The following is a 57671-nucleotide window of genomic DNA, read 5'->3' on the forward strand; positions in this document are numbered from 1 at the left end:
CGCGCACCGCGATCCGGCCGTGCGCGTGCACCACCATATAGTTGTACGTCGGCACCTGCCGATGCGCTTCGTGCTTGCTGGGATACCAGTTCGGCGAGATATACGCGGCCGGCCCATGAAAGATCACCAGCGCATCCGGCTGTTGCGCGACTTCCTGCCAGACCGGATTGGCGCGCGCCACATGCGCGCGCAAGGTGCCGTGCGGGCCCTGCGTCGCGTCGTATTCGAACGGTACGTGGTTCGCATCGAGCCCGTTCGGGCCGATCGTCACCAGTGAGCCGAGCGGATAGTCGGCGATCAGCCGATGCAGCACGTCGGCGCGTTGCTCTTCGAAATGCGCGGGAAGATACATGGATTCGCTCCGGGAAGAAATACGCGGCCAGGTTGTTGCGAAACTCGCAACGGTAGCGCAAAAACACGGGCTGCGCCTCGACTTATCGCGGATATGCTTGCTTGCGTGTCACGGATACGATACAACGCGTGTGCATAATCCAACCAATCAGGGGACGCGTCAGTAACACGGCGGCCAGCATAGTCTGGTGCCACGGCTGGCGAAGTTTCCTAACGGACCGCCTGTTTCTCGAATGATAAAAAATCGCCGCGATCTTATTTCGCTTCAACTGGCTTGCACGTCACTGGCGGCCTTTGCATTTCTTGCCGGTTGCAGTTCCACTCCCACCGCGCAGCCCAAACAGACCGGATGGATCCAGGATGAGGTAGCCGACTCTTACGTGTTCGGCTATCCGCTCGTGCTGATGGGTGTGGCCCGCGACGCCGCGGTCGGCAGCGCTCCGGGGCAGGCGCCGGTCAATGCGCTGCGCCATGCGCAGGCGCTGCCGCCCGCCGGCGCGGTGAACCGCCCGACCCCGGGCGTCGATACGCTCAACTCGACCGCGTGGCTCGACCTCGCGAGCCAGCCGGTGATCCTGTCGCTGCCCGATTCGCGCAACCGTTATATCGATGCGCGCGCGCTCGACATGTGGGGCAACGTCGTCTGGTCGAGCGCCGATACGCAGACCGGCGCGCGCGTGACCGGCCTCAAGGCGCAGACGGTGGCATTCGCGCAGGCGGGCTGGCAGGGCGATTTGCCGAAGAACGCGAAGCGCATCGACGTGCCGACCCGTTATGTATGGCTCGACGTGCGCGTGCAGAGCAACGGCCCGCGCGATCTCGCCGCGGTGCGCAAGCTGCAGAAGGCGATGCGGCTCGCGCCGCTGGACATCTACAACGGCGACGCGGATCCCACCGAGACGGCCGCGCGCAGCTACGGCGCGAGCGATCAGGTCGCGGCGGGCACGCCGGTGTCGCAGGTCGCGGCGCTCGACGCGAAGGGCTTTTTCGAGCGCCTCGCGAAGCTGTTGCCGGACAATCCGCCGGCGCCGGCCGATCCGCATGCGCTGAGCATCCTTGCCGACCTCGGCGTGAAGCCGGACCAGCCGGTGGCGCTGCCGTCCGGTGCCAGCGACGCGCTGGTAGCGGGCGTCGCGGACGGCCGCGCGCGCGTGCAGACGGCGCCGACCAATGTGTTTTCGGCGAACGGCTGGAACTGGTTCGGCGACGGCGTCGGCAGCTATGGCCCGGACTATTCGCTACGTGCGTATGCCGCCTACACGCAACCGGGCATCGGCACCAAGGATGACGAAGTGCGCGCCACCGGCACGCTCGACAGCGACGGGCTTCCGCTGAACGGTGCGAACCGCTACGTGATTCATTTCGCACCGGGCCAACTGCCGCCGGCGCGCGGCTTCTGGTCGATCACCGCGTACACCAACGACGGCAAGCTCGACGAGGACAGCACGCCCGCGCGCGCCGTGGTTAGCGATCGCGCCGGCCTGCGGCGCAATCGCGACGGCTCGGTCGACATCACGCTGTCGGCGACGCGCCGCAAGGCGGCGAACTGGCTGCAGGTGCCGCGCGGCGCATTCGAACTGGTGATGCGCCTGTATGCGCCGAAGCCGGAAGCGGGCGACGGCACGTGGCAGCCGCCGCGCATCGTGCGGCAATAAGCGGATACGCGAACAAGCGGGATGCGGTGCGGCCGGTGGCGCATAAAAAATGCGCCGCCGCGCCGCATGATTCATCCGCGCGATTCAAGCTTGAGGTTCGCTCCGAAGTACAGCCTGCTTGCGAGCCTTCAATTCCATTGCGAACGCCTTCTCCACACGCGATTCGTAACATCCGCCTTACATTTGCTGTGCCTTTCCGGGGCGCGATTTATACTTGCCGCAACCTGACCTTCGTCAAACGCGGCGGGCTTGCCGCCGCATCACCCGCGACCGGAAATGGCAAGCCTCAACAAAGCAACGCTCGCATCTTCCCTGCAGACCGTGCGCCACGTCGCGCAAGCGCGGCGTACCCGCCGCATCCTGATCGGCCTGCTGATCTTCGTCCTGCTATTCGGCTTGCTGGGTTTCTTCGCGGCGCCGCCGCTGATTCGCCACATCGCCGAACAACAGTTGTCGAAGCAGCTAGACCGGCCCGCGACCATCGGGCGCATCGCGCTCAATCCGTACACGCTGAATCTCGAAGCCGATCGCATTCATGTCGGCGAGCGCGGCGGCCAGGGCGACTTCATCGATATCGAACGGCTGATCGTGCGGCCTTCGTGGGCCTCGCTGTTTCGCGCGGCGCCGATCGTCGATGAAGTGCAGATCGATTCGCCGCGTTTTCATATCGTGCGTTACGATGCGCAGCGCTTCAATTTCACCGACCTGATCGAGAAGTTCGCGAAGCAGCCGGCCAAACCCGACGACGGCAAGCCGACGCTGTTCTCCGTGTCCAACATCCGCCTCGAGAACGGCTCGATCACCTTCGACGACCGGCTGCTCGACACGAAACACGTGATCGACCAATGGCGCCTCGGCATCCCGTTCATCGCGACGCTGCCTTCGAAAACCGACATCTTCGTGCAACCGCTGTTGCGCATGCGTATCGACGGCAGTCCGCTCGCGCTCGACGGCAAGACCAAGCCGTTTGCGCAATCGCGCGAGTCCGAAGTGACGTTGCGCTTCGACGATCTCGACGTGCCGCGCATCCTGTCCTACGTGCCGATGAAGCTGCCGGTGACCGTGCAGGCCGGCAAGCTGTCGAGCGACCTGAAGCTCAACTTCGTGATGTCGGGCGAGACGCCGACGCTGCGCGTGTCGGGCACGACCGATCTCGACGGCGTCGACGTGCTCGACGAGCACAAGGCGCCGTTCTTCGCGGCGCGCGCGGTGCATGTCGGCGCGGCGCTGCTCGAGCCGTTGAAGAGCGTGTATCACTTCGACGAGATCCGTGTCGATGCGCCGACGGTCAAGCTGGCGCGCGACAAGAATGGCGTGCTGAGCGTGCAGCAGACCTTCGCCGCGGCGCCGGCCGATGCGGCCAATGCAGCGAGTGCGCCGGCTGCGGCGTCCTCGCCTGTCGCCGCCACGCCCGCTAGCGCACCCGCTGCCAGTGCGGCTGCTGCAGCCTCACAGCCTGCCTCATCACAATCTGCCGCCAACGCGCCGGCCGAGCCGCCACCGCCTCTCGACCTCACCATCAAGCGTTTCACCCTGACCGACGGCACGGTCGACATTGCCGACGCCGCCGTATCGCGCCCGGTCGACACAGGCCTGACCAACCTCGCCGTGTCGCTCACCGACTTCTCTTCGCTAGCGAAAACGCCCGCGCGCTTCACGCTGGACACGCGTGCGAAGAACACGGGCGGCACACTGAACGCGTCCGGCTCGTTCGGCATGGCGGCGAAGACGGCCGACGTCAAGCTCGACCTGAAGTCGCTCGCGCTGCCGCCCGCGCAGCCGTACCTGGACACAGTTACCGCCGCGCAGGTGCTGGACGGCGCGCTGTCGGCGTCGGTCAATCTCAGCGCGAACTGGGCCAAGTCCCCGCCCGACCTGAAGATCGGCGCCAGCACGCTCGACCTGCAGTCGCTCAGGCTGGCGGCGCGCGGTGCGCAGCAGCCGGCCATCGCGCTCGCGCAAGGGCACGTCGCGCTGACCGGCGTGGACCTGAGCGCGCGCAAGGCCGAGATCGCAAGCGTCGACGCCACCGGCCTCGCGATCGACGCGCAGCGCCTGAAAGACGGCAGCATCGACCTGCTGGCGCTGGCCGGCGCGCACCAGCAGGCGCAGGAGCGCACGGCAGTGCACGCGGTGAAGAAAGCACAGGAAGAAGGCCCGGCGTGGCACTACACGATCGGCGCGTTGAACCTGAAGGAAAGCTCGGCGATCTTCACCGACAACACCACGCCGCGCCCGGTCAAGCTGACGGTGGCGCCGCTGCAATTGCAGATCAGGCAGATCAGCGACGACCTGAGCCGTCCGCTGCCGATCGAACTGCAGGCCACGGTCAATCGCAACGGCACGCTCGGCGTGAGCGGCGACGTCACGGCGACGCCGCTCAAGCTCGGCCTGAAGCTCGATGCGAACCGGCTCGACGCGGCGGCGTTCGAGCCGTATTTCGGCAGCAAGCTGAACGCGACGGTGGCGAGTGCGTTGCTCAATGCGAAGGGTGATGTCGCACTGACGCAGGACGACACGCCCGGCAAGCCAGGCGGCGGGCTGAAGGCGTCGTACCGCGGCGACGCGGCGCTGGTCGACGTGCGCATGCTCGACAAGGCGACCTCCGATCCGTTTGCCGGCTGGCGCTCGCTGGCGCTGACCAACCTGAAGGCGAACTACGACGAGCACGGCACCGAAGTCGACGCGGCGCGCGTGACGTTCGCCAATTTCTACGGCCGCGTGCTGCTCGATGCGCAGGGCAAGCTGAACCTGAGCGACGTGGTGGCGAGCGGCAAGGGCGGCGCGAAGCAACAATCGCTGACGCGCGACACCAGCGGCAAGGAGCCGATTCCGCTGACGCCGGCGGGCAGCGCCGAAGTGAAGCTTGCAGGGGATGCTTCTGCAGCGGCGGTGGCCAGCGAGCCGCGCGCTGCATCGCAGACGGGGCAGGCAGCACAAGCGGCACCGGCCGCTTCAGCCGCTGCGGCAACGATCGCGGCGGCCTCCACGCCGCCGGCCGCCGCTACGGCCAAGCCGTCGAGCGCCACCGCACCGCGCCACGCAGCGGCTGCACCAAACGCGCCGGTCAAGCTGCATTTCGGCCAACTAGTGCTGCAAGGCGGCCGCGTCACCTACACCGACAACTTCATCAAGCCGAACTACACGGCGAACCTGGTGTCGATTCACGGCACGATCGGCGCGTTCGGCACCGATTCGAAGACTTCCGCGCCGGTCGACGTCGCCGCGAAGCTGGCCGCGAACGGTCCGATCACGATTCGCGGCTCGGTCAATCCGCTGATCGAGAAGCCCGCGCTCGATCTGACTGCCACCGCGCACGACATCGAACTGACCAACCTCACGCCGTATTCGGCGAAGTACGCGGGCTACCCGATCACGAAGGGCAAGCTGAACGTCGACCTGCACTACAAGCTCGACAACAACCTGCTGTCCGCCAACAACCACATCTTCATCGACCAGCTCACGTTCGGCGACCACATCGACAACGACACGGCGACCAGACTGCCGGTGCGTCTGGCGATTTCGCTGCTGAAGAATTCGCGCGGCGAGATCGACGTCGACATTCCGGTGTCCGGCTCGCTGGACAATCCGGAGTTCAGCGTCGGCGGGCTGATCTGGCGTGCGGTGCTGAACCTGCTGCAAAGAGCGGTGACCGCGCCGTTCACGTTGCTCGCGCATGCATTTGGCGGCGGAGGCGGCGAAGAGCTGGGTTACGTCGCATTCGACGCGGGCTCCGCGAAGCTGTCCGACGACGCGCAGAAAAAGCTCGATACGATCGCCAAGGCGCTGACCGACAAGCAGTCGGTGCGGATCGACCTGATCGGCCGCGTCGATCCGGCGGTCGACGAACCGGCGCTGCGCACGCGCTACGTCGACCGGCTGGTCAAGCAGCAGAAACTGAAGGACGTGGTCGGCAACGGCGAGAGCGTCGATACGTCGAACATCAGCGTCGCGCCGAACGAGTATCAGAAGTACCTGACAAAGGCCTATAAAGACGCTGACTTCAAGAAGCCGAGCAACCTGATCGGCATGACGAAAACGCTGCCCGACGACGACATGAAGAACGCGCTCGCCGAGCATGCGCCGGTCAACGAAGCGGGCCTGCGCACGCTCGCACAGCAACGCGCGCAGGCGGTGCAGCAGTACTTCGACGGCAAGATCGAAAGCAGCCGCGTATTTATCGTCGCGCCGAAGCTCGATGCGAAAGGCATCGAGGACAAGGGGCCGACCACGCGGGTGGATTTCGGCCTGAAGTGAAGCAGTCTTGCATGGCGGGCGGGCGCCGGTAGCAGCAGGCGCCGCCCATCACGACGGCCGGCCGCATCGATGGTCGGCCGCATCGATGGTGTCACATCTCCCACCATCGTCGGCCCAATCAGCCGTTGCCGTTCAGCAGAGCGCCGGCGATGCATTGCCACTCCCCCGTCACCTCCACTGCACGTGCAACGCAGCCGCGCTTCAGCCGCGGCCGCGCGCGTCCAACCGACGCGTTGCAACGCGTCGGCCCCGGCAGCCCATTGCAAGTCCTGACGAATCCGACCGCGAGCGGGGAAATTTCCTGGATTCGGTGACGGGTGAACCTGTTTATGCTCAAGCCTTTGTGAGGGCCGGTGCGTTCGACGTAGGAAACGATGAAAGCCGCAGCGGTGGTGCTGACATGTGAGCTGAATCGAACCGCAAGTCGAGCGACGAGTTGGCCACGAGACCCGCCACGGCTTGGGCAGCAAGCGACCGGCACGCCCGCACGAAGGCTACTGGCGCGGGCCTGTCGTGCGCGGCCGCCAGCCCTCGCAATGAATTTGCATGACCGCGTTGCGGGCGCCGCATGATAAACATGAGGCATTCGATATCACTGCAATACAGGAACCTCCCGGTGCCGATACTTCGGTTGCCGAAACGGTCTGTCACAGTATCGGGCAGCGTCGTCGCGCAAGCGGGCGTCCGGATCGATACGTGCTCGTCACGCGATCTTCATGCGCGCGTGTCGCCATAACAACACAATTTGGAGAACAGATGATGCCTACGGTTCTGATCGTGGATGACCACCCGGCGCTGCGTCTTGTGATCAAGACGCATCTGGCGCAGCTGCCCGGCATGGGAGAGGTCGTCGAGGCCGACAACGGCCAGGAAGCCGTAGAGATGACGCGCCAGTACATGCCGGATCTGGCGATTCTCGATCTCGATATCCCGCGCATCAGCGGGCTCGACGTGATTCCGAGGCTGCGGCTCGCGCATCCGGAGATCCGCGTGCTGATCCTGTCCGGACACGATGCGTCGACCTTCGTGCAGCGCGCCGTGCGGGCCGGCGCGCAGGGCTTCGTCAGCAAGGCGCAGGACATCAGGGAAATCATGCGCGGCGTGGAGGCGATCCTGTCGGGATACAGCGTATTTCCGGTCACGTCGGGCACGGTGGTGGCGCCGCTGGTCGGCACGGTCAGCGAGCAGGACAAGCTCGAACTGCTGTCCGACAAGGAACTGGTGGTATTGCAGATGCTCGCCAAGGGCATGTCGAACAAGGCGATCGGCGAGGCCTTGTTCATCAGCAACAAGACCGTCAGCAGCCATAAGGCGAGGATCATGCATAAGCTGGGTGTGCATACGCTCGTTAGTCTGGTCGATTTCGCACGGCGCTGCGGTATCGCGTCGACCCAGCAGTGATGAGGGGGCGGCTTGACGGCCGGCGCGACGGCCGCGCGCGCGAACTATCGGCGGTGTCGGTGGGCGCGGTGCGCGCGAGTACCCGCCGCACCGGCGAGTGTGCCGGCATGGTGTGCACGCATGCGCGCAGCGCCGGCTGGGTGGCGCGCGATGCCATCTGGCTGGCGCTGATCGCGGGCGAGCCGCGCGAAGCCGCGGCAATCCTGAACCATGCGGGTGTGTCGGCGGGGTCGCACGATGTGCGTGCGACGGTGGTCAGCGGGCGACAATACGACGAGCTGGCATACGCGTGGCAAAGCGGCGGGCAAGCAAGCTCGCAGTCAGGCTCGCCATCAGGCTCGCCAAGCGGCTTGCCAACCGGCTCATCGAGAGGCTCATCAAGCGGCTCGCAGGCAGGCGGCGGCCGTCCGTCGCCGCGCAGCGCAACGCGCCCGGCTGCGATGCCGGGCCGGCGCCGCGGCATCGTGCTGGTGGTCAGCGACCGGCGGCTGCTGAGCGCGCGCGTCGATGCGCTCGCCTGCGACGATAAGGCGATTGCGGCTGAATTCATGCGCATTCTGCTCGATTCGAACCGCCAGATACTGGCGACCATCGAAACCGCTGCTCATCGTATGGCATGGAGCGAGCTCGGCGATGCAATGCACCGCATCAACGGTTCGCTGAGGCTGTTCAATTGCGGCGATGTGGTGGAACTGGCTGCGCGCGTCGAGCGCGCCGTGGCGCGTCGCGACCCAGGCGGCGTGCAGGCGGTGCTGCCGATCTTTGTCAGCGTCGTGCGAAGCCTGAACGCGGTGCTCACACGCGCACTCGAGCGCGAGTCGACCGCCGAGGCGCACCGTTGACCGGACGGCAACCTGCGCGATGCGGGCGTGATGCGTTGACCGATCTGATTCTTTTGTTGTTCAGAAAAATTCCGCTTTAGTGGAATTGAATAAATCGCAATGAGTCCATCCTGAATGAAAGATCATTAAATATATCCGGTATTCGATGAATGGATGTAATGCCAGGTTATTGAATATCCGATCGTGTATGGACAAATTATAAAGATCTCCGTGGCGACAAATCATCGGAAATTTCCCGTCGTTTGAAGCGCATTTCCCAACGTGTATTGATCGTGTAGCGGCAGGGGCCGGACGCTGCAACTGCATTCCGTTGTTCCAGCGGCCCGCGCGGGGCGGTTGTGCAGCCGCGGTCGACCAGAAATGCCGGTTTCCTCTCGCATGCTCAGCAAAATCCTACATCGCTCCAGCCTTTCCTGATTTTTCGATATAAGCGCGAAAGCTAGATTGTTCACGTCAAAAGGTTTGCATCGGAATAAGCCGGATCGATGCGACTTTCTTTGTCGAAACCGTCGTTCGCCGTTCATAAAGCGCACACGAAAATTCACCGGTTTTATTTTGCAGAAAGGCAAGAGGGATGAATAAGGTTTATAAGTCAGTCTGGAATGCGTCCGCGGGCACCTATGTCGCCGCGGCGGAAAACGTCAACGCAAGCGGGCGCAAGACAAACCGCCGGGCCCGCAACCTGGCATCGGCCGCGCTCGCGTCGGTCGCTACGTTCGGCTCGATCGGCCTCGCGTATGCAGACGAGCCGGGTGCCGGGCCATCCGGCAACACCGCGGCAGGCAGCACGAACGCCGCGGCGGCGCCGCTTGCCAGCGTCGGCGCGGCGGGCGTCGGCACGATCAACGCCGGCAATAACGGCGTTACCGTGCAGGTGGTCGACACGTATACGTCCGACAACAGCAACCTCAAGTACTTCCACGTCAACTCCACGCTGCCGGATTCGTCGGCGAGCGGCAACGACGCGATCTCGATCGGCGGTGCCGCACGCGCGATTAGCACCAGCACGAACGGCGTGACCTACGTGTCGGACCAGAGCAGCACGAGTACCGGCAGCGGACCGGTGGCGATCGGCGCGGCCGCGTTCGCGCAGGGCGCAGGCAACGTCGCGCTGGGCATGAATTCGCGTGCGGACGGCCTGTACCACGCGGTCGCGCTCGGCGGCGAAGCGCAGGCGAAGGGTCCCTATGCGCTGGCGGCGGGCGGCCGCTCGCTCGCCTCGGCTGAGTCATCCACTGCGCTCGGCGGGCATGCGCAGGCGCTCGCGTATCAGTCGGTGGCGCTCGGCTACGAGTCGGTCGCGACGCGTGCCAATAGCGTGTCGGTCGGCAAGCAGGGCGCCGAACGCCAGTTGACCAATCTGGCCGCGGGCACCGACGATACCGACGCAGTCAACCTGAAGCAGCTGAACACGACAGTGCAGAACGCAGTGGCCAGCGGCGGCGTGGCCGACCCGGTGCGCTACGACAATTCATCCCATACGACGCTGACACTGGGCGGCGTCGGTGCGGCGCAGCCGGTCAAGCTGAGCAATGTTGCCGCGGGCGCGATCGCGCAGAACAGCGGCGAAGCAGTGAACGGTGCGCAGCTTTATCAGACCACGACCAGCGTCGCGAATGCACTGGGCGGTGCGGTTGCCGTCGACGCCAATGGCCGCGTGTCGACCGCCTATACGCTGGACGGCACGACGTACAACAACGTGGGCGCGGCGCTGTCGGCGGTCAACGCAAAGACGGGCGCGGGCACCGCGAACGGCGTGATGTACGACACCTCCGCGCGCGACAGCGTGACGCTTGGCGGTGCCGGCGCGAACACGCCGGTGCGTATCGGCAACGTCGCGGCCGGCCAGCTCGCGGCCAACAGCAAGGAGGCGGTGAACGGCGGCCAGCTGTATGCGACGGCAAACAGCGTCGCGGGCGCGTTCGGTGGCGGTTCGAAGGTCAACGGCGACGGCACGGTCACGACGCCCAGGTTCACGATCTCGGGCACTACCTATAACGACGTCGCATCGGCGATGAACGCCATCGGCGTACTCGGCCAGGACGTGCAGACCACGGCGAAATACGTGAAGGTCGTGTCGGGCGCGCCGGAAGCGATGTCGATGGGCAACGAGACCACCGCGATCGGCGGCGGTTCGTTCGCGGCCGGCAACCGCAGCCTCGCGATCGGCACCGGCGCGCGTGCGCAGTTCGACGATTCGGTGGCGATCGGTTCGGGCGCGCAGGCGTATGAAGCGAATACCGTTTCGGTCGGCCACACCGGCGCGGAGAAGCGCATCACCAACGTCGCAGCAGGCGTGAATACGACCGACGTGGCAACCGTCGGCCAGTTGAACCTGTTGCAGCAACAACTGGTGAAGCAGACTGGCGGCGGCCTCCTGAAGGCGACGGCGCTGCTTGGCGCGACCCCTCCCGTTACCGATTTCATCGCGGTTAGCAGCAACACCACGCCGGGCGGCCCGACCCATGTATCGGACGCATTGAATGCGATGGCGATCGGGCCGACGGCGGGGGCAACCGGCGTCAATACGCTGGCAGTCGGCGCGGGGGCGGGCGCGTTGCGTACCGGTTCGACGGTGGTCGGTGCAGGTGCCGCCGGGCTCGCGATGAACGCGACGGTGGTCGGCCTTGGCGCATCGACGGGCTACGACGCACAGAACGGCGTATCGATCGGCTATATGGCGGCCTCCGAAGGCTCCGATACGGTAACAATCGGCACCTATGCGGTAACCAACGCAAACAGCTCGCTGTCGATGGGCACTTATGCCAGCACTGCGCGAGGCGCCGACAACTCGGTCGCGATTGGCAACAGCGCGAAGACCAGCGCAACCGGCACGGTAGCGCTCGGCGCGAAGTCGGTCGCGGATCGCGCCGATACCATTTCGGTCGGCAACAGCACGCTGCAGCGGCAAATCGTCAACGTCGCCGCGGGGACTTCGAAAAACGATGCGGTCAACGTCGATCAGCTGAAGGGCGTGACCGCGTCGCTCGGCGGCGGCGCGGACGTCGGTGCGGACGGCGCGATCAAGCGGCCGAGCTACACGGTCGGCGGGCAGACCTACACGGACGTCGGCACGGCGATCGCTGCTGCGGCGCTTTCAGGTGCGGGTGCAGTGGATGCGGTGAAGTACGACACGTCCGCGCACGACAAGGTGACGCTCGGCGGCACTGGCCCGAGGGCGGCAGTGAAGCTCGCGAACGTGGCGGAAGGCAAGGCCGATACCGATGCCGTCAACCTGAAGCAGCTGAAGGACCTGGGCGCGAGCTTCGATAGCGGCGGCAACGTGAACGGCGGCTTTGTCGCTTACGACGATTCGACCCAGCAGCGCGTGACGCTGAAGGGCAGCGGCGGCACGAAACTCGCGAACGTAGCGGCCGGCACGCTGGCTGCGGGCAGCACGGAGGCGGTCAATGGCGCGCAGCTGTACAAGACGAACCAGGACGTGAGCAACGTGGCCGGCGACGTGACCAATCTGACCAATGTGGTGAACCACATCACGGTTGATGGCGGCGGCGTCAAATACTTCCACGCGAACTCGGCGCTGGCGGATTCGACGGCGGGCGGCGACGATTCGGTGGCGATCGGCGGCGCGGCGAACGCGACGGCGAAGGGGGCGGTAGCGCTCGGCGCCGGCGCATTGGCCGAGCGTGCCAATACGGTTTCGGTGGGTGCGAAGGGCAAGGAGCGGCAGGTCGTCAACGTGGCGGCAGGCACCACGGATACCGATGCGGTGAACCTGAAGCAATTGAAGGATCTGGGTGCGAGCTTCGATACCGGCGGCAATGTAACCAGCGCGTTCGTCGCGTACGACGACTCGGCGAAGACACGTGTAACGCTAGGCGGTCAAGGCAGCACGACGCCGGTGACGGTCGCGAATGTAGCCGACGGCAAGGCAAATAACGATGCGGTAAACGTCAAGCAGCTGAAGGACCTCGGCGCAAGCATCGACACCAGCGGCAATGTAACCAGCGCGTTCGTCGCGTACGACGACTCGGCGAAGACACGTGTAACGCTAGGCGGTCAAGGCAGCACGACGTTGGTGACGGTCGCGAATGTAGCCGACGGCAAGGCGAACAACGACGCAGTGAACGTCAAGCAGCTGAAGGACCTCGGCGCCGGCTTCGACACCAGCGGCAACGTGACCAGCGCGTTCGTCGCATACGACGACTCGGCGAAGACGCGTGTAACGCTCGGCGGCAAGGGCAGCACAACGCCGGTAACGGTCGCCAACGTAGCCGACGGCAAGGCGAACAACGACGCAGTGAACGTCAAGCAGCTGAAGGACCTCGGCGCCGGCTTCGACACCAGCGGCAACGTAACCAGCGCCTTCGTCGCCTACGACGACGCGACGCGCGCGTCGATCACGCTGAAAGGCACCGACGGCACGCGCATCACACGGCTTGCCGCGGGTTCGCTAAGCGCGAACAGCACCGATGCAGTCAACGGCGCGCAGTTGTACAAGACGAATCAGGACGTAGCCAACGTATCCGGCGACGTGACCAACCTGAACAACGTGGTGAACAACATCACGAACGGCAGCGGCATTAAATACTTCACCGCCGCATCGACGCTCGACGCAGCTCAGGCCACCGGCAGCGAGGCCATCGCGATCGGCGGCAATGCGCGCGCGACCGCCGCGAACTCGGTCGCGCTCGGTGCGAACGCGACCACCACCACCAATCTCGGCCTGCAGGCATACCAGCCCGGCACGCTCGATCTGGCGGGCACGACGGCAGCCGGTGAAGTATCGGTCGGCTCGGTCGGCAGCGAACGCCGCGTAACCAACCTCGCCGCCGGCGCAGCCGGCACCGACGCGGTCAACGTGAGCCAGCTGAAATCGGCCGTCGCAGCAGGCACCGCAGCGAGTCTCGCGAGCGCCGTGCAGTACGACAGCTCCGCGCGCGACAGCGTGACGCTCGGCGGCGCGAGCGCGCTCGCGCCGGTCGCACTGAAGAACGTGGCGCCCGGCCAGCTGACAGCTGGCAGCAGGGACGCGGTGAACGGCGCGCAGCTGTTCAATACCGCATCGACCACCGCAGCCGCACTCGGCGGCGGCGCTGTAGCGGGCAGCGATGGCAAGATCAAGGCGCCGATCTACACGATCAGTGACAAGACCTACAACGACGTCGGCTCGGCGCTCGCAGCAGTCGGGCATACCGTCGATACGATCAATCACGACGTGTCGTCGGCGACCAAGTTCATCAGCGTGCGTTCAGATCCGTTCGACCCGGCCGTGGCCGAAGCGCAGGCCAGCGGCGCAGGTGCGGTCGCGATCGGCAGCGCTACCTATGCATACGGCGAGCAATCGCTTGCGATCGGCGCCGGTTCGCGCACGGGGGGCTTCGGCTCGATGGCGATGGGCTCCGGCGCGAAGGCGACCGAAGAAGGCGCGATGGCGCTCGGCGCACACGCCGTGTCGGGCTTCGCGAACGCCGTGGCGATCGGCTACAACTCGGAGGCGGACCAGCCGAACACGGTATCGGTCGGCAGCGCGGCCGCGCAGCGGCGCATCACGCATGTGGCCAACGGCCTCGATGCGACCGACGTGGCGACGGTGGGCCAGCTGGACGCGCTCAAGCAGCAGCTCGTGAAGTCGGGCGGCGGTGGCGGTGTCAAGGCGATGGCGCTGCTGGGCGCCGGCGCCGCGGTACCGGTCACCGATTACATTGCGGTCAGCCCGAAGGTGACCGCCGGCACGACCGGCACGCACACCTCCGACGACGAAAACGCGATGGCAGTCGGACCGATGGCAGCGGCAACCGGCAAGAACGCGCTGGCGGTCGGCGTCGGCGCGGCTTCGTTGCGCAGCGAGACGACGTCGTTCGGCGCCGGCGCGGCAGCGCTGTCGATCAGCTCGACGGTAATGGGCAACATGGCATCGACTGGCTACGATGCGACCGCCAGCGTGGCGGTGGGCTATATGGCTGCCGTCGAAAACGACCACTCTGTCGCGGTCGGCATGAAATCGACGGCAAATGGCTCTTATTCGGTGGCCATCGGTGCCAACGCAACCACTGCGCGAGCCGCCACGAATTCGATCGCGCTCGGCGGCAACTCGCTGGCCGACCGCGCGAACACCATTTCGGTGGGCAATGCGACGACCCAGCGGCAGATCGTCAACGTCGCGGCCGGCAGCGGCAATTTCGATGCGGTGAACGTCACGCAGCTGAAGGGCGCGTTGAGCGCGCTCGGCGGCGAGGCCGGGCTCGATGCGAACGGCGTGGTGCTGAAGCCGGCGTACCGGATCGGCGGCAGTACGTATTCGGACGTCGGCAGCGCGCTGGCCGCAGTCGCCGACATCGGCGGCACCGGCAGCGTCGATGCGGTGAAGTACGACACGTCGGCGCACGACCAGCTGACGCTGGGCGGCGTCGGCGCGGCCGTGCCGGTGGCACTGACCAATCTGGCCGCGGGTGCGGTCTCGGCGACCAGCCGCGATGCGATCAACGGTGCGCAGCTGTACGGCACGGCCGATTCGCTTGCAGCAGCGCTTGGCGGTGGCGCGGCAGTCGGCGCGGACGGCAAGGTGACGAAGCCGGCCTACAAGGTCGGCGAGAACACCTACGACAACGTCGGCAACGCGTTCTCCGCGGTGAATTCGGCGCTGGTCTCGGGCGGCGACCCGAACGCGGTGGTCTACGACTCGACTTCGCGCGATCGCGTCACGCTCAACGGCGCCGGCGCGCCGGTCACGCTGACCAACCTGGCCGACGCCAAAGGCGATGCCGACGCCGTGAACCTGCGGCAGCTGAAAGCCGCCGGCCTCACGGTCGACCCGAGCACCGGCCTTGTGACCAACGCGTTCGTCGCCTACGACAACACATCGAAAACCAGCGTGACGTTCAACGCCGGCGGCTCACCGACGCAACTGAAGAACATCGCCGCCGGCGTCGATCAATTCGATGCGGTCAACGTGCGGCAGATGGAGCAGTACGTGACGGTGCAGATCAACAACTTGCCGTCGTCGTCGACCACGGTGATCACCAACGATCTGCCGACCGGCGCCGCGAGCGGCGATGCGATCGCGATCGGTAACGGCTCGGTGGCCTCCGGCACCGCGGCCATTGCGATCGGCGCACGCACGGTGACGTCGGGCGACAACTCGGTCGCGCTTGGCGTCGGCGCGTCGGCGCCCGCGACGAATGCGGTCGCGCTCGGGGCGAACTCGGTGGCCGATCGCGACAACACGGTGTCGATGGGCGCGCCGGGCGCCGAGCGGCAGATCACCAACGTGGCGGCAGGCAGCGCGGCGACCGATGCGGTGAATGTCGGCCAGTTGAACAGCGCGGTGAGTGGGCTGCAGAAGAACCTGCACGACATGGACCGCGACAACCGCCGCGGGATTGCCGCCGCCTCGGCGCTGAACATCGTTACGCCGTATCTGCCTGGCCGCACCACGCTCAATGCGGGCGTAGCCGGCTACCGCGGCACGGCGGCGCTCGGCCTTGGCGTATCGCGCTGGAACGAAAAGGGGACGGTCAACTACAACCTCGGCGTATCGAGTGCGGGCGGCAACAGCACGATCGTGCGCGCCGGCGTGGGCATCGTGTTCGGCAACTAAAGCGTCACGCACGGCATGGCCTTGGGTCATGCCGCCACCCAGGCCTCGTTGACCGGGCCGCGCGGGAAGGTCCCGCGCGGCCCATTCTTGATGGAACACCAACATGAAGTATTCATTGATCACCCTCGCGTGCGCGGCGTTGCTGGCCGGCTGCTCGTCGAGTGCGACGCGCGATGCGCTGCAGGTGCAGAACCCGACGGTCCTGCAGACCGGCTTCGGTACCACGCAGGACGCCGCCGCGGGCGCCGCGACGCCACAATGGCTCGACACCTACCGCGGCACGGACAACCGCACGAAGCTGGAGAACGTGCGGCGGCGGCTCGACGCGCTGGCCACGCGCAAGGACAACTACTTCGGCTACAAGGCGCAATGCTGGCTCGATGCGGCGCAACAGGAGCGTTCGGACCTGAACCACTGGGGCTTTGTCGAAGAAGCGCTGCATGAGGCGGACCGGCTGACGGCATCGCTCGAAACGGGCAATGGCCTCGCTGCGGACAATCCGACGCTGCGCACGGCGACGGCGGTGCGTCCCGACCTGTGGCAGCAGATCCTGGCCGCGAAGGGGGCGCCGGCCTTTCCGATGTGCACGCCGGCGCAGCGGCTGGCGGCGTGCGCGGAAGTGGAGATGTTGCATGCGGGACATGAAGCGTGGACGCGCGATTTCACCGGCAGCGCGGTGCGCGTCGAGCGCGTCACCACGAACCTGCCTGCGCTCAACGCCGCGCTTGACGCGTGCAAGCCGCCACCTGAGCCACCGCCGCCGCAGATTCCGGCCAAAATCACGCTACGAGGCGATACGACCTTCGGGTTCGATCGCAGCGACATGGCGGGGATGCTGCCCGATGGCCGCAAGCGGCTCGACCAGCTGGTCGGCGATCTGAAGCAGGTCGACGACGTGACGGCAATCGGCATCGACGGTTATACGGACCGGCTCGGCAGCGACCGCTATAACCAGCAATTGTCGACCCGCCGCGCGGACACCGTGAAGCGCTATCTGCAGCAGGGGGGTGTCGATGTGCCGATGACCGCGCGCGGCCGCGGCAAGAGCGATCCGGTCGTGCAGTGCGACAACCGGAACCGCGCACAGTTGATCGATTGTCTGGCGCCGAACCGGCGTGTCGAGCTGAACTTCTCGCGCAAGCAGCCGGCTGCGGCACAACCGGGAGCGGGGCAGTAACGCAGCGAGCCCGGTCGCCTGGGCGCGCGGCGTGCCGCATGGATGCAGCGGCGCGCCGCGTACCGTATCGAAGCAGCCGCACCAGTACCGCGTATCGCAGGGACGCAGCCGCGCGCCGCTGCGTGCGCCGTCCCGCGAAACGTCGCGAGCGCTTGCGGCCGGTACCGGCCCGCAAGCGCGGTGTCGCAAGCTGGTTTCAGGCGCCGCTGTGCGAACAGTTCTGCACGATCCGCCGTGCGCTCATCGCGCGCCAGTAGGTGAGAAAGCGTCCGCCGAACACCCCTGCGACTATTCCCGACACACCCGCGTCGATCATTGCGTACCAGCCGAGCATCGACAGATTCGTCACGGTGGCCAGTTCGACGCCGAGCCAGAACTTGGTGGCAAAGATCAGGACGATCAGCACCAGCGGCACCACGGAGCCGGGCAACATCACCGTGTTGGCGGCTGGATCGACGATAAAGCGGCTGCGGCTCGCAAGGAACACACCGCCCAGGATGCCGGCCAGCGCGCCGAAGCACCACGCCAACGCTGCCGACCACCCGATGAGCGGAGACGTGAGCAGATGCAGGATGCCCCAGCCGGCGAACACGACCGGGATGATCGCGAGCCGCGACAGCGGCGCGGTGCCGCTCTTGAGCGCCTTGAAACCGCGCGACAGCAGATAGACCAGCAGCACCCAGACCCAGATCGGCGCGCCGTGAACGATTTCGACCAGTGACATGATGACCTCCGTTTTGACCTTGATATTGGTTTCGGCGGGGAGAAAAACGCTCTAACTGCCGACGAGGTGCATCGTAGCGACGCTGAATTAGCGAAAAATGAGGGACGTGCGGCCGGCGGCCGGCGCTCAGGCCTGACGAATCAATAGACGTCGATGCGCCCGGAAAGGCCCGGCGAAGACATGCATGCGGCGCTTGCCGTGCCAGGCGCCAGGCCACCGCGATGAGTGCGGGATATCGCGGCGCGGCTGAGCGGCGAGACACTCGCGCGGCTGCTCGATGAATCGCGCAAACGTGGCGCGCGGCGGGCTGGCGAATAGCGTCGAGGCGCGGCTCGCGACCGGTGGAACGTGCTATTCCACCGGTCGCGCGTATCAGCTTTTCAAACAGACATCACGAACGCGGGTTCGACCGGAGACTCACTTCACGGTGAACACGGAAATTCCGCCATTCGGGAACGCCCCGCTGCCTGCCTGGAACGGCACGTAGACCTGGCCCGAGGGTCCATCCACCGCCACCGAATGCGCGCCGGTTCCAACCGGTATCTGCGCGACGATCGTACGGCTCGTGCCATCGATAATCGCCATCTGCGGCGTGAAGCCCGAAGCCGCCGCGATACCGTTTGCCGTCCAATGCCGCGCCGGCAGGAAGTAACGGTTCGACGTTGCATCGTAGGCGATCTGGTCGACGCCGCCGAATGGCAGTTTCGCGAGCTGGGTGCCGTTGGTGCGATCGAGGATCAACGTAATCAGCGGACTGCCCGCAGCCGGATCGCAACCGACCATCACGTCCTGGTTAGGTCCGAGTGCGATGCCGGCCGGCACGCAGTTGCCAAGCGGAAAGGTTTTGGACACGGCCGGTTGCCCCGCCAGCACCGAGCTTGCGGCAATCACATCCAGCTCGCCGTTGGGATTGGCAGTCGTGCCGTCGTTGTTGATCAGAAAACTTTGCGTACCCGTGTCGTACTCGCAAGCCTCCAGCCCCGCCGAACCCGTAAACGGCAGTTTGGCGACGACCGTCTGCGTGTCCGTGTTGATAAAGCTGACGAATGGCGGATCGTCTCCCGGGTTGGCGATCATCACGAGGTGGTCGGTGGGATCGAAGCATCCTTCATCCACGCGATTGCCCGAGGTGGTGAGCGGGATGGTCTTCGTCACCACTTGCGCCGTGGTGTCCACCACCTTCGCGGCATTCACGTCGCCGACATAGATCGTGCTGGTGCCAGGCAAGCCCACCAGACCGTCGGGGCCGGAGCTATCGGTGGTCGCGCCCGCGCCGGTGAAGTTGCCGGCGATCTGCGCAATCAGCTGGTTACTGCTCGTGTCGACCACATCGACGGCTTTGTTGTTGCGGTCGGCGAGGAAGTAGCGGCCGTGGTCCGCGTAACTGATGTCAAAACTGAAAGCGGGGGTAGTCGCGTTAGGCACCGCGATATTGGTGACGAGGTGAGGGGTGCTGCTGGCACTGCTGGTGGGCGTGCTGTTGCTATGGTTTGAACCGCCGCAGGCGGCCAGCAAACATGCCGCCAGCGAGCAGATGGCGATATGCAGGTTACGCCGTGAACGTTGACCTTTCATCATTGTCTCCATGAATCCGCTCATCATTTATGTGAGCGATAACGATTAAACGGTTTATTGTCTTTATTCGGATTAATTCATAAAAATTCCTCGAATTCGGAGCATTGCTGATTTTCGTGCATGAATCGTTCAATACCTGTAGACGCCCGGATTTGCTGGATCTCAGGCAGTAAATCAGGAACTCGAATATCCATGCAAGCCTTGATAGACGGTTATCGGCTATCTCGGGCGAACAATGCGCGAGACTGGCTTAAGCGGGCCTTAAGCCAGATTTGAACGGTAATGCGAGTGAATTAGCGTTGAAAGATTTCGTCAGGTTGCCAACGCAACGGATTCGATAATCCGCTTGTTCCACAGCCATTCGAGAAGCTTGTGTGCGCTGGCCGTTTCCATCGACCTGCCGAGAAACGTCATCAGTTCGAGCGGCAGCGTGCTGCGCGTCAGCGCTCCGATCAACGGAAACAGTGCGACGCCATCCCAGTACGCGATCGGGCGATCGAGATTCGGATGCCGCAACGCGGCTTGCGCGGTGATACGGTCGCCGGTCGCGCACGGCATCGTGACGATCTCGGCGTCGTGAGCGAAGCGTACCGGCGCGTGCAACGGTAGCCGCGATACAGGCGTGGTCGATCGCGCCGGCGTGGCCGCGACGCGCGCGAGTTCGGTGCGTAACGCGCGAGACATAGTGTCGATACGTGCTGCGGCGATTTCGTCTTCCGCGACGTTCGATGCAAGCGTGTCCCGCGTCACGATCGGCATCGCGCGCTGCTGCCAGAACGGCGAACCGGCGCACCAGGTCTCGCCGTAATAGCGCGCGGTCCACGCGAAATGGCGTGCCGCACTTTCCACCAGGCGCGTTTCGTAGAAGCCGCGCGCCAGTTCCTGCTCGGCCGTATTGGCTGCCCGGCTCCATGTATTCAACGCGAGCGCGGCCTGCAGCGAAAATCGCATCGCCTTTTCGACACCGGAAGACGAAATCGGATCGAGCGCAAATGCCGTGTCCCCCAGTTTGATGCGCCCATCGTCCCACGCGAGCGCATCGACATAAGGCGTCGATACACACAGACTGACCGGCTCGCACCAGCGCAAGCCCGCCATCTCGCCGAACAGCAGGCTGCGCGCGCACGCGCCACGTAGTATCGATTCCGGCTCGCGTGCCGCCGGTTCGTCGCGCGTCGACGGATCGAACGTGAACATCACGCGGTAGCGGCGGCGCGGCAGCGTGGCGCCCCAGATCCAGCCGCTGGGCAGCGCCTCCACGCGGGTCGACAGATCGGTGCCGCGCGGCAGTGTGGCGAGATCGATTTCGGCCCACATTGTGGCAAGGCGCGCTGCGTGCAATCGCTGTGGCGCGCGCCGATGCTGCCGCCCCTGTGCTTCGAGCAGCGCCTGCACGTGCACGCGCTGCATGCCGTCGCCGTGTGCAAGCTCCACGGTCCATGCGCGCGCCGCTCCGTGAATGTCGATCACGCTTGCGGGACGAAGCACGGTCACGCCGCGCGACTCGGCAAGGCGCAACAGCGCGCTATCGAACGCCGCGCGATCGACGATGAAGCCTTCATGCGCGATCGTTTCGATGCCGGCGCTGCTCCAACGCACGCGCGTGCGCTGGCCCGACAGCAGCGGAACCGTTGCGAGCGCATCGTTCGCATCGAGATAGTCGACGATATTGCGCACGCCGGGCGTCAACGCTTCGCCAATCTGCGGACGCGGCCATTGCACGCTGCGTTCGACGACCAGCACGCGGTGCCCGAGCTGGTTCAGGCGCAGTGCCGCGCACAGGCCGGCAGGCCCGGCGCCGACCACCAGTACGTCGAATTCGCGCGTCACGCGTGTCCGGCGTTGCGAGGCGCCGCATCCTGCGAACCGGCGGACCAGTTCGGCGCATAGCGCGCCAGCCGGCCATGCGCGCCGATTGTGTAATGCAGCCAGCCGCGAATGTAGTCGCACGCGCTGCGCCCGCGCGCGAGCACTTCGTGGTGGCATCCGCCGCCGCATAGATAGCGGGCCCAGCACGAATTGCACGGTTGTTGCTGATGCACGTGCCGCTCGGCAAGCCAGATGGTTTGCCGGGCGCGATCGACGCCATCGGAAAGGCTGCCCATCGCGCCGGCCTCGTCGCCGACGAAGCGATGACACGCCGACAGTTCGCCATCGGCGGATACGCCGAGATATCCGGCGCCGGCTCCGCACGGATAAGGCCGGTGCGTGCCGCGTTGGATCTCGCGCAGCGCGTTCTGCATGTTCAGAAACGGATAGCGCTCGCCGCGCATCACTTTCTGCTCGAACGCGAGCCCGCACGCAATCATGCCTTGCAGCATCTCGGCCATGTCGTCATGGGTCATTTCGGCGCGGCCATTCGAAGCACGCAGCAGCGGCGAAAATCCGACGCTGTGGAAACCCATGTCGATGAAGGTATCCAGCGTCGCGGGCAGGTCGAGATTGAATGGCGTGACCGTCACGCGCGCCGAGACCTGCATGCGCCGCTGCCGCGAAACGAGCGGTGCGAGCCGTTCGACGATCTGGTCGAACGATCCTTTGCCGCTTTTGAACGGGCGCAGGCGATCGTGCACCGGCGCAGGTCCGTCGAGGCTGACAGTGACGGCGAAGCCGTGCGCCTCGAAAAAGTCTGCGTCGTCTTCGCGCAGCAGGCTGCCGTTGGTGGTGACCGAAAAGTTGCAGCGTATGCCGCGCGCGTCCGCGCGTTCGCGTGCGTACAGCGTTGCGGCACGCAGCACGTCGCGATTGGCGAGCGGCTCGCCGCCCATGAACGCGAGGTTGATCTTGCCGCCTTCGCTGGCTTCGTCGATCAGCAGGTCGACGGAAGCAAGCGCGGTTTGCAGCGCCATGCTTTTCGCCTTGCCGCCGAATTCCCCTTGCTGCGCGTAGCAATAAGTGCAGCCGAGATTGCATTTCTGCGCGATCGCGAGCGATAGTGCATGCACCGGCACGTCGGTGAGCGGCTCGTCGTCGATTGCGGGCGCCTGTACCAGGTGCTCGCGAGCGAGCAGCGCCGCGACGGCTTGCTGCGCGTCGTCGCCGTGCAGCGCAGCAGCGAATTCGCGATGCAGGCCGTGCGGCACATGAAACAGCTGGCTGCCGTTCACGAGCAGCAGATGCGCGCCGTCCGCATCGTCGACCAGATGCATCTGCGGATGCCGCGGGCGCGATGCGTCGACGATGCGCGAGGCCAGCGCCGCCGCTAACGCAGCATGCTGCGTCGGCAGCGGAACGTCCAACGGGTCACGATTCATCGGCGTCGTTGCCACGGATCACGAAGTGCAGATCTTCCTGCCACGACTTGAACAGATCGTCGTAGGACCACAGGCGCGAATCGACGCGATTATCCGCGATGTAGGTGCCGGTACGGCGTTTCGCGAGCCACATGTCGCCGCGCGCGAGCCCGTCGTCGCCCGGCTCGACGTTCACGAAGTCGGGGCGCGACGCGGCCCAGTAATAGCATGCGCATTCGCGATAGTCGTTTTGCCACGGCGAGCACAGGCCTTGCGTCAGTTCGCCCGGCTCGAGCATCTGTGGGTTGAAGCTCGCGGTGGCGCCGTCGAAAAAGTGCCTTAACGTGAGCGTCTGTTTGAAGGTCTCTTTCTGCGAGTTGGCCAGCACTTCTTCGGTCGCATTCTGGTGCGCGGTGAATTCGCATTCGACCTGCTTGCCCTGCAGATGAACGATGCGCGCGATCGAATTCGACCACTCCATGAATGACACCGCGTTAGGATTGGGCGCGCTGGCAAGCGGCACCGAATCGCCGTCGGGGAAAACCGGCCCGGTGGTCGGGACCATCGTGCCGACCTCCAGGCCGGCAAAGCGCAGCAAACGCCGGGTCTTCAGATGCTCGAAGCCTTTGTCCGCATCAACCACGTAGTTGTTGTTCTCGACCAGCGTGATGCCTTCGAAGGCGCGCCGCCACAGATTGCGGAAATCGAATTCGAGCCCCGGAAAGCAGTTCGAAATCGCGCTGCGCGGCAGCACCGATGCGGGGTTGCCGACGCCACGATGATGGATCTGCGCGGTCAGATTCGCGGCCTTGATTTCCGGTTCGCCGGTTGGCTGGTGCTGTTGCTGTTGGTCCTGGTGGTTAGCCGACATTCTGGTCTCCCTTCGCATCGCGTTGTTCCGCGGGCTGTGCAAACATCGCATCGCGCGCCGCCTTGATCACGAGATTGATGTGGCGACGCGTAAGCGTCAGGCTGCGCCCATCTGCACCCCGCATCAGGGCCGGCATCTTGCGCAAGGCCTCGGACGACAGGTCGCCGATTTCCTCAGGCTGGCGCAGCACGTTGGCGAACCACGGCGCGCCGCCGGCCGCGAGCGAGCTGAATACCCGTTCATGCAGCGCGCGCAGCGCGAGGTTGTCGACGATCGATTCGGCGGCGATGGCTTCGTAGTAGCGTTCGAAGTCGTTGGTGTTCTGCCGCACCATCGTGCTCGCGATGTTCAGGCGGCCATTGACCGGATTGCCGTTCATTACCGCGGTGTTCATCAGGCGCACCGTTTCGAGCGCGCGCAACACGATCTCGGTGGCTTCGTCGATCGGCACGTTTTGTTCCGTCACGTCGGGGCCGTACAGAATCTGCTCCATTTCGTCGGAGACCACGCGTACCGGCAGCGTATCGGGCGCGTAGGCCGGCGGCCCTGCACCGATGTAGCCGTGCGCGCGCAGGCTGGTGCCGTCGCCGCGCGTCAGCACCACTTGCACGTGGCCGTCGCATTCGTCGTCGAGATAGCCCCAGCTGACCTGGTTGCCGTCTGCGCCAGCATAGCCGGCGTAGATCTGCGCCGGGTTGGTGAGCGTAGGGCCGACGCTCTCCGTATAGCCGAGCCATTTGCCGCGCGTGCCGTCGTACAGCACGAGGGCTTCCCGGTCGATGATCGGGTCTTTCTGCAGTTCCACGTCGTCCGCGGACACGCGGCGCTGCATGCGCGTGCCGTACACGATGCCGGCCGCCGGCGTGTAGCGCAGACGGATCTCGGGAAACTGCGCGGTCGGCTTGATGAATTGCACATGACCGAGCGGCAGATGCTTGCCCGCGTGAAAGTTTTCGCAGTGGCCTTCCACCGCATGCCGGTGGTGGTCTTTCAGGTTATGCAGGCGCGCGTGGATCTTGTCGTTCGGATCGTTGGTGCGCCGGTAAATCTTGATGTTGCCGAGTTCGACATTCCAGTGCAGCGCGCTGAGATCCAGCCGTTCCGCAGCGAGCAGCTGCAGCGTGAGCGGCTGCAACTGGTCGGGCGCTTCGCTGGTGCGCGCAAAGACTTCGACGAACGGCGCAACGGGCCGCACTTTCTTGTCGACGTCCTTGAAACGGATCCGCTCGGGCAGATACGCGCGCGTGATTTCGCCGCTTTGCTGGTTCACCTCCAGCGTGGTGCTCGGCACGATGCGGCGATAGTCGAGTGGCTTGTCGGGGTCGACGGCGAGTTCGAATGCTTCGAGCGGCGTCTCGGAGGCGCCCAGTCTTCCGACCGCAACGGGCGGCAGAATCCGCAATTCCAGTATCGGCATGCTTGGCTCCTAGAGTAACGCGGCATCGACATCGCCGGACAGAATGCGCTTCGCGATGGCGACCATATTCTTGTCGGCTTCGTGCAGGCTATGCAGATACGGATGGCGCGCGGCATCGGTTTTGGCGAGCAGCGTGGACACCAGATGTTGGGCCGCGTCGAGCAGATCGAGATGGCCGCGCCAGCGGTTGGCTTCGCCGAACGGGCTGTTGAGCGTGTACGGCACCTGAAACGGCGGGCCCGCGAACGGCGCATCCGCCGCATGCGACACGCGCGACTGCATCAGGATCTCGGAGATCGCGCGCAGGTTGTACATCTCGCCGAACGCGGCATTGACGATCGAGCCGCGCGGCGTGACGAGCCCTGCCGCATTGAGGCCACCGTATAGCGTGAAGCTGTGGATCAGATACTGCAGCAGCATCCGGTAGCGCAGGTTCAGTAGCGACGCCCACAGCGCAGTCACTGGTTCGGTGATAGGCGTGACCGGCGTGCCGCCTTGCTCGGGCTCGAGGTCGGTATCGAGCGACACGTAAGGATTGGTGGCGACCGCGCGGGACGGCTGCCACGCGGCGCGTGTCGAGGCTGGAGCCGTTCCGTTTGCGCTTGCATTCGCATGCAGTGAGGACACGGCAACCGGATAGGCCGCCTGCCATTTCTCTTCGACGAAATCGGCAGGCCGGGCGTCGTGCCAGACGTCGGTGCCGATCGCGTGGCCTTCGATCGCCGCGCGCATTTCGACGTAGATGCGCAGGAAGCGCACGAAATGCGAGGGATCGGTGCCGTACGCGGCCTCGCCTTGCTTGGAGATCGCCTGCAGTGCGCTGACTGCGTCGTCGCGCGACGTCGCGGGTATCACCAGCACGTCCGGCGTGCTCTTCAACGTCGCGCTGCCGGTGTTGCCGCGCTTGCCGCCCTGATAGCCGCGGCCCCATTCGGCAAAGTCCGCCTGGCAGCGGTAGGTGTCTGCCTGGAACACATCGTCGGAAAGGTAGTTCGGGTCCTGGATCAGCGGAATCAGCGTTTCGAACAGTTCGGCGACCTGATGCGGCTCTTTCACCTGGGCGTCGACGCGCGCGCGGATCTCCTTGCCCAATGCGCCGCCGTCCCATCCGATCGGCGCTTCGGTATAGACGTATTTCGCCAGCGAATCGAGCGTGAGCGGTTCGAGCATGAACGGGAACGGATAAAACGGCGTATCCCACGGATAGTCGTTGCGCTCGAAATGCAGTGGCGAACCGATCAGGCGCAGTACGTTTTGTACGGTGATCAGATGGCCCATTTCTTCCTTGGCGATGCCGAGGATGGTTTCCTGCCAGCTGCGCACGGCATCGTGGAAGGCCGGCGGCACTTGCGGGCCGCCTAGCGAATAAGCCGCGTACAGGTACTGCACCATCAGGCAGTGCTCGATTTCCGCATCGATCGACAACAGATAGGTGACGTAGTCGCGCGGAGAGAATTCGCCGTTGAGTGCAGGTACAGGCACGCCGGTGTCGCCTCTTGCGGCCAGCGCGTGCGGCGCCTTGCCGCTAGCCGGGTGACCGCCGGGTGCGAGATGGCGCCAAAGTCTGAATGATTGCATTGCCGCTCCTAATTGCCCACGTCAGAAGGAAGATGGTCATGCAGAACTGCGGGGAATGACGGGTGTGGCGGGTATTGCGGGAAAGCGGGGCATGCGGATGCGCCGTCATGTGCCGTTATGGATGTTGTCGATGCGGCATGAGTGCGGTGTGACAGCCGGCCCAATGCTAAAGCGGAAAACGCTGCAGAAATGCTGTCTGGCTAAGCTTCTGAATAAAGCGGCCTCATTCTGGCATGCACGTCTCGCGCGACCATCCTGCTCAATCTGGCAGATTGAATTTCTGTTTGATATGAATGGCGTTGGTTGTCGAGCCTGTCAAGCATCGAACGGTGAACTACAGAAAAATTCACAAAGGCTTTTGGGGTGCCGTTGAAGCGTCGCTGTCGATGTCGTTCGCATATTGATCGCGTGCAGACGCCGCTGCAGATGCCGGCGGCGCATCGACCTGCAGCGCAACCACGTTGACGATTCCTTGCCGTGCCATTTTCGCGTACGGACATGCGCGCTCGGTGGCGCGCACCAGCTGCTCGGCAAGCGCCTCGTCCACCCCCGGCAGATGAATCCTGATGTCTGCGGTCAGCATGTACATCCCATCTACCGGGTCGCGGCCGAAGGTGACGGACACGTTTACCGTGGCGCTGTCGATCGGGATGTCGTTGCGTGCCGCGATCAAGGTCAGCGCACCATGAAAGCACGCCGCATAGCCGGCCGCGAACAACTGCTCGGGGTTGGTGCCGCCGCCCGGGCCGCCCATGGCCTGCGGCAGGCGCAGGTCGAGCTCGAGGTTGCCATCGTCTGAGCGCACCACGCCGGACGCCCTGCCGTGCTCGGCCTCGCCGCCGGTCACGCTCACCGTACCGGTATAGAGCCCCTGAAAATCGGACCCGTAGTACTTGTCGAGCATGCTCGGCGGCGGAGGTGTCAGCTTGTCCATGGTGTCGATCCATCCATTTGTCAGACCCGCTCGGTACGGGGAAACAGCGTGTGCATCCTCTGCCGTCCCGCGGACATTCACAGAATCTGCCGGATGTCGCGCGTGCGCGTCACCGTCAGCACGATCGTAGGCGCGTCGCAACGGGCGCAGAAGCCGCGAACAGGGACGCACGGTGTTGCCGTGAAGGCAACAATCGCAGCCGCGCTCAGGGCCGGGGGCAGCAGCAATGCGCTCCTCTTGCCAGTTGCGGCTATTTCGCCGGTTGCCGCTGCGCGTGCGATCTGTGCCGCCGATTGTTGTTGCGCAGACAACATCGTGAGCTCCTTTGCAGAGCTACTGCGGTTCGACCGGCGCGCCTACGATGGTTCCTGACGGCAGCCTTGCGGGCTGCCTTACATCGAGGAACGACCTGTGAAAGAAGAAGATATCCGCGGCAACGCGTTTGCGATGCCGGTACACAATCCAGCCTATCCGCGTCCGCCGTTCCGTTTCATCAACCGCGAGTACTTCATCGTCTCGTACGTAACGGACCTCGATGCGCTGCGCGCAGTCGTGCCGGAACCGCTGACGGTCGACAACCCGATCGTCCATTACGAGTTCATCCGCATGCCCGATTCGTCCGGCTTCGGCGACTACACCGAAAGCGGCCAGGTGATCTCGGTCCTCGACGAAGACGGTAAGCGCGCCAACTACACGCACGCGATGTATCTGGACGACGAAGGTCCGATCGCCGGCGGCCGGGAAATCTGGGGGTTTCCGAAGAAACTCGCGACGCCGACGCTGCGTGTCGACGGCAAGGACACGCTGCTCGGCACGCTCGACTACGGCACGCAACGCATTGCGACCGGCACGATGGGCTACAAGTATCGCGCGCTCGATGTGCAAGCCGAGCGCCGCAAGCTGGCCGACACGCCGAACTATCTGCTGAAGGTAATCCCGCATGTCGACGGCACAGTGCGCATCTGCGAACTGGTGCGCTTTTTCCTGCGCGACGTCGAGGTGCTCGGTGCGTGGGAAGGGCCCGCCGCACTCGAGCTGCATCCGCATGCGCTTGCGTCGGTGGCCGATCTGCCGGTACGCAGGATTCTCGGCGGACGTCACGTCATCGCGAATCTGACGCTCGATATCGGCGAAGTGGCGTACGACTATCTCGCGCCCGCCGAGGCAATCAAACTCGCAGTTAATCAGTAACGCTCAAGGAGGATATATGGCATTGAACGACAAGGTCGCGCTCGTCACGGGCGCAGCAAGCGGGATTGGTGAACAGTGCGCGCGCAAGCTGGCCGCCGGCGGCGCGACGGTGGTGATCGCGGATCTGAATCTCGCGCATGCGCAACAGGTCGCGCAAGACATCGTGGCAAAGGGCGGCAGCGCGATCGCGCTGGCGATGGACGTGACCGATGAGGCTGCCGTCAACGACGGCGTCGCCGAGACGGTGAGCCGCCTGGGTGGCCTTGACGTGCTCGTATCGAATGCGGGCATCCAGATCGTCAACCGCGTCGAAGACTATGCATTTGCCGACTGGAAGAAGATGCTGGCGATTCACCTCGACGGCGCGTTCCTGACGACCCGCGCCGCGCTCAAGCATATGTACGCGTCGAAGCGCGGCGGCGCAGTGATCTACATGGGCTCGGTGCATTCGCACGAGGCCTCGCAACTCAAATGCGCGTACGTGACTGCAAAGCATGGGCTGCTTGGACTCGCGCGCGTGGTGGCCAAAGAAGGCGGCCCACATCGCGTGCGCGCCAACGTGGTGTGCCCGGGCTTTGTCAGAACGCCGCTGGTCGACCGGCAGATTCCCGAGCAGGCACAAGCACTCGGCATCAGCGAGCAGCAAGTGGTGAAAGACATCATGCTGAAAGAGACGGTCGACGGCGAATTCACGTCGCTAGCCGACGTGGCTGACACGGTGGCCTTCCTCGCCGGCTTCGAATCGAATGCGCTAACCGGGCAATCGATCGTCGTCAGCCACGGCTGGTTCATGCAGTAAGGAGCCAAACATGAATTCGAGCCTGCGCAACAAGCTGCAAGCGCCGCAGCGCGTCAAGCTGCCGCCGTATCACGAGATTGGACTCGTCCTGCAGGGCGGCGGAGCACTTGGCTCATATCAGGCCGGCGTATACGAGGGAATGGCCGAAGCCGGTGTTGAGCCGACCCGCATCTCAGGCGTCTCGATCGGTGCGTTGAACACCGCGATCATCGCCGGCAATGCGCCCGAGCATCGTGTGGAAGCGCTGCGCGGCTTCTGGAATACGATCAGCCAGCCGGCGGATTTTCTGGCCCATGTCGGCTCGCGGTTTCCCGCCTGGCCCGGGTTCGAAGACATCGGACGCAAATGGACCAGCGCATGGGCCGCCACCCGCACGCTGATGGAAGGGCAACTGGGCTTTTTTGCGCCGCGCCCGCCGATGCATCTGACCGGGCTCGGCAAAAAACGCCCTGATCAGGTCAGCTACTACGACACCGCCGCATTGCGCGAGACGCTGCTGCGCTACGCGGATTTCGACCGTATCAATCGCGGCGACGTGCGTGTTTCAGTTGGTGCCGTCAACGTGCGTACCGGCAACCTGGTCTATTTCGACAATGCGGCGATGCGCCTCGCCCCCGAGCATTTCATCGCATCGGGCTCATTGCCGCCGGGTTTTCCCGCCGTCGAAATCGACGGCGAGTACTACTGGGATGGCGGCCTCGTGTCGAACACGCCGCTCACGGAGATCATCCGCGAAAGTCAGCACAAGGACACGCTGGTGTTTCAGGTCGATCTATGGAGTTCGCGCGGCAAGCTGCCGGGCGATTTGCTGGACGTCAGCGAACGCACCAAGGACATCCAGTATTCGAGCCGTACGCGCGCGATTACCGCCTTCATGTCGCAAAACCAGAAGCACGCGCAGATGATCAAGGCGCTGCTCGAGCATATTCCCGAGAAGGAGCGCCTCGGCAATGCGCTGCTGCAGGAGGCGCAGAAGACCGCGGACGGCAGTGCGGTGAACGTGATGCATCTGATCTACAAGAACAAGTCGTTCGAAGGGCACTACAAGGACTATGAGTTCAGCAAGGACACGATGCGCGAGCATTGGGCCAGCGGCCTCGAGGATATTCGCCGTTCGTTTGGGCACCCTGAATGGCTCGCGATTCCGAGCCGCGAGACCGGCTTCGTCACGCGCGATGTGCACCGCTATCGGCAGGATGTCAGCGAGGCCACCGGTCCGGTCACGCAGCCGGTGACGCAGCTGAAACGCAAACCGGATGAAGCAGTGCGGAACGCGAGGTAGTGTCCTCGCGGCCAGCAGTGTGCGATTCCATTCCGGCTGCACCGGCCGACGCCGGGCGCAGCGCAACGTCAACCGCCGTCCCGACCGGCACGGCAAGCGAAGGAGAGCATCATGTTGTCACATGAACTGATTGCGCGGTACGGCGTGCTGGTCGTGTTGCTGAATGTGCTGGCATCGTCGCTGGGTTTGCCGCTGCCGGTGATACCGACGCTCATCGCCGTGGGCGCGAGCATTGTGCTCGCAATGCATGCACTGCCGTCGGCACTGTTGCATTTCGCGACGATGCTGGCCGCTGCCGTGCTCGGCGGCGTGCTTGGCGATCTGGTCTGGTATCAGGGCGGCAAGCGCTACGGCGAGCGTACGCTGCACACGGTCTGCAAGCTGTCGCTGTCGCGTGAGACCTGTGTGAAGAAGACCGAGCGCTTCTTTGGGCGCTGGGGTGTGCGTGTGCTGGTGGTCGCGCGCTTCGTGCCGGGTTTGTCGCTGGTGGCGGTGCCGCTGTGCGGCGCAATGTCGGTGCGCCTGCGCTCGTTCGTGTTGCACGATAGCGTGGGTGTCGCGCTTTGGGCTGCGGCAGGTCTCGCGCTGGGTGCCGCATTTGCGTCGCAGATCGAGGCGGTGTTCGGGCTGCTGTCGCATCTCGGCTGGCAGGCACTGATGGTAGTCGGCGCCGCGCTCGCGCTTTATCTCGCGTATCGCTACTTCCGCCGGATCATGCTGGCCAAGGCGCTTGAGAAGGCCCGCATCAGCGTGGACGAACTGCATGCGCTGCTCGCGGGCAACCCGCGGCCTGTGGTGTTCGATATTCGCTCGGCGGAACGAAGAATGCTCGATCCGTTTGTCATTCCGGGGTCCGTGCATGCGGATGAGCGCAACCTGAAAGAGATCGTCGAACGCTACGGAGCCAACCGTACGCTCGTGATTTACTGCTCGTGTCCGAACGAGGTGTCGGCCGCGTGGATGGCGAGGCGGCTGCGCCTTGCCGGCATCAAGCTCGCGTTGCCGCTTACCGGCGGTATCGATGCATGGCGGCGGGCCGGCTTCGAGGTCAACCCAGTGGCGGCGTTAAACGATGAGCCGGTGATGGCAGACGAGGCGCGGCTCGTTGCGCAGTGAAGCGGTGCGCGAGTGTGTATATACGCGTAGGTTGTGGTTGCAGCGCCTCGCGTAAGCGCTATTGCCGGTGCCGGGAAATCACGTCGCCGATTTGCGCCTCACATAGCGGCTCGCAAATATAGAAACCCTGGCCTTCGATGTCGTGCAGCGTGCGTGCCCACTCGAACTGCTCGGCCGTTTCGAGCCCGGTCAGCACGATGCGCTTGCCATGGCTGCGTGCGAGGCGCACGAGCGTCTCGACCATTCTTTTTGCTTCTTCGTTCAACGGCACCTGCCGGATCAGTGAGCGATCGAACTTCACGATGTCGACCGGCAACTGCTGCAGCAGCGTCAGCGAGTTAAAGCCGGAGCCGAAGTCGTCGAGCGCGACCCGCACACCGACGGCCTGCACCGCATGGATCACATCCACCAGCCAGTCCAGCTGGTCGGGATGAACGACGTCGGTCAATTCGATTTCAAAGCGGCCAGGCTTGATGCCGAGCGACGTGAACAGCGCAGCAAGCCGGCTCGGCAGATCTTTGCGCCCAAGCTCTGGCGCAGACAGATTGACCGCCAGCGACAGGTCGTCATAGCCCGCCGCTTTCCATTGCGTGAGCATGCCTGCTGCGCGAGCGATCAGCAAATCGGTGAATTGACCCGTTAGCGACGAATCTTCGACAACGCTGATAAAGAACGCCGGCTCGAGCACGCCGTCTTCCGGATGGCGCCATCTGATCAGGTATTCGAAACCGGACAGGCTATTTTCACGCAGGCGAAATTTCGGTTGAAGAACAAAAAAGAATTCGTCATGACAAAGTCCACGTTCGGCTTCGCTGATTATCGTGGACGCGTGCTCTACTGGTGAGGTCTGTCTCATCATGTTCCGCTTGGTCTTGTGCGGTTGACTGGCTGCGGCGAACGGCCGTGTCGCTGGGCGAAGACAGACGGCCGGGATCGGGTGCATGGCGGTGCATATGTTCTGATATTCTCCGCGTTATCGGATTTTATAGTGGAAACGTGCCAGTGCGTCAAGCGTGTTTATTTTGGTGCGTTGCACTGCGCACTGTGAATTTCACTGAAAAATAAACGAATATGTCCGGTCAATTTTTTAAGGAATTTGAATTTTTTATCCGGACGTAAAAAACATTAGAATTTTCGACTTTTATATCCTGGCAATTGGGCGCGGAGCTGCCGGTACGCATAGTCATGCAGAACGCTTAGGGCGTTCCATCAGTTCGAACGATATCCATTTCACATCGAAAAATAGCGAGAAAGTTGCAGCGCTGCCGGTTTGGGCAAGGTAACCTCTTGCCGAGGGAGCATCGGCGCGGTGCAACGGGATGTCGCACCGGAGCGCAGTGCACTTTGTGACAATTGTTGATAATTGAGGTTCGATAGAATCCGGTATCGTTACCAGAATTTTCTGGGCGAAATAATCTCAAAAGATCGCACATTGGCGACTGGGATGGATCAGGGTGGTGCGGGAAATTTTTACGAATCTGAATGAAGCAGTATCGAATGAAGATGCCGGATTTGTTTGGCAATTTTATGGTGAAGTTTAGCCTGCTGAATAAAAGGCTGCAATAAGTAACCGCGATAAGCGTTTGCAATTTTAAAATGTACAAGAGAAGACCAGCTGACATGAGGGGAAGACTGTTCCGCTTCGCCTTGCGCCGCTCCCGAAGTGCCGCAATGGCCACGGCGTCGGCGTCCGTCGAGCCGTATCCGAACCTTGCGCGCGAGTGGGTCGGTCTCACCGTCACGCTTATCGTGTTCTGTCTGGTGCTGACGTGCACTCATGTGCTGCATCGTGCCGACCTTGCATTCCTCGATGCCGCGTCGCGCTTCGTTCATCGCGTCGCGCCGGACAAGGTCGTCGTCATCGCGGTGGATGACCGTACCATCGAGCGCCTGGGCGGCTGGCCGCTTGGCCCGGAAATCCATGCACGCCTGATCGACCGCCTGACCCAAAGCGGTGTCGCGGCGATCGGCCTCGACCTGATGCCGATGCGCAGCACGCATGCGATGCCGGGTGCTGAAGCGGCGCTGGCTGCGGCGATCCGGCGTAACGGCAAAGTCGTGACGAGACGCGATGCCGGGGCCGCACCGAACGGCCGCACGGACGATGCGCAGGACAGCGGCATCGCCGGTGCGGGATTTGCGAGCGGCCACATTGCAGTGCATTCCGATCAGGACGGGGTGGTGCGCAGTTTCTATATGCTGGCTGGCGGCATTCAGGAGGATCGGCATATGGCCGACCTGCTGCTGCGCACGGGCGGTGCTTCCTCCGCGGTGTGTTCGAATGCCGAAAGGCAGGCGGCCGCCGTGAACGGCGTGGGCTGCCTGCGCTATGTGCCGCTTGGCCGCAGCAAGTCCTGGCAGAAGTATTCGTACGTCGACGTGCTGCAAGGCGTCGTTCCGGCCAGCGAACTGACAGGCAAGCTGGTGCTGATCGGCGCCACCGCCGATGGCCTCGGTGCGCGCCTCGCAACACCGGTAATCGAAGGTTCGTCGCTCAAGGGCGTCGAGTTCATTGCGGAGATTGTCAATGCGCTGGCTACGTCCACGCTGACGCGTCCGGTCAGCTTCTGGTACGAGTTGCTGTTCAGCGAGAGTGCGGTTCCGCTGATCTGCCTGTCGCTGTATCTGCTCGGGCCGCGCGCGAGCCTCGTGGTGTCGGTCGGTCTGGCAGCGGTGATCGCCGCTTGCAGCTACGCGATGCTGCGCTTCGCGCATGTGATCCTGCCGCCCGCCGCCGGCATTCTGACCTGTGCGGTTGCCTATCCGTTGTGGGCATGGCGGCGCCAGGAAGCGTTGCTGAACTATCTGTCGCTGGAAGCTGCGCGCGTGATGCGCGAGCCAACGCTGCCGGAAGAATCCGCTGCCGCGCGCATTTTCATCGATCCGATCCAGCGCCGCCTGAACACGATGGCGGCACTCGTCGAGCGGGTGCGACGCTATCGGGAGTTTGTATCCGAATGGGTCGATAGTCTTCCGGAAGCGACCCTGGTCACGTCGCCGGCCGGCATCGTGATGCTGGCCAACGAACGCGTCTTCACCTTGTCCGAGCATTCGGAGGTGCGCCGCAGTGCCCGCCGCTCGCCGGCGGGGCGCCCGGTGTCCGACGTGCTGTTCGAAATCACGGCATCGCATCGGGCGATCGATTTCGCATCGCAGGCCTTGTTCTCGCTCGAACACTGGGCACGCGGCGACGACTTGCCGGCGCATAACGAATCGTTGCTTGCACAAGGCATCGAAATTACCAACGCGCGAGGCGGGCGTTCGCTGCTGATTAAATGCGCGCCGATCAAACCGTCGGCCGGGCGCAACGGTGCGCTGATCTTTCACGTGGCCGATGTTTCGTCGGTTCGCAAGGCCGAGCGTCAGCGCGACATGGCGCTGCGCTTTCTGTCGCATGACATGCGTTCGCCGCAAGCAGCGATTCTGGCGCTCGTCGAGCAGATGCGCCAGGAGCCGCCGCGTTTCACCGCGCAACGGTTTATCGAGTTGGTCGAACAATACGCGACCACCGCATTGAACCTCTCCGACGATTTTCTCTTTCTGGCGAGGGCTGAAAGCCTGCCGCCCAAACTGTCGCAAGTCGATCCCGCGCTGGTGCTCGGCGATGCGATCGACGATCTGTGGCCTCAGGCGAGTGCGAGATCGACCACCGTCAACCTGATCGCGGAGCCGGGAAAGAGCACGATGGCGGACGTTGCACTGCTGCGTCGCGCATTCGCCAATCTGATCGGCAATGCGATCAAATTCAGCCCGCAGTCGTCTACCGTCAATGTGCACCTTGCGGAAACGGAGCAGCATCTGAAGATCTCGGTGATCGATCATGGCATCGGCATCTCCGAGCAGCAACGCAAGACGCTGTTTCGCGAATTCACCCAGCTGGATTCGAGATCCTCGCGCGCCGGGCATGGCCTCGGCCTCGCATTCGTCAAGACCGTGGTCGATTCGCTGGGCGGCAAGCTGATGGTTCAATCGAAACTCGGCGAGGGGGCGACCTTCATGGTGTTTCTGCCTAAGGTCGAAATGGGCTCGGGTTAGCAGCGGTTCGCACAACGCGATCTTTGCGCGTTACAGAACTTTAGCAGCGTCGATGTAAAACGCATTGGGTAGTACCGGAAACGTCACAAATGTTCACACAAGTTTTGCGTGTCTAACCTATGATTTTCGTCGTCTTCAGCACGTTCGAACCAAAGCGCAAACGTTTGCGTGTCGGGTGAGCGGTGCAGGCGTCGGCAAGTCGAACATAAGAGGTGACCAGATGCTCGGGGTGCAAGCATGCGCATATTGATTGTGGAAGATGATCCAATCCAGGCGGAAGCGGTCTTCAACGCATTGACTCCTTTCAGTCACACGATAAAGATCGTCGACGACGGCGAATGTGCGGTTCGCTATCTGAGGTCCGAGACGGTGGACGCGGTGGTGCTGGACTGGCACTTGCCGCGCATGAGCGGTATCGAGGTTCTGAACTGGATCCGTGCGCGCGACGATGTCGAATACGGCGTGCTGTTCCTGACGAGCCGCATGCATGAAGTCGACGTGGTGCGCGCGCTCGAGGCGGGCGCCGACGACTACATGCTCAAGCCGTTTCGCGCCGACGAACTGGCGGCGCGGGTCAATGCACTGTTGCGCCGCATTGCGCGCAACGTCGCGCGCGATGAACTCATCAAGGCGGGTGAGTATGTGCTGGACCCGCAGGAGCGCAGCGTAACGCTGCGCGGCAGCCGCATCGATTTAACTACCAAGGAATTCCAGCTGGTTGCTTCGCTGTTCAACAACGTCGGCAAGATCCTGTCGCGAGATCTGCTGGCAATGACGGCGTGGGGCAGGGAACTGGGGGTCGAGTCGCGCTCGCTGGACACGCATATCTATCGGATCCGGCAGAAACTGAAGCTGAGCCCCGAGAACGGCTTGCGCCTCACGTCGATCTATACGCTTGGCTACCGTCTGGACGTGGTCAAGACGCCGGCGGCAAGCGATAGTTGCGTGTAGCGTGCGGGTGCGGTCGACCGGGGTTCGGAACCGCCTGGTATATAATTTTCCCGAAAAATATCGGGAAAATTATCATGGCACGACCGCGCGAGTTCGATGAAGACGAGGTGCTGGAACAGGCCCTCCATGTGTTTTGGGACCGGGGCTACGAGGCCGCATCGCTAGCCGATCTGCAGGATGCAACGGGCCTGACCAAATCGAGTTTATATAAGGCGTTCGAAAGCAAGGAAGGCCTGTTCCGCCGCGTGCTCGACCGGTATCAACGCAATCAGCTGGCTTTCCGTGAGGCTGCGTTGACGCAGCCTACTCCGTGGCTCATTGCCGAGTCGTTGCTGTACGGCATCGTCAATCTGCACACGGGCCGCAATACACCTTCGGGTTGTCTGCTCACCTTGTCCGCATTGGCTTGCAGCCCGGACGCGCGTGCGCTCGGCGACGAACTGGCAGAACGACGCAACGACTTCGAACGGCGGCTGCGCGCACGCCTTGTCGCTGTCGCGGATGCGGGGCCGCTTCCTCCGGGTATGAACAGCCAGGAGGCGGCTGCCTTCATTGCAACGCTGATCCAGGGTCTCGCGGTGCAGGCGAAAGGCGGCGCAAGCCGCCGGCAACTGCGCCAGATCGTGGCGGCGGTGCTGACTGGTTGGCCCGCCGAATTTCCGGGCAAGAAAAACCGTAAGGCGGCGTGAGCGCAGGCAGCGGCGCACTGCCACGCCGCAACATGTTCGATAAAATCGAACGGTTTCATCGATCGGGCCCAGCGAAATGGGATACCGTAAAGTCCATAATTCGTCGCGTACCCTCCGTGACGCACAACAGTTCGACCCAATGCGCGCCCACGAGAGTTGACTAAACGTCTTCAACGCTGGAGCCGAATATGGATCACAAAATCTCGTTTGTCGTCCGTCTACCTGGTAAGCCCGAAGCACGCGATGAGCTCTATTCGAGCCTTATCAAAGTGCTCGACCAAATGTCCCACGAACCCGATTTCGTCAACACGACCCTGCATCGCGCGGTCGACGATCCGGACACGCTGGTGGTCTACGAAACATGGGAGGGCACGGCGGAGCACTTCCTCGAGCATCATATGAAAAAGCAGTACCGGGTCGACTATGAGCGCAAGCTTGAAACGCTGCTGAAATCCGATCGCACGTTCGAGTGGCTTGACCCGATCCGGACGTATGTGAAGGGCGACTAGCGTGCTTCGCGGTTAGCTGCTTCGGCAAGGCCGACCGTCGTACGCTTCGCGCCCTCGCGAGTACCGAGCTCGCGTTACAGCGTCAACACAGTCTGTAGACGCGTGTGATCAGAGACGTCGCCAATGCCGTTAGCCCACACCGTCTTCAGCGCATACACGCGCTTCGGTCGCCTGATATCAAGTTGGATGCTGCGAGCGATCGCGTGCATCTGGCCGGTATACGATACATTTTGTCGCGTATCCCGACGCGGGATGACTGGCAAGATTCTCTTAATCCCTTGGTCTTCTGCTGGATGCAGCGAAATGAAACGGAATGGGTAGATGGACGGCGCAGACCTGGACGATATCCTCGCATTTCTCGCAACATTCGATGCGGGAAGCTTCACCGCGGCGAGTGCCGTACTCGGGCGCGACGCGTCCATCGTGTCGCGCCGGGTTAGTGCGCTGGAATCCCGTCTAGGCGTACGGTTGATGGAGCGTACGACTCGTCGTCTTGCGCCAACAGAAGCCGGCGCCGCGTTCTATAGGCGAATGCGCGCGGCAATTTCGCTGATGGACGAGGCATCGGCCGAGATTACACAGAGCAACCGAATTGCCTCGGGTCTATTGAGGATTGCTTTACCTGCCACGTTTGGTCAGCGCTGGATCGGCCCAATGCTGCCGATGTTTCTCGCAACCTGGCCGCAGGTGACGATCGAAGCGGAATTCTCGGACCGCTATGTCGACCTCGTGCATGAGCGTTTCGATCTCGCCGTGCGTCTCGGCGATCTCGCGGACAGCCGCCTGGTCGCACGTCAGTTAGCGTCAAACGACAGGATTGTGGTTGCTTCTCCGTCCTATCTCACCGCTCATGGAACCCCAGCCTCTCCGGACGAGCTCGCCGCGCATGCCTGTCTGGCCAACTTGCGTTTCGAAGGCTTCCCGGACTGGCATTTTTGCCGGGCAGACGTTTCCACCGCGGTTCGAGTCAAGGGCCGGTTGATCGCGGACGATCCGGCGAGCCTGGTTGCAGCAGCGGTGGCCGGTCTCGGTGTCACGGTCTGCGCCCGCTGGCTGATTGCGGACGAACTCGCGCGAGGACAGCTTGTGCGCGTGCTGCACGACTGGCAGTTCGAGCACAGTGGTGGAATCCACCTGGTAAGGCCGTCGTCGCGCTTTACGCCATTCAAGACGCGCGCCTTTGCCGACTGGTTGGCGGCGCAGTTTATTCCACCGCCCTGGGATGCCTGACATCGAGCTGATCTAACACCGAAGGAAGCGGCATCGCATTCATGCGTGAGGTGCACGAGTCATCTGCGTGCCGGGGCGATTATCTATTCCACTCCGGTACATAGAATGACGGCAGTTCATGCGTGGGGGCCGTGCGCGATCCTTGTCGCGGCTACGACGGCCTCGCGCTTCCCTGTCAGCCTTCAGGAAGTTCATGACCGCAATCCGTCATTCCGTCATTCTGCGTAGCCGTCCGGACGGGACGGCCACACCCGACAATTTCGCAATCGTTGAACAAGGCATTCCCACGCTTGCCGACGGCGAAGTGCTGACTCGTACGCTTTGGCTTTCCATCGACCCGTATATGCGCGGCCGGATGGACGATGCTGCGTCGTATGCCCCATCGGTCAAACTGGGCGAGCCGATGACCGGCGAGACAGTCGGTGAGGTGATCGCGTCGCGACATGCGGACTTCTCAACTGGCCAGATCGTCCTTGGCGCGCGCGGCTGGCAGAGCCATATCGTGTCGTCGGGTACGGTACTGACGGCATTGCCGGGCGGTGTGCCGTATTCGACTTATCTGGGCGTGCTCGGTATGCCGGGCGCGACAGCTTATGCGGGTTTGCGCGATATCGGCAAGCCTCGGCAGGGCGAAACGCTCGTGGTGGCAGCCGCTGCCGGCGCGGTCGGGTCGGTGGTGGTGCAGCTTGCAAAGCGGGCCGGCGCGCGCGTCGTAGGCGTTGCCGGCGGCGAGGACAAATGCCGCTACGTGCGCGAGGTGCTGGGCGCGGATGCATGCATTGACCATCGTTCTGCCGCCCACTTGCCACGTGCATTAGGCGAAGCCTGTCCGCAAGGCATCGACGTGTACTTCGAGAACGTTGGCGGTGCCGTGCAGCGCGCGGTTTTTCCTCTACTCAACGATTTCGGCCGCATGGTGATGTGTGGCATGGTTGCCGAATATAACGACGTCGAGCCGGCGCCCGGCCCGAACCTTCGCGCGACTTTCACGAAGCGGCTGCACATCCAGGGCTTCATTGTTCACGACCGCTCCGGGAACGCCAGCGAATGGCGCACGTTCGCCGCGCCGCTAATCGCGTCTGGCGAGTTGCACTATCGCGAGCAGATCGTCGAAGGTCTGGAGAACGCGCCAGCCGCACTGCTCTCGCTGATCGGCGGTAGTAACGAGGCAAAGATCGTTGTGCATGTTGCAGACCGGTCCCCGGCATAAGCGGGTCCACTCTCTTCAACTTAAGGAATACACGATGCGACTGACTGGTCATATGCTGATCGGCGCGGCCGAGGTGTTCGGCGCAGGAGCCGAATTTCACGCGGTCAATCCCGTCACGGGCGAATTCATCGATCCACCATTCGGCGGCGGCAGCGCTCACGACGTGGACCGGGCAGCCCAACTGGCGGCCGAGGCGTTCGACAGCTATAGCAGGACTGATCCCGAAATGCGCGGACGATTCATCGAACGCATTGCATCGAATCTCGAAGCCAATGCGCCTGTGATCGTCGAGCGATGCAGGTTGGAAACCGGCCTGCCGCAGCAGCGCCTCGAAGCCGAAGTGTCGTGGACGGCTGCCCAGCTTCGCCTGTTTGCGGACGTGGTCCGGCGCGGCCTGTGGCGCTCGGCGACGCTGGTGAGCGCCGATCCAGATCGCTCAGGCGGACCGCGTCCTGACATGCGCATGCACAAGGTTTCGTTGGGGCCGGTCGGAGTATTCGGCGCAAGCAATTTCCCGATCCTCTATTCGGTGGCGGGCGGCGATACCGCCTCTGCGCTCGCAGCCGGAGCGCCGGTGGTCTGCCGGGCACATCCTTCACATCCGGGTACATCGGAGTTGATCGGCCGCGTCATTCGCGAAGCAGTCGTCGAATCCGGCTTGCATGAAGGGGTATTCTCGCTCGTGACCGGTGGCAGCCATGAAGTAGGCGAAGCGCTTGTCGATCATCGCGAAATCAAGGCGATTGCATTTACAGGATCTGAAGCGGGAGGGATGGCGATCTACCGTCGCGGTCAGATGCGCGCAGAGCCGATTCCCGTGTTCGCCGAGATGGCGAGCGTCAACCCGCATTTCTTGCTGCCCACCGCTCAGGCGATGCGCGCTGATGCTTTTGCAAGCGGCTTTGTCGAGCAGATGGTAGCCGGGGTTGGCCAGATGTGTCTGAAACCTGGTATCGTGATCGCGATAGAAGGTAAAGGTTTCGACGTGCTGCGCAGGACGCTGGTTGAAAGACTGACGGCGGCCTCGGCACAGACCATGCTCAGTCCGGGGATACACAGCAACTATGAGCGAGGTGTCGAGCGGACCCGGGCGGCGAGCGGCGTTACCGAGATCGCTCGCGGTCTGCCGCGCAACAGGCCGTTCGATGGCGAAGCGCTATTGTTCGAAGTGGACGCGCGCGCGGCGATCGCCAATATGCGCGTTGCCGAGGAAGTATTCGGCCCGATGGCGCTGTTGATCCGTTGCGCCTCCTTCGACGAGATGCATGAAGTCGCGCGGCATTTGTCCGGCCAGCTTGGCATCGTTGTTCATGTCGACGATGCCGACGTCGATCTTGCCGGCAAACTGATTCCGGTGCTCGAACGCAAGACCGGACGCATCGTCGCGAACAGCTTCTCAAACGTGGTCGAGATCTGCGATGCGCAAATCCATGGCGGCCCGTTCCCCGCCACCACGGACCCACGGTTCACGTCAGTCGGCAGTTCAGCGATCGACCGCTTTCTGCGACCGGTCGCCTACCAGGGCATGCCGGCAAGCCTGTTGCCACCCGCCTTGCAGGACGGAAACCCGCTGGGCCTCTGGCGGCTACGCGATGGGCAGCCAAGGCAGGCTTGAGTGCCGTGCGTCGTGGCCCGGAGGAGGGCCATGTTCGGCGGGTAGGCAGCTGTGTACCGCATCCCGACGTTCCCATCTGCGACCGGATTTTCAGATCAGAGCAATTTACATCGCTGGTGCAAACAGGTCTACGGAATTCGCTTGTCCGATGTCCGCTCAACATGACCCGGCGAGTTGCAGATGTTGAAGTGGCTTTGCGATGTGCTCAACCCTTACGCAAGCGTTTGGAGCTTTGCCAAACGCTTTTTCGTCACATCCAGAATCTGGTCGGACAACTTCCGAGGTTCGACGATCCGTGCCAGGGTGATGGCACCGACCATCGAAGACAATGTGAAAATCGCCGATTCTGTTGCAGAGGCGGTTCCCTCCGCCTCTGCCCACCTGGCGATAAGGTTAACTAGTCGCTCGAGCCTTTTAGTCACGCCACGGCGTGTTTCCTCGTCGGCCCTTGCCAGGTCGCTGCCTATCGATACCAACGGACATCCTCCCAAAACACTGTCTCGGTACTCAGTCGAAAGGTAATTTTCCAGATGCATCAGAAAGGGGGCTGGGCTGGACTCGGCTGCGGCCTTCGCCGCATCGACAAAGCTATCCATGTGCGCCGCGCAGGCTTTTGCCACCAGATCTTCCTTGGACGAGAAATGACGATAAAAGCCGCCGTGCGTCAGATCAGCGGACGTCATGATGCCGGCGATGCTGGTCCCATCTATGCCTTTGCTGCGGAACTGTTGACTGGCGACTGCGAGAATTCGCTTTCGTGTTTCCTCTTTTCCGGCTTTAGTTTTACGCATTGGTAAATTCCTTCGGTACGCGTTCCCAGCTGGCCGCGCAATCGAACTGCTGCGGCGACTGCCTTGGAGAGCCGACCGATGTTCCTCTGCGCGTCCGCTTTTGTGCGGCTGACCGGAAAAGCATAGAGCCCGCCACCGGACCATAGGATGACGGACTACTTCGCCGCTCGCATCGATGCGACTTATCGATGCTTCTCCGTTATACAGTCTTTCACGCGGCCACTACGCCATAGCGTTCGGCTGGAACCGAGTGTGAGAGGTTCTGAGCCAGTGCCCGACGGGCTTGATCGAACGTGTCCCATTGAGCCTGGTCGGGCAGCGAAGGGGCCGTGACGAATTCGCCCTGGTCAAAGCCGGAGAGCGCAGCGTCGACCATCACCTCGGTCGTCATCACTATCTCCTTGGGCAGGTTTTCGACGGGGAAGCCGTTGTTGGCCCATGATTCTGTTGCGGTCACGCCCGGCACCACCACCTGGATGCGCACGCCATTGGCGCCGAACTCGTGCTTCAGCGATTGGCTGAACGCGAGAACGAAGGCCTTGGACGCGCTGTAGACGGAGTTGATCATCTCGAGCGAGATCGCGACGCCAGACGCAATGTTGATGATCGCGCACGATCCGCGCTCGGCGAACTTCGGTGCCGCCGCGTGCGTCAGACGCACCGTGGCGTTGATGTTGACCGCGATGACGTCGCTCAGGTAATCCACATCGGTCGCCACCATCGGGGCCACCGGCCCCAAGCCCGCATTGTTCACGAGAAGGGTGATGCGGGCATCGGTTTTCAGGATGTCCTCGATTCGCTTGAGACCGGTGCGATCGGCGAGGTCGGCGACCACGGTTTCGACCTTGCGTCCCGTCCTGGCGGTGACACCTTCGGCTACGGAACGAAGGCGATCAGCGTTGCGCGCGACCAGGATCAGGTCGTAACCACGGCGAGCAAGGCGATCTGCGTAGACGGCGCCGATTCCGGCAGAGCCGCCGGTGATGAGAGCAAAGCCCTTGGTACTCTGAGTCATGTGATGGTCCTTTTGGTTGGGCGAGCGCGCGACGCGCGTCCTCGTCAAGTCTGTTGACTGTAGCCAACGCCCCCAAAAATCACCATCGTCTAAAACGCCAATTTTGGCGCCATTTACGCCACCCCGTTCTTTTCTCGCCGACGTCCTGTCAGAGCAGGTCGGCGCGCAGTTCGCGCACGCCTCGTCCCAGGCGCTGCCGCAGCAGGGCGCGCAACGTAGCGCCGTCACCGTAGCCGACCTCGGCCGCGATGGTCTCGAGATCGAGGCGACCGGCTCGCAGAAGCGATTGCGCATGCTCGACTCGCAGGTCCTGGAAGTACGCGAGAGGTGATTTGCCCAACACTTCCTGGCAACGCCGCTGTAGCGATCGCGAGCTGGTCGCCAGCGCGCTCGCGGCATCTTGCAGGGAGAATCCCGATTTGAGGTTTTTCCTCGACCACTGTTCAAAACGTTGAATCAACGGGTCGGCCTGCGCGAGATGATTCGGAATGATGTAAGGCGCCTGCGACGAACGTATATCGGCGAGCAGGTAACGCGAAACGAGAGACGCCAATTCGGGGCTCGCGGACCGGATCAGCCAGAGAGCGAGGTCGAGGTGTCCCAACGCCGCACCGGCCGTCACGCCGATGTCGGTAGGAACGAGCATGCGAGATTCATCGAGTTGCACGTTCGGATAACGTTGCCGAAAGAACGGAGCGAGCGCCCAGTTGGTCGTGGCTTCGCGAAAATCGAGCAGCCCCGCCTCCGCAAGAAAGAATGTCCCAACACAGGAAGCGGCGACGCGTGTGCCGGCAGACTGCCAGTCCACCAGATGTGCGATCGCACGCACGGCCTCCGGTTGCTCGAGGGAGGCAATCACTTCCGCCGGCGACTTCGGGGTCAGCGCCGGAACGATGACCCATTCGGGCTTCAGGTCGGCGACGATCGGTCGCACGGGTACCACCATGCCCTGGTGAGAGAGCACTCGCTTTCGAACTCCGACGATCGAGACTTCGAAGCGCGGGGTTCCACCCATCAATTTCTCTGACAGCTTGTTGGCGACCGAGAAAGCATCGAGGGTGACGGACAGTCCGGTATCGAAGAGTCCGTTGAGGGCAAGTACAGAAATGTGCATGGCGTGAATGCCTCTAAAGTTGTCGTTTGTGACTGTAGCAGTGGTTGGGGCCGGTGGCTACACTCAAGCCCATTGCTTGCCATAAAACGAACAAGCTCATTGACGTCAACAGGGATTCAAATGGATCGACGATTGCTGGTTTTAGCGCTCGGTATGTTTGCGCTCGGCACCGACAGCTTTGTGGTGGCGGGCGTACTGCCGGAGATTGCGCGCAGCTTCGATGTGAGCATCGGCGCTGCCGGACAGATGACGACGGTCTATTCCGTCACCTACGCTATTCTTTCGCCCGTGCTTGCGACGCTGGCCGCGAGCGTTCCCCGCAAACGTCTTTTGCTGCTGGGGCTGGTGCTCTTTGTGATTGCGAACCTCGGTACGGCGTTCGCCCCGACCTTTGGCATTGCGCTGGCGACCCGGGCTCTGGCCGGCCTCAGTGCAGCGATTTTCTCGCCGACGGCAATGGGTGCGGCGCCAATGATCGTGCCGCCCGAACGCAGAGGATTTGCCCTCGCGGTCGTGTTGACCGGATTGACCGTTTCAACCGCCACGGGTTCGCCGATCGGAACCATCATCGGTGGTCTGGGCAACTGGCACTGGACGATGATTTACGTCGCAGCGCTCGCTGCATTGTCCGGCATCGGGGTTGCGGCCTTGCTGTCGGAGATACCGAAGCTCCCGGCCATTTCTCTGGCAAACCGGCTTAGGCCTCTCGCGGATGCGCGAGTGGGGCTTACGCTGATCTCGACCTTGTTGTTCTTCACGGGTGTCCTGACGGTCTACACGTACTTTGCTGTCGTGTTCGATCGGGCCATTGGCGGCAGCCCGGCCGTGCTCAGCGCGGTGCTGGTGATCTGGGGTCTGTCGGGCGTGGTTTCCAACATCATCGTCGGGCGGCTGATCGATCGCGTCGGATCGCGCAAGGTACTGATCACCTTGCTCGCCATTGTGCTTGCCGATTTCTTTTTAGTGCGATGGGCTGGCGCGAGCCTGTGGACGGCGATTCCCGTCATCATCCTGTGGGGAGGTTGCGGCTGGGCCATTCTGGTTCCGCAACAACATCGAATCATCACGATCGCTCCCACGGTGGCGCCTATCCTGCTGGGCCTGAATAACTCGGCGACCTTTCTGGGTGCGACTGCTGCGGGCGTCATCGGTGCCGCCGGCTTGCAAGTGGTGGGTGCCCATAACCTTGGATACGTGGGCGCGATTTTCGTCGCCGCGGCACTCGTTACATCGGAGCTCGCCGCCCGGAAAATTGCAGCGGTTCATCTCGCTGCCGCTTCAATGCAGCGTTCCCCCTCTACTACAACGTCGTCCGAGAGCGCCTAGGCGCATACCGGGACGGTTGTCCACCAGACCTACGACGCAGGTTCGAGTCGTGGGCTCTGCAGCGTCGATCGGCAACGCTGGACCACCACGTTTCTTTTCCGGGCACGCCCATCCCCCGGTGAGGTTGGGCGGGTCATTGTCACGCATGCGACGTTCGTCATTCAATCGAGAGTGATCAAGTGAAAGAGACCACAAGAAGCAAGCACAACTCGCGGCGCTTGCGGGCCGGGTACATCGCAACCGTCTCCACGGGCGTTGCCGCCATGACGGCTGCATGGACCTTCCATTCAGCCCATGCAGGAACCCCGACGGCGGGTAGTCCTCCGCCTCCTCAAGTTGGCGTGAGCCAACCGCTGGTACGCGCGCTGAGTACCGACATTGGATTTCTCGGGCAATTTTCAGCTGTCGATGCGGTCGAGATTCGTCCGCAGGTAGGCGGGACGCTGACCGGAATCCATTTCAAGGACGGTGCGGTCGTCCATAAGGGTGATCGCCTGTTTTCCATCGACCCCGAGCCCTATGAGATCAGGCTCGCACAGGGCAAGGCCGCGATGGCAGCAGCGACGGCGAGACTTGACCTTGCGAATCAGGAATTGCAGCGGGCGCGGGAACTCCAGCAAAGCGATGCAGGAACCGTTCAGGACGTCGAGCAGCGCATCTCCGAACAGCGTGCGGCCCACGCGGCGGTGGACAACGCTGCCGCCGAAATCCGAGATGCGCGGTTCGATCTCGACCATTGCCTGATCGTTGCACCCTTCACCGGACGGATCGGCTCGCATCAGGTCTCGGTCGGCAATCTCATCGCCGGCAGCAGGGCGGCCGCGAGTCCAACGACGCTCCTCGTGACACTCGTCTCGCTCGATCCCATCTACCTGAACTTCGACATGAGTGAGGCCGATTATCAGAAGTTCCAGCAGTATCGCGTGGAGTCGAAGCAAGGCAGGGCAGCGGTGGTGCGGTTTTCGCTGCCTGATACGGCGGGTTTCACCGGAACGGGCCACCTCGATTTCGTCGATAACCAGCTTGACCGGGCCAGCGGAACCATTCGCGCCCGTGCAACCGTTCGCAATCCGGATCTTTCCCTGACGCCGGGTGAGTTTTCCCGTCTACGACTGCTGGTCTCGGAGCCTGCGCCAACGCTGCTGGTTCCCGATAGTTCCGTTCTTCCGGACCAGTCCGAACATCTCGTGCTGACTGTGTCGGACACAGGCGTGGTCGTTCCGAAACACGTCGAGATCGGCGCGGAGCACGGTGGACTCAGAGTGATCAAGGCGGGGATTGCTCCGGGCGACAAGGTGATTGTCGACGGTATTCCTTTTGCCGCGCCAGGATCGAAAGTCCGGGAACACAAAAGCACGATCACCTATGCAGCAGGGCAGGACTAGGACGAACACGCCATGCGTATCGCACACTTCTTCATCGATCGTCCGCGGTTTGCCACGGTAATCAGTTGTTTTCTGACGTTGATTGGCCTGGGTGCAATGATCGTTCGGCCCGTTGCCCAATATCCGGAAATCGTTCCTCCCACCGTGACGATTGCCACCACCTATCCTGGCGCGTCAGCCCAAACCATCGCACGAACCGTTGCGACGCCGCTCGAAGAGAAAATCAACGGCGTCGAGAACATGCTTTACATGAACAGTCAGTCCACCGGCGACGGAAAACTGACAATCACCGTGACCTTTCGCATCGGCACCGACCTGAATGTCGCACAGATGCTGACGCAAAATCGCGTTCAGGATGCGATGCCCAGATTGCCGGAAGACGTGCAACGCCTTGGTGTTCAGGTACGCAAGGCCACACCGTCCATCCTGATGATGGTGCACCTCTATTCGCCCGACCAGTCGCACGATACGCTCTATCTGTCCAACTACGCGACCTTGCACGTCACGGACCCGCTTGCCAGATTGCAAGGCGTGGGTGACGTTCAGATCGTCGGAGCGCGTGAGTATGCGATGCGGATCTGGCTCGATCCCGACAAGGTCGCATCCAATCACCTGACTGCCGCGGAAGTGCTGAGCGTGTTGCGCGCCCAGAACCAGCAGGTGTCGGCCGGTATCCTGAACCAGCCCCCGGTGCCGGGAGAGGGCGCGTATCAGATCAATGTCGAGGCGCTTGGCCGTCTGACGACACCGGAGCAATTCGGCGACATTGTTCTGAAGGCCGACAACCTGGGGCGTGTCACGCATCTGCGGGATGTCGGTCGCATCGAAGTCGGCGCAGCGGACTACGGGTCCAGGTCTTTCGTCGACAAGACCGATGCGATATCGCTTCTGGTCTACGCCGAACCCGGCGCCAACTCACTCGTCGTCGAGCACGAGGTGCTCGACGCGATGAAGGGCCTGCAACAGGATTTCCCGTCGGGCGTCCAGTACAAGATTGTCTACGATCCGACCATCTTCATTGCCAAGTCCGTCCACGAAGTCATCGTGACGATCTTTGTGGCGATTCTCCTCGTCGTTGGGGTGGTATTCGTCTTCCTGCAGAACTGGCGGGCAACGATCATCCCGGTGATAGCGATCCCCGTGTCGCTGCTGGCCTCGTTCATTGTGTTGGCCATCTTCGGGATCTCGATCAACAATCTGTCGCTGTTCGGCCTGGTCCTCGCGGTCGGCATCGTGGTGGACGATGCGATCGTGGTCGTCGAGAATGTCGAGCGCAATATGCGCGCTGGCATGTCCGCGGTCGAGGCGGCCCATCGAACCATGGACGAGGTCGGGGGCGCCTTGCTGTCGATTGCGTTGACACTGTGCGCGGTGTTCGTCCCCTCGGCGTTTCTGAGCGGCATCTCAGGTCTCTTCTTCCGCCAGTTCGCGGTGACGATCGCCGCGTCCACGATCGTCTCCTGTTTCGTTTCCCTGACGCTGAGTCCCGCACTGTGCGCGGTGCTCTTCAAGGGGCACGATCCTCACACGAACCAGACTGCTGTCGCGCCTATTCGATGGCTCAACGCCGGCTTCGGGCGCTTCAACCGCGTATTCGACCGGATTTCGCACGGCTATGGGAATCTCACACGCCGCGTGGTGCGGGCGCTGGGTGTCGTGCTTGCGCTGTACGCGATCTTGATCGTCGCGACCGGATTCGAGTTTTCGCACACCCCGACGGGCTTCATCCCTGAGCAGGATCAGGGATACCTGATCACGATCGTTCAGTTGCCTGCCGGCGCATCGCTTGGCCGCACGGAGAAAGTGGTTCGCCAGGCGATGGACATCATTCTCAGCACGCGCGGCAACGAGCATGATGCGCCGTTCGTCGGGCTCGATGCCACCACGCTGACAGTCGCGTCGAATTCAGGAACCATCTTTTCCGGGTTGCCTTCCCTGTACAACCATGACGTACCGGGCCTGACGGCGCGCTCGGTGCTGGTCGACCTGCGCAAGAATCTCTCGGTGATTAAAGACGCCTACGTGCTCACGATCCCCCCTCCGCCTGTGCAGGGTCTCGGAAACGCAGGGGGCTTCAAGATGATGCTCGAAGATCGCGACGGGCTAGGACCGGACGCGCTCATGCATGCGGCCAGGGCGCTGGTGGGTGCAGCGAACAAGGATCCCAGCTTTGCGGGCGTCTTCACCCTTTTCAACGCGGGCTCGCCTTCGATATTTGCTGACGTCGACCGCGTGAAAGCCGAGAAAGTCGGTCTCACGCCCAATGATATTTTTTCGGCGCTGCAGGTTTATCTCGGCTCGCAGTACGTCAACGACTTCAACTACCTCGGAAGAACTTACGAAGTGGTGGTTCAGGCTGACGGCCAGTTCCGCCGGAGTGCGGACGATATCGCGCGCCTTAAGGTTAGAAATGCAGGCGGCGACATGATTCCGATCGGAACGGTGGCGCGTATGGAAGACCGCACGATCCCGTATCGGGTCCCTCGCTACAATCTCTATCCTGCCGCGGAAGTTCAAGGCGTGGCTGCGCCGGGTATTGCCACGGGCGTCGCGCTGCACAGGATGGAAGAGCTCGCTCACCAGGTGCTGCCTCAGGGCATCAGCTTCGAATGGACGGAACTCGCTTACCAGCAGGAACAGCGCGGGACGCCCACGCTGCTGGTGTTTGGTGCGGCGGCCCTGTTCGTCTTTCTCGTACTGGTCGCGCAATACGAGAGCTGGAAGCTTCCGCTTGCGATCGTTCTGATCGTGCCGATGTGTATTCTTGCGTCCGTCTCGGGTCTCGCGATTCGAGGCATGTCGATCGACATCCTCGCGCAGATCGGTTTCGTCGTCCTGGTCGGGCTGGCCGCGAAGAACGCCATCCTGATCGTCGAGTTCGCGCGGCAGAAAGAAGCTGAAGGTCACACGACAATCGATGCGACCGTACACGCCGCGCGTACCCGTCTGCGGCCGATCCTCATGACGTCTTTCGCCTTCATTCTGGGCGTTGCGCCGCTCGCAGTCGCCACGGGTGCCGGCGCGGAAATGCGTCAGTCGCTGGGTACCGCCGTTCTGTTCGGCATGTTGGGCGTGACCTGTTTCGGTCTGCTTTTCACACCCGCTTTCTATGTTTTCGTACGCAAGTTCGGCCATCAGGAGCATGCATGAAGACGCCACTTGTCAGCAGATCTCCGCAGGCGCGCGTGGTGCGGGAAGGACGCCGCTTCGTTCGGCTGTTGCCAGGAAGCTTTGCTGGTCCGGCCGCACTGCGAACGCTCTCGATCACGGCGATGGCTGTCGCGGCATTGAGCGGATGTGCCGTTGGTCCGAACTACGTTGCCCCGAAGCAGGCCTTCGCTCCGTTTCGCCATGCCGGCGATGCGAAGTCCGCGAACGGCGAGCGTGTCAGTCCTCCTCTGGATGTCTGGTGGACGGGTTTCAACGATCCGGTCCTTGCGAAGGTGGTGCAGAAGGCTCTCGATCAGAATCTCGATCTGGCAGCCGCGCTCGCGCGGGTTCAGCAATCTCGCGCCGCCGCGCAGGCGGCCGGCGCGCAACTGCTGCCGTCGGCAGAACTGGATGCTGGCGTCGCGGCCATTCACCAGAGTCTTCAAAGTCCACTGGGTTCGATCGCGCGGCAGTTCCCTGATTACAACCGCGATCAACGTGAGTACAACGTCGGAGCGGCGGCGAGCTGGGAAATCGATGTCGCCGGTGGTTTGCGCCGTGCATCCGCGGCTGCCCGCGACGAGATGGATGCAGCCGAAGCCGAGCAAATGGGGACTCGAGTGACGGTGGCAGCGGATGCGGCAGACGCGTACCTGCAAATACGGGGCTTCCAGGCAAGATTGGCCGTTGCAAACGATCAGATCGCGACAGACGGGCAACTGCTGCAGCTCGTTCAGGTGAAAAGACGTTCGGGGTCGACTTCAGGGCGGGAGGTTGCACAGGCAGAGGCCCTGCTCCTGCAGGCGAGGACCACCGTCCCATCGCTGCGTATCGCGCTGGAGGCCCAGTTGAACCGCCTCGACGTGCTGCTCGGCGAGCAGCCGGGCACGAGTGAAAGCGACCTCGCGGGCTTTGGCGAGATTCCGTCGATACCTGCGATTCCGGCAGACGAGGCCCCGCAGGAGGTGCTTCGCAGACGTCCCGACATCATCGCTGCAGAGCGGCGTCTTGCCGCTTCCAATGAGAGAATCGGTGCGGCTTTGTCGGACTACTACCCGAAAATATCCGTCTCGGGCATTCTGGGCTTTGACAGCCTGACAACGAATCACCTGTTTTCGGCGCAGTCATTCCAGCCGCTGGGTACTGGGGCGCTCAAGTGGCGGCTCTTCGATTTCGGTCGGGTCGATGCCGAGGTCAGGCAGGCGCGGGGCGCGAACGCAGAGGCTCTCGCCGAATATCGACTCGCTGCGCTGAAGGCCGCGGAAGACGTCGAGAATGCGTTTGTGTCGCTGTCTCAGACAGGATTGCGTCTTCAGGCACTGCAGGGCGAAGTCACGTCGCTGACGCGTGCGCGTGACCTGTCGCAACGTACTTACGAAGCAGGCTCGATCCCTCTTACCGATGTGCTTGACGCAGACAGGCAACTGCTGTCCGCCCGTGACGATCTGGACAGCACGCGAGCCGACGAAGCACGCGCCGCCGTACGGACGTTCCGGGCGCTGGGTGGCGGATGGAGCGCAGCCGTTACGACCGCGTCCTCCAGATAAGCCCATGCGCGAGCCGCTACACCCGGAAATAGCCAATGGCGTAAATGACTATAAAGTTGTCGCTTCCGCCAGTGCCATTCTTGCGGCTCCGATATTAGAGTGATCCCTGTTGTCCAACGCAACGAAACTTGATCAAGGAGATCACTCATGAAAGTCTTTGCTATCGCCTCCGCTAAACCGACCCTCACGCCCGAGAAGATTCAGCAGCACATGTCGAACGAAGTGCCGGCCACACTCAAGCTCTATCTCGATGGCAAGGTTGAGCAATTCTGGTTCCGGGATAAGGGCGGCCCGATCTTTCTGATGAACGTCGAGTCCGTCGAACAAGCCAAGGCAACGCTAGATGCGTTGCCGCTGGTAGCCGACGGACTCATGTCCTACGAGTTTCTGCCGGTCGGCCCGCTTATGCCACTGGGCATGCTGATCAAGTAACCAACCTCAGTACGGAAGGTCACTACCGGGAGCCGCACGTGCCATACGTGCGGCTCCGGCTCTTTCGTGGGATCTGCGGCCGCGGATCCGGGCGGAGCGCTTATGTCTTGAGCTTTGCCAGCAGTGACTGTCCCAACGCCGCGGCCGGTTCGAACTTGTCGCGTGTGCGTGTGTACTGAGCGCCTTCCATGCGGCCAATCAGATCCATATTCGCCGCGTCGATATGAAGGCGCTCGGCATCGAGCATCGCTTCATCGCGGACATGCAGCATGACGATACGGCCCAGAATCAGGCTGAAGTTTCCCAGTCGTATTTCCTGCATGAACTTGCATTCGAACGAAGCCGGACTCTCAGCGATTCGCGGCGGGTTAACCCGTTCGCTGGGCAAAGTGGGGAGTCCGACGACCGAGACCTCGCTGACGTGTGAGGGGAACGGCATTGAGCTGGCCCGCATCTTCTCTGCCGACGAGAACGGTACTAGATTGACAACGAATTCTTCCGTCGCGCGGATGTTCAGGCAAGTGTCTTTTGGCTGCGTCGGTGAATGTCGGCCAACGCCGATGGCGAGCGTCGCCGGCTCTGTTCCAAATGCGTTGAAAAAGGAAAACGGCGCGGCATTGACTACACCGTTTCTATCCTGGGATGTCACCCATGCGATAGGGCGCGGCAATACTGTTCCCAGCATGAGCTTGTATCGCGTATCTTCATTCAGGGCTTCGAAATCGAACTTCACGGCAATTCTCCGATACTGGTGCTGGATGGGCTGGGTTCGCAACGAACTTGTATGCCAGGGCGAGGGTTCAAGCGACCGTGCGAGAGAGCCTGAAATCGCCGAGGTCGGCTGAGATAAGCAAGCGGTCTTTCAGCGGCGCGCCGTCGAGTCCGCGGGCATAGATGCGGCGGCGCGTGGGGAACACCAATCCCTCGACGTTTTGATGCCCGAACAGATAGTGCGCGGCGCCCAGATTCTGACGAGCGTCTACCGTATAGTCCTGCCGACGCATCAGGCCTTTGTCGTCGAAATAATGCACCTGCTCTGTCGAATGGGACGGATAAGATACCGGGTAAGTCACCTTTAATGCACGCCACGTTTCGTCGCCTTCCACCAACGGTTCGATTTCCTCGCATTTCATGCCGTCCTCGAGGAAAGAGAACGGCAAGGTCAAGTACATCCACAACGAGTAACCAAGAAAGTAGAGCACCTGGGGCGCACTCCACGCGGTCCCGAGGGGCATCGTAGTCAAGGTCTCGCGGGGATGGTCCAGACCTTCGACGAGGGTGCCGTCGAATGACTCGATCGACGTGCGATGGGGGCGGTAAATGCCTCGTTGCCCGGGAGCCGCGAACGGTTCGAACAGGGTCATCTGCTCACGAGTGTCGACACTGACTCGCATCGGGATCGCTGCAACAGACTCTCCGACCGGCCCCCTTTGCTTGAAGCCAAGACCAGAAACGGAGAAAGCCGCGGATATTCGATGTACGCCGTTCCATCGTTCGAGCCCACCTTGGGCTTCGATTACAGACTTCAAAAAATCTTGCATCTGTTTGCCTCGTTCGGTGCGTGTACTGTTTCTGATCCATGCGGCGCCGATGGGTTGTTCCAGCCGTAGCTTTCGACGCGCACGATGGCTTAGTGTAGCGACCGGAGGCAGTAGCGGCTATCGTCACAAACGACAATTTTGTTTGTGTTTACGCCAGACGTGTCGGCGCGCGCGCGAGGTTGAATGCGGCGATGCACGCATGCGTGCGGGCTTCAACCGCCTTGCCGCGCAGGCGTGATCTGTGACTTGACACACGTGTTTGCGCTTCGGGACCTTGGAATAAACCCACAGTGAGCGGCGTTGTCGTAACGTCAGCGAGACGCGTCCGTGATTGCGGCTACAGACAGCATTGACCATGGGGCCGTGAAGCGCAGTCGAGTTACCGCGCGGCTGATTGTGTTGACTCGCAATCCAAAGGAACAAGCAAATGAATTCGTCGCCGAAGGCGGCTGTATCGAGCGCAGAGCGTCCATTGGGCGCAGTGGAAAAGCTATTTTATCTACTTGATCGGAATCACCCGACGCACCTGGCGATCATCGGCGAGGTGGACGGACCAACCCGTATCGAGCAATGGCAGAGCGCTCTGGATAGCGTGGCACAGCACTGCCCGCTGGTCTGGTCACGGATCGAAACAGACAGCCGCGGTCAGCCGGCATTCCGGCCTGTCGCTCCAGGGGCGATTCCGATGAGGGTCGTCTCCTTGAGCGAATCTGGCTGGACCGACGAAGTCGGCATGCAGATGGCGCTGCCGTTCGACACGCTCCAGTCACCACTCCTGCGCGCAACTCTGCTGCACGCTCCAGAGCGCGCGATCATCATTCTTGCCGCGCATCATTCGATCGCAGATGGTGCGTCGCTGTCGTTTTTTCTCGCTGACCTGCTCCGTTCAATGTCTAAGCAGGCGCTTGTCTGTAGCCGTGAAAGCCGGTCCCTGGAGCATCTTGTCAAACTCATGTATGGACCGTACCCGGCGCCGATGGCGTCCGACGGTGCGCGGACTGTGCAAGCTGTGCGACCACCCACGGCATACCGGCATGCAGACGGTACGGCGCCGCGTATTTCGGCACGACGCCTGACACCGGGAATGACGCTCAGCTTGCGCGATCGCGCGAAAGCAGAACGGACCACCGTACACTCGGTATTGGTCGCATCGCTGATGGTGTCGATAAGTCGTGTTTCGCCCGGGACAGGTGGGGCTCCGATCCGGGTAGGGTCACCCATTGATCTGCGCCGGCGGCTTCTTGATCGAAGCGACCATCTAGGGTTGTGCATGAGCAATATAGTTGTCGCTAACGACGGTCCGCATGGCCTTGATTTGTGGGCACACGCACGTTACCTGGGACAAGGTTTCGAGTTTGTTCGGACACCGACGGCGCTCGCTTCCATGGTCGCCGGCTTACGCGATGCCCTGGCTGACGTTCGTGAGACGGAGCTGGCGAAGACGATGTTCTCCGAAGTCGCGGCGGACGAAGCACTGTTGACCAACCTGGGTGTCGTCGATGTGCCGCGGGTCTACGGAAAGCTGAGACTCGAATCGGTATGGGGGCCCTCTGTATGCCGAGGCTTCATCGACGAGCAGGTGATTGGCGCCGCTACGTTTAACGACCAGTTGCAACTGCTTCATACCAGCCATGCGCCGTTTGAGGGGCTGCTCGAGCAAATGGTGAGCGAGATCGAGGTGGCCCTGAGCTTGTCGTAGAAAATGGCGCCTGGATCATTTGATTTACTCATTAGCTGGCTTCCTTCAACGTATGCACGAGAATCGATGCAGCCTTCGAAAGCGAGTGCCCGCGCCGCGTAATGATCGAGATGCGCCGCTCGATTGCGGGCCGGTGAATCTTGATCGCGCGCAGCGCGGCGTCGGCTTCGATATCGACGGTGGATTCCGGCATGATCGCGATGCCCAGTCCGTCGCGTGCAAACCCTAACAGGGTCGAGTTATAGACCGCTTCGTAGGCCGGTTGGATCGCACATTTGACACGCGCGCCAACCTTGTCGACCAGCATCCGCACGCTGCTTTCGCGCACCGGCAGGATCAACGGGAAGGCCGTCAGTTCGGCCAGCGTGTGCGCACGGTCGGCGTCGATTGCATAGTCGGCAGCCACATACGCATAGAAGCGGTCGATCAGCAGCGGCTCGAGCACGACCTCGCGGTCGGTCTTGCTCAGCGAACCAATGCCGAAATCCACGTCGCCGCTTTTGACCAGCTCGACCACATGCTGCGCGACGGTGTCGCGCACGCGCACCGAGAGCCCTGGATAGCTGGTAGTGAGCATGCGTACCGCTTTGGGCAGCAGTTTCGACGCGATCGACGGGATTGTCGCCACCGTGACGACGCCGCGCGCGAGTTCGGACAAATCGCGCGTGTGCAACGCAACCGCATCCATTTCGCGCACGATGCGCTCGAAGCGCGGCAGCAGCTCACGCCCGATCGCGGTCAGCGTGACGTGGCGCCGGTTGCGGTCGAACAGCTGCACGCCGAGTGCGGTTTCGAGCTGGCGGATCTGCACACTCAGCGCCGATTGCGAAAGATGAATCTCAGCCGACGCTTTCGTGAAATTGCCTGCCCGCACGATCGCGAGGCAGGCCTTGATCTGGCGTACGTTCACCAGCATAGCCATGCTCCTGAATGTCGTACGCGCTATAGTAGCCGCGCTCGCGCACTCAGCTCATGATGCCGATCTGCCAGGGCACGAATTCGTGGTCGCCCAGACCCAGCAATTCGCTTTTCGACTGCTCGCCGGACGCGGTGCGCAGCATCAGGTCGAAGATGCGTTCGCCCATTTCCTGCATGGTCGCTTCGCCGTCGAGGATCTCGCCGCAGTTCAGGTCCATGTCGCCGGTCAGCCGGCGGTACATCGGCGTATTCGTAGCGAGCTTGATGCTCGGCACCGGCTTCGCGCCGAACATCGAGCCGCGGCCGGTCGTGAACGCGATCAGGTTGGCGCCGCCGGCAATCTGCCCGGTTGCGGAAACCGGATCGAAGCCTGGCGTGTCCATAAACACGAGGCCTTTGCTCGTTACTGGTTCCGCGTATCGATAGACGTCCATCAACGGCCCCGTGCCGCCTTTCATCGACGAACCGAGCGATTTTTCAAAGATGTTCGCGAGGCCCCCCATCTGGTTGCCCGGGCTCACGCGGCCGTTGATCTGCACGTCGCGGCCCA

Annotated in this window: 40 protein-coding genes (2 of these 40 running past the window's edge); 23 read left to right on the forward strand and 17 right to left on the reverse strand. The window is 62.8% G+C overall.

Features of this window, described 5'->3' with window-relative positions:
* A protein-coding gene (locus tag ACYVNQ_RS03855) for an FMN-binding negative transcriptional regulator (RefSeq protein ID WP_460900948.1) crosses the window boundary here: on the reverse strand, positions 1–352 show its 5' portion. It extends 293 nt beyond the left edge of the window; 352 of the gene's 645 nt are visible here — the first part of the coding sequence; its start codon is at positions 350–352; its stop codon lies beyond the left edge, outside the window.
* Between the two features lie 232 nt (positions 353–584).
* Between ACYVNQ_RS03855 and ACYVNQ_RS03860 the strand changes: the two genes are divergently transcribed.
* The 6 genes from ACYVNQ_RS03860 (at position 585) to ACYVNQ_RS03885 (ending at position 17244) form a co-directional block, all read left to right on the forward strand.
* A complete protein-coding gene (locus tag ACYVNQ_RS03860; RefSeq protein ID WP_460900949.1) occupies positions 585–2006 on the forward strand; it encodes a DUF1254 domain-containing protein in 1422 nt (473 codons plus the stop codon).
* A gap of 276 nt (positions 2007–2282) precedes the next feature.
* Positions 2283–6263: a DUF748 domain-containing protein gene (locus ACYVNQ_RS03865; protein WP_460900950.1), complete on the forward strand. Its 3981-nt coding sequence runs from the start codon at positions 2283–2285 to the stop codon at positions 6261–6263.
* Positions 6264–7022: 759 nt separating this feature from the next.
* On the forward strand, positions 7023–7664 hold the full coding sequence (locus ACYVNQ_RS03870; protein ID WP_460901025.1) for a response regulator: 642 nt from the start codon (positions 7023–7025) through the stop codon (positions 7662–7664).
* On the forward strand, positions 7664–8506 hold the full coding sequence (locus ACYVNQ_RS03875) for an Hpt domain-containing protein (RefSeq protein ID WP_460900951.1): 843 nt from the start codon (positions 7664–7666) through the stop codon (positions 8504–8506). The genes ACYVNQ_RS03870 and ACYVNQ_RS03875 overlap by 1 nt, the downstream gene beginning before the upstream one ends.
* Positions 8507–9080: 574 nt before the next feature.
* Positions 9081–16067: a YadA-like family protein gene (locus ACYVNQ_RS03880; protein ID WP_460900952.1), complete on the forward strand. Its 6987-nt coding sequence runs from the start codon at positions 9081–9083 to the stop codon at positions 16065–16067.
* A gap of 103 nt (positions 16068–16170) precedes the next feature.
* Positions 16171–17244, forward strand: coding sequence for an OmpA family protein (locus tag ACYVNQ_RS03885; RefSeq protein WP_460900953.1), 1074 nt, complete (start codon positions 16171–16173; stop codon positions 17242–17244).
* A 196-nt stretch (positions 17245–17440) separates the two neighbouring features.
* Here the strand turns inward: ACYVNQ_RS03885 and ACYVNQ_RS03890 are convergent, their stop codons facing one another.
* The 8 genes from ACYVNQ_RS03890 to ACYVNQ_RS03925 form a co-directional block, all read right to left on the reverse strand.
* Positions 17441–17968, reverse strand: a complete 528-nt coding sequence (locus tag ACYVNQ_RS03890; RefSeq protein WP_460900954.1) for a DUF6622 family protein — start codon at positions 17966–17968, stop codon at positions 17441–17443.
* Positions 17969–18385: 417 nt separating this feature from the next.
* Entirely contained in the window at positions 18386–19543 is a 1158-nt protein-coding gene (locus tag ACYVNQ_RS03895; protein WP_460900955.1) for a YncE family protein, read from the reverse strand.
* 312 nt (positions 19544–19855) lie between these two features.
* A complete protein-coding gene (qhpG, locus tag ACYVNQ_RS03900; protein ID WP_460900956.1) occupies positions 19856–21373 on the reverse strand; it encodes a flavin-dependent monooxygenase QhpG in 1518 nt (505 codons plus the stop codon).
* Positions 21370–22782 carry a radical SAM protein gene (locus tag ACYVNQ_RS03905; RefSeq protein WP_460900957.1) on the reverse strand — a complete coding sequence of 471 codons (1413 nt, stop codon included), beginning with the start codon at positions 22780–22782 and terminating at the stop codon, positions 21370–21372. The genes qhpG and ACYVNQ_RS03905 overlap by 4 nt, the downstream gene beginning before the upstream one ends.
* A gap of 4 nt (positions 22783–22786) precedes the next feature.
* Entirely contained in the window at positions 22787–23647 is an 861-nt protein-coding gene (locus tag ACYVNQ_RS03910; protein ID WP_460900958.1) for a hypothetical protein, read from the reverse strand.
* Positions 23637–25064 (reverse strand): hypothetical protein, encoded by a 1428-nt coding sequence (locus tag ACYVNQ_RS03915; protein ID WP_460900959.1) that lies wholly within the window; start codon positions 25062–25064, stop codon positions 23637–23639. The genes ACYVNQ_RS03910 and ACYVNQ_RS03915 overlap by 11 nt, the downstream gene beginning before the upstream one ends.
* A gap of 9 nt (positions 25065–25073) precedes the next feature.
* Positions 25074–26642, reverse strand: coding sequence for a ferritin-like domain-containing protein (locus tag ACYVNQ_RS03920; RefSeq protein ID WP_460900960.1), 1569 nt, complete (start codon positions 26640–26642; stop codon positions 25074–25076).
* Positions 26643–26988: 346 nt separating this feature from the next.
* Entirely contained in the window at positions 26989–27576 is a 588-nt protein-coding gene (locus ACYVNQ_RS03925) for an Ohr family peroxiredoxin (protein WP_460900961.1), read from the reverse strand.
* 411 nt (positions 27577–27987) lie between these two features.
* On the opposite strand from ACYVNQ_RS03925, the gene ACYVNQ_RS03930 reads away from it, so the two are divergent.
* The 4 genes from ACYVNQ_RS03930 to ACYVNQ_RS03945 all read left to right on the forward strand — a co-directional run bounded on the left by ACYVNQ_RS03930 (position 27988) and on the right by ACYVNQ_RS03945 (position 31964).
* Positions 27988–28767, forward strand: a complete 780-nt coding sequence (locus tag ACYVNQ_RS03930) for an acetoacetate decarboxylase (protein ID WP_460900962.1) — start codon at positions 27988–27990, stop codon at positions 28765–28767.
* Between the two features lie 16 nt (positions 28768–28783).
* Positions 28784–29566 carry a 3-hydroxybutyrate dehydrogenase gene (locus ACYVNQ_RS03935; protein ID WP_460900963.1) on the forward strand — a complete coding sequence of 261 codons (783 nt, stop codon included), beginning with the start codon at positions 28784–28786 and terminating at the stop codon, positions 29564–29566.
* A 10-nt stretch (positions 29567–29576) separates the two neighbouring features.
* Positions 29577–30848 (forward strand): DUF3734 domain-containing protein, encoded by a 1272-nt coding sequence (locus ACYVNQ_RS03940; protein ID WP_460900964.1) that lies wholly within the window; start codon positions 29577–29579, stop codon positions 30846–30848.
* Positions 30849–30959: 111 nt separating this feature from the next.
* Entirely contained in the window at positions 30960–31964 is a 1005-nt protein-coding gene (locus tag ACYVNQ_RS03945; protein WP_460900965.1) for a DedA family protein/thiosulfate sulfurtransferase GlpE, read from the forward strand.
* A gap of 58 nt (positions 31965–32022) precedes the next feature.
* Here the strand turns inward: ACYVNQ_RS03945 and ACYVNQ_RS03950 are convergent, their stop codons facing one another.
* Positions 32023–32823 carry an EAL domain-containing protein gene (locus ACYVNQ_RS03950; RefSeq protein WP_460900966.1) on the reverse strand — a complete coding sequence of 267 codons (801 nt, stop codon included), beginning with the start codon at positions 32821–32823 and terminating at the stop codon, positions 32023–32025.
* 812 nt (positions 32824–33635) lie between these two features.
* Between ACYVNQ_RS03950 and ACYVNQ_RS03955 the strand changes: the two genes are divergently transcribed.
* From ACYVNQ_RS03955 to ACYVNQ_RS03985, 7 genes are all read left to right on the forward strand, one after another.
* Positions 33636–35999 (forward strand): CHASE2 domain-containing protein, encoded by a 2364-nt coding sequence (locus ACYVNQ_RS03955; RefSeq protein ID WP_460900967.1) that lies wholly within the window; start codon positions 33636–33638, stop codon positions 35997–35999.
* 237 nt (positions 36000–36236) lie between these two features.
* A complete protein-coding gene (locus ACYVNQ_RS03960; RefSeq protein ID WP_460900968.1) occupies positions 36237–36950 on the forward strand; it encodes a response regulator transcription factor in 714 nt (237 codons plus the stop codon).
* Between the two features lie 74 nt (positions 36951–37024).
* Positions 37025–37639 (forward strand): TetR/AcrR family transcriptional regulator, encoded by a 615-nt coding sequence (locus ACYVNQ_RS03965; RefSeq protein WP_460900969.1) that lies wholly within the window; start codon positions 37025–37027, stop codon positions 37637–37639.
* Between the two features lie 188 nt (positions 37640–37827).
* Entirely contained in the window at positions 37828–38148 is a 321-nt protein-coding gene (locus ACYVNQ_RS03970; protein ID WP_460900970.1) for a putative quinol monooxygenase, read from the forward strand.
* 321 nt (positions 38149–38469) lie between these two features.
* A complete protein-coding gene (locus ACYVNQ_RS03975) occupies positions 38470–39378 on the forward strand; it encodes a LysR family transcriptional regulator (protein WP_460900971.1) in 909 nt (302 codons plus the stop codon).
* A gap of 193 nt (positions 39379–39571) precedes the next feature.
* The gene (locus tag ACYVNQ_RS03980; protein WP_460900972.1) at positions 39572–40588 is read left to right on the forward strand and encodes an NADP-dependent oxidoreductase; all 1017 of its coding nucleotides are present in this window, start codon (positions 39572–39574) and stop codon (positions 40586–40588) included.
* 34 nt (positions 40589–40622) lie between these two features.
* On the forward strand, positions 40623–42203 hold the full coding sequence (locus tag ACYVNQ_RS03985) for an aldehyde dehydrogenase (NADP(+)) (RefSeq protein ID WP_460901026.1): 1581 nt from the start codon (positions 40623–40625) through the stop codon (positions 42201–42203).
* 212 nt (positions 42204–42415) lie between these two features.
* On the opposite strand, the gene ACYVNQ_RS03990 is transcribed toward ACYVNQ_RS03985, so the two are convergent.
* From ACYVNQ_RS03990 to ACYVNQ_RS04000, 3 genes are all read right to left on the reverse strand, one after another.
* Positions 42416–42994 carry a TetR/AcrR family transcriptional regulator gene (locus tag ACYVNQ_RS03990; RefSeq protein ID WP_460900973.1) on the reverse strand — a complete coding sequence of 193 codons (579 nt, stop codon included), beginning with the start codon at positions 42992–42994 and terminating at the stop codon, positions 42416–42418.
* 211 nt (positions 42995–43205) lie between these two features.
* Positions 43206–44009: an SDR family NAD(P)-dependent oxidoreductase gene (locus ACYVNQ_RS03995; protein ID WP_460900974.1), complete on the reverse strand. Its 804-nt coding sequence runs from the start codon at positions 44007–44009 to the stop codon at positions 43206–43208.
* A gap of 148 nt (positions 44010–44157) precedes the next feature.
* A complete protein-coding gene (locus tag ACYVNQ_RS04000; RefSeq protein ID WP_460900975.1) occupies positions 44158–45123 on the reverse strand; it encodes a GlxA family transcriptional regulator in 966 nt (321 codons plus the stop codon).
* A 120-nt stretch (positions 45124–45243) separates the two neighbouring features.
* On the opposite strand from ACYVNQ_RS04000, the gene ACYVNQ_RS04005 reads away from it, so the two are divergent.
* The 5 genes from ACYVNQ_RS04005 (at position 45244) to ACYVNQ_RS04025 (ending at position 52963) form a co-directional block, all read left to right on the forward strand.
* Positions 45244–46449: an MFS transporter gene (locus ACYVNQ_RS04005; RefSeq protein ID WP_460900976.1), complete on the forward strand. Its 1206-nt coding sequence runs from the start codon at positions 45244–45246 to the stop codon at positions 46447–46449.
* A 341-nt stretch (positions 46450–46790) separates the two neighbouring features.
* The gene (locus ACYVNQ_RS04010) at positions 46791–47834 is read left to right on the forward strand and encodes an efflux RND transporter periplasmic adaptor subunit (RefSeq protein WP_460900977.1); all 1044 of its coding nucleotides are present in this window, start codon (positions 46791–46793) and stop codon (positions 47832–47834) included.
* A gap of 12 nt (positions 47835–47846) precedes the next feature.
* Positions 47847–50984, forward strand: a complete 3138-nt coding sequence (locus tag ACYVNQ_RS04015) for an efflux RND transporter permease subunit (RefSeq protein ID WP_460900978.1) — start codon at positions 47847–47849, stop codon at positions 50982–50984.
* Between the two features lie 122 nt (positions 50985–51106).
* Positions 51107–52531 carry an efflux transporter outer membrane subunit gene (locus tag ACYVNQ_RS04020; protein WP_460901027.1) on the forward strand — a complete coding sequence of 475 codons (1425 nt, stop codon included), beginning with the start codon at positions 51107–51109 and terminating at the stop codon, positions 52529–52531.
* A gap of 147 nt (positions 52532–52678) precedes the next feature.
* The gene (locus tag ACYVNQ_RS04025; RefSeq protein ID WP_460900979.1) at positions 52679–52963 is read left to right on the forward strand and encodes a hypothetical protein; all 285 of its coding nucleotides are present in this window, start codon (positions 52679–52681) and stop codon (positions 52961–52963) included.
* A 100-nt stretch (positions 52964–53063) separates the two neighbouring features.
* Here ACYVNQ_RS04025 and ACYVNQ_RS04030 read toward each other — a convergent pair whose 3' ends face one another.
* Together ACYVNQ_RS04030 and ACYVNQ_RS04035 are read right to left on the reverse strand one after the other, a co-directional pair.
* Entirely contained in the window at positions 53064–53696 is a 633-nt protein-coding gene (locus tag ACYVNQ_RS04030; protein WP_460900980.1) for a flavin reductase family protein, read from the reverse strand.
* Between the two features lie 67 nt (positions 53697–53763).
* Positions 53764–54504 (reverse strand): hypothetical protein, encoded by a 741-nt coding sequence (locus ACYVNQ_RS04035; protein ID WP_460900981.1) that lies wholly within the window; start codon positions 54502–54504, stop codon positions 53764–53766.
* 427 nt (positions 54505–54931) lie between these two features.
* Here ACYVNQ_RS04035 and ACYVNQ_RS04040 point away from each other — a divergent pair, with 427 nt between their 5' ends.
* On the forward strand, positions 54932–56203 hold the full coding sequence (locus ACYVNQ_RS04040) for a phthiocerol/phthiodiolone dimycocerosyl transferase family protein (protein WP_460900982.1): 1272 nt from the start codon (positions 54932–54934) through the stop codon (positions 56201–56203).
* A 31-nt stretch (positions 56204–56234) separates the two neighbouring features.
* Here the strand turns inward: ACYVNQ_RS04040 and ACYVNQ_RS04045 are convergent, their stop codons facing one another.
* Positions 56235–57119, reverse strand: coding sequence for a LysR family transcriptional regulator (locus tag ACYVNQ_RS04045; protein ID WP_460900983.1), 885 nt, complete (start codon positions 57117–57119; stop codon positions 56235–56237).
* Between the two features lie 49 nt (positions 57120–57168).
* Positions 57169–57671: the 3' portion of a UxaA family hydrolase gene (locus ACYVNQ_RS04050; RefSeq protein ID WP_460900984.1), read on the reverse strand. Its footprint extends 1045 nt past the window's final position; only the last 503 of its 1548 coding nucleotides appear in the window; the start codon falls outside the window, past its right edge; it ends in the stop codon at positions 57169–57171.

The organism is Paraburkholderia jirisanensis, from assembly GCF_054782355.1.

What these genes read in the sequence shown, in the direction of transcription:
- ACYVNQ_RS03860 (WP_460900949.1), top strand. Translation starts at nt 585, where the DNA reads ATGATAAAAAATCGCCGCGATCTTATTTCGCTTCAACTGGCTTGCACG.
- ACYVNQ_RS03865 (WP_460900950.1), top strand. Translation starts at nt 2,283, where the DNA reads ATGGCAAGCCTCAACAAAGCAACGCTCGCATCTTCCCTGCAGACCGTG.
- ACYVNQ_RS03870 (WP_460901025.1), top strand. Translation starts at nt 7,023, where the DNA reads ATGCCTACGGTTCTGATCGTGGATGACCACCCGGCGCTGCGTCTTGTG.
- ACYVNQ_RS03875 (WP_460900951.1), top strand. Translation starts at nt 7,664, where the DNA reads ATGAGGGGGCGGCTTGACGGCCGGCGCGACGGCCGCGCGCGCGAACTA.
- ACYVNQ_RS03880 (WP_460900952.1), top strand. Translation starts at nt 9,081, where the DNA reads ATGAATAAGGTTTATAAGTCAGTCTGGAATGCGTCCGCGGGCACCTAT.
- ACYVNQ_RS03885 (WP_460900953.1), top strand. Translation starts at nt 16,171, where the DNA reads ATGAAGTATTCATTGATCACCCTCGCGTGCGCGGCGTTGCTGGCCGGC.
- ACYVNQ_RS03890 (WP_460900954.1), bottom strand. Translation starts at nt 17,968, where the DNA reads ATGTCACTGGTCGAAATCGTTCACGGCGCGCCGATCTGGGTCTGGGTG.
- ACYVNQ_RS03895 (WP_460900955.1), bottom strand. Translation starts at nt 19,543, where the DNA reads ATGAAAGGTCAACGTTCACGGCGTAACCTGCATATCGCCATCTGCTCG.
- ACYVNQ_RS03910 (WP_460900958.1), bottom strand. Translation starts at nt 23,647, where the DNA reads ATGTCGGCTAACCACCAGGACCAACAGCAACAGCACCAGCCAACCGGC.
- ACYVNQ_RS03915 (WP_460900959.1), bottom strand. Translation starts at nt 25,064, where the DNA reads ATGCCGATACTGGAATTGCGGATTCTGCCGCCCGTTGCGGTCGGAAGA.
- ACYVNQ_RS03920 (WP_460900960.1), bottom strand. Translation starts at nt 26,642, where the DNA reads ATGCAATCATTCAGACTTTGGCGCCATCTCGCACCCGGCGGTCACCCG.
- ACYVNQ_RS03925 (WP_460900961.1), bottom strand. Translation starts at nt 27,576, where the DNA reads ATGGACAAGCTGACACCTCCGCCGCCGAGCATGCTCGACAAGTACTAC.
- ACYVNQ_RS03935 (WP_460900963.1), top strand. Translation starts at nt 28,784, where the DNA reads ATGGCATTGAACGACAAGGTCGCGCTCGTCACGGGCGCAGCAAGCGGG.
- ACYVNQ_RS03940 (WP_460900964.1), top strand. Translation starts at nt 29,577, where the DNA reads ATGAATTCGAGCCTGCGCAACAAGCTGCAAGCGCCGCAGCGCGTCAAG.
- ACYVNQ_RS03945 (WP_460900965.1), top strand. Translation starts at nt 30,960, where the DNA reads ATGTTGTCACATGAACTGATTGCGCGGTACGGCGTGCTGGTCGTGTTG.
- ACYVNQ_RS03950 (WP_460900966.1), bottom strand. Translation starts at nt 32,823, where the DNA reads ATGATGAGACAGACCTCACCAGTAGAGCACGCGTCCACGATAATCAGC.
- ACYVNQ_RS03955 (WP_460900967.1), top strand. Translation starts at nt 33,636, where the DNA reads ATGGCCACGGCGTCGGCGTCCGTCGAGCCGTATCCGAACCTTGCGCGC.
- ACYVNQ_RS03960 (WP_460900968.1), top strand. Translation starts at nt 36,237, where the DNA reads ATGCGCATATTGATTGTGGAAGATGATCCAATCCAGGCGGAAGCGGTC.
- ACYVNQ_RS03965 (WP_460900969.1), top strand. Translation starts at nt 37,025, where the DNA reads ATGGCACGACCGCGCGAGTTCGATGAAGACGAGGTGCTGGAACAGGCC.
- ACYVNQ_RS03970 (WP_460900970.1), top strand. Translation starts at nt 37,828, where the DNA reads ATGGATCACAAAATCTCGTTTGTCGTCCGTCTACCTGGTAAGCCCGAA.
- ACYVNQ_RS03975 (WP_460900971.1), top strand. Translation starts at nt 38,470, where the DNA reads ATGGACGGCGCAGACCTGGACGATATCCTCGCATTTCTCGCAACATTC.
- ACYVNQ_RS03980 (WP_460900972.1), top strand. Translation starts at nt 39,572, where the DNA reads ATGACCGCAATCCGTCATTCCGTCATTCTGCGTAGCCGTCCGGACGGG.
- ACYVNQ_RS03985 (WP_460901026.1), top strand. Translation starts at nt 40,623, where the DNA reads ATGCGACTGACTGGTCATATGCTGATCGGCGCGGCCGAGGTGTTCGGC.
- ACYVNQ_RS03990 (WP_460900973.1), bottom strand. Translation starts at nt 42,994, where the DNA reads ATGCGTAAAACTAAAGCCGGAAAAGAGGAAACACGAAAGCGAATTCTC.
- ACYVNQ_RS03995 (WP_460900974.1), bottom strand. Translation starts at nt 44,009, where the DNA reads ATGACTCAGAGTACCAAGGGCTTTGCTCTCATCACCGGCGGCTCTGCC.
- ACYVNQ_RS04000 (WP_460900975.1), bottom strand. Translation starts at nt 45,123, where the DNA reads ATGCACATTTCTGTACTTGCCCTCAACGGACTCTTCGATACCGGACTG.
- ACYVNQ_RS04005 (WP_460900976.1), top strand. Translation starts at nt 45,244, where the DNA reads ATGGATCGACGATTGCTGGTTTTAGCGCTCGGTATGTTTGCGCTCGGC.
- ACYVNQ_RS04015 (WP_460900978.1), top strand. Translation starts at nt 47,847, where the DNA reads ATGCGTATCGCACACTTCTTCATCGATCGTCCGCGGTTTGCCACGGTA.
- ACYVNQ_RS04020 (WP_460901027.1), top strand. Translation starts at nt 51,107, where the DNA reads ATGGCTGTCGCGGCATTGAGCGGATGTGCCGTTGGTCCGAACTACGTT.
- ACYVNQ_RS04025 (WP_460900979.1), top strand. Translation starts at nt 52,679, where the DNA reads ATGAAAGTCTTTGCTATCGCCTCCGCTAAACCGACCCTCACGCCCGAG.
- ACYVNQ_RS04035 (WP_460900981.1), bottom strand. Translation starts at nt 54,504, where the DNA reads ATGCAAGATTTTTTGAAGTCTGTAATCGAAGCCCAAGGTGGGCTCGAA.
- ACYVNQ_RS04040 (WP_460900982.1), top strand. Translation starts at nt 54,932, where the DNA reads ATGAATTCGTCGCCGAAGGCGGCTGTATCGAGCGCAGAGCGTCCATTG.
- ACYVNQ_RS04045 (WP_460900983.1), bottom strand. Translation starts at nt 57,119, where the DNA reads ATGCTGGTGAACGTACGCCAGATCAAGGCCTGCCTCGCGATCGTGCGG.